Source organism: Actinomadura litoris (assembly GCF_009733595.1).
In the GTDB taxonomy this organism is placed as follows: domain Bacteria; phylum Actinomycetota; class Actinomycetes; order Streptosporangiales; family Streptosporangiaceae; genus Spirillospora; species Spirillospora litoris.
Genome location: NZ_WOFH01000007.1, coordinates 284,493 through 342,163 on the forward strand (window position 1 = coordinate 284,493; position 57,671 = coordinate 342,163).

At 73.0% G+C, this 57,671-nt stretch carries 51 protein-coding genes and 1 pseudogene (2 of these 52 cut by a window edge); 22 read left to right on the forward strand and 30 right to left on the reverse strand.

The genetic code is table 11. The features are described 5' to 3' along the window. A protein-coding gene (locus tag GNZ18_RS21690) for a CASTOR/POLLUX-related putative ion channel (RefSeq protein ID WP_308166056.1) crosses the window boundary here: on the forward strand, window positions 1–55 show its final stretch. 1,823 nt of this gene lie to the left of the window's left edge; 55 of the gene's 1,878 nt are visible here — the last part of the coding sequence; the start codon falls outside the window, past its left edge; its stop codon occupies window positions 53–55. Between the two features lie 109 nt (window positions 56–164). Then, the gene (locus GNZ18_RS21695) at window positions 165–443 is read left to right on the forward strand and encodes a hypothetical protein (RefSeq protein WP_156218350.1); all 279 of its coding nucleotides are present in this window, start codon (window positions 165–167) and stop codon (window positions 441–443) included. 392 nt (window positions 444–835) lie between these two features. Here the strand turns inward: GNZ18_RS21695 and GNZ18_RS21700 are convergent, their stop codons facing one another. Beyond that, the gene (locus GNZ18_RS21700; protein ID WP_156218351.1) at window positions 836–1,888 is read right to left on the reverse strand and encodes a coiled-coil domain-containing protein; all 1,053 of its coding nucleotides are present in this window, start codon (window positions 1,886–1,888) and stop codon (window positions 836–838) included. Window positions 1,889–2,086: 198 nt separating this feature from the next. Between GNZ18_RS21700 and GNZ18_RS21705 the strand changes: the two genes are divergently transcribed. Beyond that, complete coding sequence (locus GNZ18_RS21705) at window positions 2,087–2,929, forward strand: EamA family transporter (protein ID WP_156218352.1); 843 nt, start codon at window positions 2,087–2,089, stop codon at window positions 2,927–2,929. On the opposite strand, the gene GNZ18_RS21710 is transcribed toward GNZ18_RS21705, so the two are convergent. Together GNZ18_RS21710 and GNZ18_RS21715 are read right to left on the reverse strand one after the other, a co-directional pair. Next, complete coding sequence (locus tag GNZ18_RS21710) at window positions 2,926–4,470, reverse strand: FAD-dependent monooxygenase (protein WP_156218353.1); 1,545 nt, start codon at window positions 4,468–4,470, stop codon at window positions 2,926–2,928. The genes GNZ18_RS21705 and GNZ18_RS21710 overlap by 4 nt on opposite strands. Continuing rightward, window positions 4,470–5,429, reverse strand: coding sequence for an MBL fold metallo-hydrolase (locus GNZ18_RS21715; protein WP_156218354.1), 960 nt, complete (start codon window positions 5,427–5,429; stop codon window positions 4,470–4,472). The genes GNZ18_RS21710 and GNZ18_RS21715 overlap by 1 nt, the downstream gene beginning before the upstream one ends. A 224-nt stretch (window positions 5,430–5,653) precedes the next feature. Here GNZ18_RS21715 and GNZ18_RS21720 point away from each other — a divergent pair, with 224 nt between their 5' ends. From GNZ18_RS21720 to GNZ18_RS21740, 5 genes are all read left to right on the forward strand, one after another. Then, window positions 5,654–6,982 (forward strand): hemolysin family protein, encoded by a 1,329-nt coding sequence (locus tag GNZ18_RS21720; RefSeq protein ID WP_312874658.1) that lies wholly within the window; start codon window positions 5,654–5,656, stop codon window positions 6,980–6,982. After that, on the forward strand, window positions 6,979–8,019 hold the full coding sequence (locus tag GNZ18_RS21725; RefSeq protein ID WP_214617909.1) for a CNNM domain-containing protein: 1,041 nt from the start codon (window positions 6,979–6,981) through the stop codon (window positions 8,017–8,019). Before GNZ18_RS21720 ends, GNZ18_RS21725 begins: the two co-directional genes overlap by 4 nt. Before the next feature lie 61 nt (window positions 8,020–8,080). Continuing rightward, entirely contained in the window at window positions 8,081–8,314 is a 234-nt protein-coding gene (locus GNZ18_RS21730; RefSeq protein ID WP_156218355.1) for a helix-turn-helix domain-containing protein, read from the forward strand. A 3-nt stretch (window positions 8,315–8,317) separates the two neighbouring features. Further along, on the forward strand, window positions 8,318–8,872 hold the full coding sequence (locus tag GNZ18_RS21735) for a Clp protease N-terminal domain-containing protein (protein ID WP_156218356.1): 555 nt from the start codon (window positions 8,318–8,320) through the stop codon (window positions 8,870–8,872). Window positions 8,873–8,892: 20 nt separating this feature from the next. Next, on the forward strand, window positions 8,893–10,275 hold the full coding sequence (locus GNZ18_RS21740; protein ID WP_156218357.1) for an FAD-binding oxidoreductase: 1,383 nt from the start codon (window positions 8,893–8,895) through the stop codon (window positions 10,273–10,275). Between the two features lie 5 nt (window positions 10,276–10,280). Here the strand turns inward: GNZ18_RS21740 and GNZ18_RS21745 are convergent, their stop codons facing one another. The 6 genes from GNZ18_RS21745 to gnd all read right to left on the reverse strand — a co-directional run bounded on the left by GNZ18_RS21745 (window position 10,281) and on the right by gnd (window position 21,201). Next, window positions 10,281–10,850, reverse strand: a complete 570-nt coding sequence (locus GNZ18_RS21745) for a hypothetical protein (protein WP_156218358.1) — start codon at window positions 10,848–10,850, stop codon at window positions 10,281–10,283. Between the two features lie 89 nt (window positions 10,851–10,939). After that, window positions 10,940–11,782 carry an LLM class flavin-dependent oxidoreductase gene (locus tag GNZ18_RS21750; protein WP_156218359.1) on the reverse strand — a complete coding sequence of 281 codons (843 nt, stop codon included), beginning with the start codon at window positions 11,780–11,782 and terminating at the stop codon, window positions 10,940–10,942. 69 nt (window positions 11,783–11,851) lie between these two features. Continuing rightward, window positions 11,852–12,649: a carbon-nitrogen hydrolase family protein gene (locus tag GNZ18_RS21755; RefSeq protein ID WP_214617905.1), complete on the reverse strand. Its 798-nt coding sequence runs from the start codon at window positions 12,647–12,649 to the stop codon at window positions 11,852–11,854. Between the two features lie 20 nt (window positions 12,650–12,669). Continuing rightward, window positions 12,670–15,174, reverse strand: a complete 2,505-nt coding sequence (locus tag GNZ18_RS21760) for a DEAD/DEAH box helicase (RefSeq protein ID WP_312874659.1) — start codon at window positions 15,172–15,174, stop codon at window positions 12,670–12,672. 308 nt (window positions 15,175–15,482) lie between these two features. Then, window positions 15,483–19,649, reverse strand: coding sequence for a wHTH domain-containing protein (locus tag GNZ18_RS21765; protein ID WP_156218361.1), 4,167 nt, complete (start codon window positions 19,647–19,649; stop codon window positions 15,483–15,485). 127 nt (window positions 19,650–19,776) lie between these two features. Continuing rightward, complete coding sequence (gene gnd, locus GNZ18_RS21770) at window positions 19,777–21,201, reverse strand: NADP-dependent phosphogluconate dehydrogenase (RefSeq protein WP_156218362.1); 1,425 nt, start codon at window positions 21,199–21,201, stop codon at window positions 19,777–19,779. A gap of 149 nt (window positions 21,202–21,350) precedes the next feature. Here gnd and GNZ18_RS21775 point away from each other — a divergent pair, with 149 nt between their 5' ends. After that, window positions 21,351–22,100, forward strand: coding sequence for an HAD family hydrolase (locus GNZ18_RS21775; RefSeq protein ID WP_156218492.1), 750 nt, complete (start codon window positions 21,351–21,353; stop codon window positions 22,098–22,100). Window positions 22,101–22,224: 124 nt separating this feature from the next. Continuing rightward, complete coding sequence (locus GNZ18_RS21780; protein WP_312874673.1) at window positions 22,225–24,486, forward strand: glycoside hydrolase family 65 protein; 2,262 nt, start codon at window positions 22,225–22,227, stop codon at window positions 24,484–24,486. 192 nt (window positions 24,487–24,678) lie between these two features. Here GNZ18_RS21780 and soxR read toward each other — a convergent pair. The 7 genes and pseudogenes from soxR to GNZ18_RS21815 all read right to left on the reverse strand — a co-directional run. Further along, window positions 24,679–25,128, reverse strand: a pseudogene (gene soxR, locus GNZ18_RS21785) (redox-sensitive transcriptional activator SoxR); the annotation flags it as partial. Between the two features lie 45 nt (window positions 25,129–25,173). Next, window positions 25,174–27,681: an ATP-dependent Clp protease ATP-binding subunit gene (locus GNZ18_RS21790; RefSeq protein WP_312874660.1), complete on the reverse strand. Its 2,508-nt coding sequence runs from the start codon at window positions 27,679–27,681 to the stop codon at window positions 25,174–25,176. 208 nt (window positions 27,682–27,889) lie between these two features. After that, the gene (locus GNZ18_RS21795) at window positions 27,890–29,707 is read right to left on the reverse strand and encodes a phosphoenolpyruvate carboxykinase (GTP) (RefSeq protein WP_312874661.1); all 1,818 of its coding nucleotides are present in this window, start codon (window positions 29,705–29,707) and stop codon (window positions 27,890–27,892) included. Window positions 29,708–29,885: 178 nt separating this feature from the next. Continuing rightward, on the reverse strand, window positions 29,886–30,956 hold the full coding sequence (locus tag GNZ18_RS21800) for an ABC transporter ATP-binding protein (protein WP_156218364.1): 1,071 nt from the start codon (window positions 30,954–30,956) through the stop codon (window positions 29,886–29,888). Continuing rightward, a complete protein-coding gene (modB, locus tag GNZ18_RS21805; protein WP_312874662.1) occupies window positions 30,953–31,771 on the reverse strand; it encodes a molybdate ABC transporter permease subunit in 819 nt (272 codons plus the stop codon). The genes GNZ18_RS21800 and modB overlap by 4 nt, the downstream gene beginning before the upstream one ends. Beyond that, window positions 31,768–32,553, reverse strand: a complete 786-nt coding sequence (gene modA / locus GNZ18_RS21810) for a molybdate ABC transporter substrate-binding protein (RefSeq protein ID WP_156218365.1) — start codon at window positions 32,551–32,553, stop codon at window positions 31,768–31,770. The genes modB and modA overlap by 4 nt, the downstream gene beginning before the upstream one ends. 32 nt (window positions 32,554–32,585) lie before the next feature. After that, entirely contained in the window at window positions 32,586–32,981 is a 396-nt protein-coding gene (locus tag GNZ18_RS21815) for a TOBE domain-containing protein (RefSeq protein WP_242887348.1), read from the reverse strand. Window positions 32,982–33,157: 176 nt separating this feature from the next. On the opposite strand from GNZ18_RS21815, the gene GNZ18_RS21820 reads away from it, so the two are divergent. Then, a complete protein-coding gene (locus GNZ18_RS21820; protein WP_156218366.1) occupies window positions 33,158–33,622 on the forward strand; it encodes a PPOX class F420-dependent oxidoreductase in 465 nt (154 codons plus the stop codon). Between the two features lie 46 nt (window positions 33,623–33,668). Further along, a complete protein-coding gene (locus GNZ18_RS21825) occupies window positions 33,669–34,337 on the forward strand; it encodes a hypothetical protein (protein WP_156218367.1) in 669 nt (222 codons plus the stop codon). Between the two features lie 15 nt (window positions 34,338–34,352). Here the strand turns inward: GNZ18_RS21825 and der are convergent, their stop codons facing one another. From der to GNZ18_RS21890, 13 genes are all read right to left on the reverse strand, one after another. Next, the gene (der, locus tag GNZ18_RS21830; RefSeq protein WP_156218368.1) at window positions 34,353–35,744 is read right to left on the reverse strand and encodes a ribosome biogenesis GTPase Der; all 1,392 of its coding nucleotides are present in this window, start codon (window positions 35,742–35,744) and stop codon (window positions 34,353–34,355) included. A gap of 26 nt (window positions 35,745–35,770) precedes the next feature. Continuing rightward, the gene (gene cmk, locus GNZ18_RS21835; protein ID WP_308166054.1) at window positions 35,771–36,433 is read right to left on the reverse strand and encodes a (d)CMP kinase; all 663 of its coding nucleotides are present in this window, start codon (window positions 36,431–36,433) and stop codon (window positions 35,771–35,773) included. Between the two features lie 109 nt (window positions 36,434–36,542). Further along, complete coding sequence (locus GNZ18_RS21840) at window positions 36,543–37,622, reverse strand: prephenate dehydrogenase (RefSeq protein ID WP_156218498.1); 1,080 nt, start codon at window positions 37,620–37,622, stop codon at window positions 36,543–36,545. 117 nt (window positions 37,623–37,739) lie between these two features. Continuing rightward, on the reverse strand, window positions 37,740–38,102 hold the full coding sequence (gene aroH / locus GNZ18_RS21845; RefSeq protein ID WP_242887333.1) for a chorismate mutase: 363 nt from the start codon (window positions 38,100–38,102) through the stop codon (window positions 37,740–37,742). A 55-nt stretch (window positions 38,103–38,157) separates the two neighbouring features. Beyond that, window positions 38,158–38,889 (reverse strand): pseudouridine synthase, encoded by a 732-nt coding sequence (locus tag GNZ18_RS21850; protein WP_214617893.1) that lies wholly within the window; start codon window positions 38,887–38,889, stop codon window positions 38,158–38,160. Next, the gene (scpB, locus tag GNZ18_RS21855; RefSeq protein WP_156218370.1) at window positions 38,886–39,455 is read right to left on the reverse strand and encodes an SMC-Scp complex subunit ScpB; all 570 of its coding nucleotides are present in this window, start codon (window positions 39,453–39,455) and stop codon (window positions 38,886–38,888) included. The genes GNZ18_RS21850 and scpB overlap by 4 nt, the downstream gene beginning before the upstream one ends. Then, on the reverse strand, window positions 39,448–40,323 hold the full coding sequence (locus GNZ18_RS21860) for a segregation and condensation protein A (protein WP_312874663.1): 876 nt from the start codon (window positions 40,321–40,323) through the stop codon (window positions 39,448–39,450). Before GNZ18_RS21860 ends, scpB begins: the two co-directional genes overlap by 8 nt. 37 nt (window positions 40,324–40,360) lie before the next feature. Next, complete coding sequence (locus tag GNZ18_RS21865; protein ID WP_156218371.1) at window positions 40,361–41,014, reverse strand: SecDF P1 head subdomain-containing protein; 654 nt, start codon at window positions 41,012–41,014, stop codon at window positions 40,361–40,363. A gap of 26 nt (window positions 41,015–41,040) precedes the next feature. Beyond that, complete coding sequence (locus GNZ18_RS21870) at window positions 41,041–41,925, reverse strand: ParA family protein (protein WP_374225459.1); 885 nt, start codon at window positions 41,923–41,925, stop codon at window positions 41,041–41,043. Between the two features lie 126 nt (window positions 41,926–42,051). Further along, window positions 42,052–43,113, reverse strand: coding sequence for a site-specific tyrosine recombinase XerD (locus tag GNZ18_RS21875; RefSeq protein ID WP_374225452.1), 1,062 nt, complete (start codon window positions 43,111–43,113; stop codon window positions 42,052–42,054). Window positions 43,114–43,160: 47 nt separating this feature from the next. After that, a complete protein-coding gene (locus tag GNZ18_RS21880; protein ID WP_214617890.1) occupies window positions 43,161–43,802 on the reverse strand; it encodes an NUDIX domain-containing protein in 642 nt (213 codons plus the stop codon). Further along, window positions 43,799–45,490 carry a CTP synthase gene (pyrG, locus tag GNZ18_RS21885; RefSeq protein ID WP_156218372.1) on the reverse strand — a complete coding sequence of 564 codons (1,692 nt, stop codon included), beginning with the start codon at window positions 45,488–45,490 and terminating at the stop codon, window positions 43,799–43,801. The genes GNZ18_RS21880 and pyrG overlap by 4 nt, the downstream gene beginning before the upstream one ends. A gap of 493 nt (window positions 45,491–45,983) precedes the next feature. Continuing rightward, entirely contained in the window at window positions 45,984–47,654 is a 1,671-nt protein-coding gene (locus tag GNZ18_RS21890; protein ID WP_156218373.1) for a hypothetical protein, read from the reverse strand. A 311-nt stretch (window positions 47,655–47,965) separates the two neighbouring features. Between GNZ18_RS21890 and pip the strand changes: the two genes are divergently transcribed. The 9 genes from pip (at window position 47,966) to ehuA (ending at window position 56,214) form a co-directional block, all read left to right on the forward strand. Continuing rightward, on the forward strand, window positions 47,966–48,934 hold the full coding sequence (gene pip / locus GNZ18_RS21895; RefSeq protein WP_156218374.1) for a prolyl aminopeptidase: 969 nt from the start codon (window positions 47,966–47,968) through the stop codon (window positions 48,932–48,934). A gap of 651 nt (window positions 48,935–49,585) precedes the next feature. Then, the gene (ectA, locus tag GNZ18_RS21900; RefSeq protein ID WP_156218375.1) at window positions 49,586–50,134 is read left to right on the forward strand and encodes a diaminobutyrate acetyltransferase; all 549 of its coding nucleotides are present in this window, start codon (window positions 49,586–49,588) and stop codon (window positions 50,132–50,134) included. A gap of 277 nt (window positions 50,135–50,411) precedes the next feature. Further along, window positions 50,412–51,674, forward strand: coding sequence for a diaminobutyrate--2-oxoglutarate transaminase (gene ectB / locus GNZ18_RS21905; RefSeq protein WP_156218376.1), 1,263 nt, complete (start codon window positions 50,412–50,414; stop codon window positions 51,672–51,674). Between the two features lie 66 nt (window positions 51,675–51,740). Then, window positions 51,741–52,136, forward strand: a complete 396-nt coding sequence (locus GNZ18_RS21910; RefSeq protein WP_156218377.1) for an ectoine synthase — start codon at window positions 51,741–51,743, stop codon at window positions 52,134–52,136. Continuing rightward, complete coding sequence (gene thpD / locus GNZ18_RS21915; protein ID WP_156218378.1) at window positions 52,136–53,041, forward strand: ectoine hydroxylase; 906 nt, start codon at window positions 52,136–52,138, stop codon at window positions 53,039–53,041. Before GNZ18_RS21910 ends, thpD begins: the two co-directional genes overlap by 1 nt. A 94-nt stretch (window positions 53,042–53,135) precedes the next feature. After that, window positions 53,136–54,029: an ectoine/hydroxyectoine ABC transporter substrate-binding protein EhuB gene (gene ehuB, locus GNZ18_RS21920; protein ID WP_156218379.1), complete on the forward strand. Its 894-nt coding sequence runs from the start codon at window positions 53,136–53,138 to the stop codon at window positions 54,027–54,029. A 4-nt stretch (window positions 54,030–54,033) separates the two neighbouring features. Continuing rightward, window positions 54,034–54,753 (forward strand): ectoine/hydroxyectoine ABC transporter permease subunit EhuC, encoded by a 720-nt coding sequence (ehuC, locus tag GNZ18_RS21925; RefSeq protein WP_214617887.1) that lies wholly within the window; start codon window positions 54,034–54,036, stop codon window positions 54,751–54,753. Then, window positions 54,753–55,406 carry an ectoine/hydroxyectoine ABC transporter permease subunit EhuD gene (gene ehuD, locus GNZ18_RS21930; RefSeq protein ID WP_156218380.1) on the forward strand — a complete coding sequence of 218 codons (654 nt, stop codon included), beginning with the start codon at window positions 54,753–54,755 and terminating at the stop codon, window positions 55,404–55,406. The genes ehuC and ehuD overlap by 1 nt, the downstream gene beginning before the upstream one ends. Further along, complete coding sequence (ehuA, locus tag GNZ18_RS21935) at window positions 55,393–56,214, forward strand: ectoine/hydroxyectoine ABC transporter ATP-binding protein EhuA (protein WP_156218381.1); 822 nt, start codon at window positions 55,393–55,395, stop codon at window positions 56,212–56,214. The genes ehuD and ehuA overlap by 14 nt, the downstream gene beginning before the upstream one ends. A 109-nt stretch (window positions 56,215–56,323) precedes the next feature. Here ehuA and GNZ18_RS42370 read toward each other — a convergent pair whose 3' ends face one another. Then, window positions 56,324–56,977: an HD domain-containing protein gene (locus tag GNZ18_RS42370; protein ID WP_156218382.1), complete on the reverse strand. Its 654-nt coding sequence runs from the start codon at window positions 56,975–56,977 to the stop codon at window positions 56,324–56,326. 91 nt (window positions 56,978–57,068) lie between these two features. Between GNZ18_RS42370 and GNZ18_RS21945 the strand changes: the two genes are divergently transcribed. Then, window positions 57,069–57,671 carry the 5' portion of a GlxA family transcriptional regulator gene (locus GNZ18_RS21945; RefSeq protein ID WP_156218383.1) on the forward strand. The gene runs 372 nt beyond the window's last position, so only the first 603 of its 975 coding nucleotides appear in the window; it begins with the start codon at window positions 57,069–57,071; the stop codon falls past the right edge of the window.

A 57,671-nucleotide genomic window follows, 5' to 3' on the forward strand; every position in this document is an offset into this window, starting at 1 on the left:
CGCCCCGCTGACGCTCGCCGCCGAGGACCGCGTGATCGTCGTCGCCGAGAACTGACGGCGCGCTTCCGAAATCCGGTCGCCGATATTCCGGACCGGCCATAAACGGCCGCGCGGATAAACAATGTGCGCCGGCTCACGGTGGGCGCCCACAATGGACACGCGGGGTGATCATTGTGGACGAGCGGATGATGGTGCTGGGAGCACGCGTCGCGGAGATCGAGGCCCTCTACACCTGCGTTCTGGAGACCGGCGATCCGCGCGCGAGGCGGCGGCTGCTGGCCGAGCTGGCGAGGGCGGGCACCCGGCTCTCCGCCGACGCGTCGACGGGCCCCTCCGGGCGGGGCGCGGGCCCGAGCCCGCGGCTGCGCCGCCGCATTGTCCGCGCGCGGCGCACCGCCGACTGGATCATCTCCCGCACCGACGGCCGGAGTCGCCCCAACTAAGGGCCGCCCCGCGCAACCTCCTCCGGAGCGGCACCGCAGGAGCCGCGCACCCTACGAAGCCGCACCCCGGGTGCGCCCCGCCGGCTGCCGCGACCCACGCGGCCACGCCGCCCGGAGCCGTGCCGTCCGGTGCGGCCCCCGTCGGGCGCCGCACCTACCCGGCTGCGCCGCCCGGAGTGGTGCCGTCCGGTGCGGTCTCTTCGCGCGTCGCGGCCCACCCGGCTGCATCGGCCGAGGCCGCGCCGTTCGGTGGTCCCCGTCGAGCGCCGCGCCTACGCGGCTGCGCCGCCCGGGATCGTGCCGTCCGGTGTGGTCCCGACGGGGGCTGCGGCCTACGCGGCAGCGCCGCCCGGGATCGTGCCGTCCGGTGTGGTCCCGACGGGGGCTGCGGCCTACGCGGCAGCGCCGCCCGGGGTCGTGCCGTGGGGTGTCGCGTCGTCCGGGACGGGTGGGAGGACGAGGTCCTGGCCGGCGCGCAGCGCGACGGCGACGCGGTCGCGGAGGGCGGTCTCGGCGCGGTGGGCGTCCTCGGCCATGCCCCGGATCTCGGCGCCCGCCATCGCGTCGCCCGCGGTCCCCGCGAGCAGGTCGCGGTAGCGGGCGTTCTGCTCGGGGAGCGCCTGGATCACCCGCGACTCGTGGTAGGCGTCGTCGGTCTCGCGGGCGCGGCGGGCGTAGCCCTCCAGCGCCTCGATCCGCTGCGTCACCGAGCGGACCGACAGCGCGAGCGCGCGGTCCTGCGGCTCCAGCAGGGCGCGGACGCTCTCCGAGAGCCGCTCGGGACGCATCGCGGCGCGTTCGCGGCGGAGCCGGGTGTGCTCGGCGAGGGCCTCCGCGATCGCCCATTCCTGCCGGGGCAGGACGACCCGGTTGTTGACGGCGTCCAGCAGCCCGGCGCCGTGGGCCTGCGAGCCGAGGACGGCGTCGACGGCGCGCTGGGCGCGCACCAGCAGCCGCGCGGCGGGCCGGTCGAAGTCGGCGGCCAGCAGGTAGCGGCCGTGGTGGTCGCGCGCGGTGCGGGCGGCGGCGGGCTCGCGGACGTGGCGCAGCGCGCCGAGCACCCAGCCGGCGAAGCTCACCCCGGCCAGCGCGGCGGCGACCTCGGGCCATCCGAGGAGGATCAGCGCGATCTGGAGGGCGGGCGTGAGCATCATCGCGAGGACGGGCAGCCGCCCCCATCGCGCCGCGTCGCCGAGCAGTTCGTCGTGGTCGAGGGAGGCGATGAAGAACAGCCGCAGCCAGCCGCCCGGCAGGACGCCGTAGAACAGCGCGAACGCCGGGATCCACACGAGCCGCGCGGCGGCGGTGGCGGGGCTCAGCCGCGGGCGCGGCGGCGCGGGCGCGCTCGCCGGGACGAGCCGCTCGGGCGACCCGGTGAGCAGTGCGCGGTCGGCCTCCGCGATGTCGGGATCGACGACGGGACGGGGACGGCATTCGTCGTTCATCGGCACTCCCCACCGTGTTCCTGGGGCATTCGCCCGCGTGTTCTACCGTGCTACCACGGGTATCCGCGCACCCTCCAGATTGTCACGGGATCCGAACATTCACCGGGGCCCGTCCGGTGATACCCGCATTCCCCCGGTCCATTTAGCCGCCGCCTAAATGACTGCCTGGACGGACCGTTCCGGGGTGGGGTGTACGGCATGACCGTCGCCCTCGCCGTGATCCTCGCCGGAGTCCTGCACGCCATCTGGAACGCCATCGCCAAGGGCGCGGCCGACCGCTGGGCGACCTTCGCCCTGATCGGGCTCGGTCAGGCCATCGCCGTCGCGCCGCTGCTGGCTCTCGGCCTCATCCCCGACCGGGGCGCGTGGCCGTGGCTCGCGACGTCGGTCGCCGTGCACATCGTGTACATGGGACTGCTGCTGAAGTCGTACGAGCTGGGTGATTTCGGGCAGGTGTACCCGCTGGCGCGGGGCAGCGCGCCGCTCGTCGTCGCGCTGGTGGCGGCGTTCGGGCTCGGCGAGCGCCCCTCCCCCGCGCAGGCCGCGGGGATCGCCGCGGTCTGCGGCGGGCTCGCGGTGCTGGCCTTCGCCGGACGCGCCGCCGAGACGCCCCACGACCCGCGCGCGGTGGCGGCGGCGCTGCTCACCGGCGCGGCGATCGCGTCCTACACGCTGGTGGACGGCGTCGGGGTGCGCGCGGCGGGCGGGGTGCTGCCCTACACGGCGTGGCTGTTCGGGCTGCAGGGGCCGGTGACGGTCGCGGCCGTCATCGCGGTCCGGGGCACGAGGACGATCACCCGGCTGGACCGGCGGCAGTGGCTGACCGGCCTGGCCGGGGCGCTGATCGCGGTCACCGCGTACGGGATCGTGCTGTGGGCGCAGACGCGCGGGGCGCTGGCCTCGGTGGCGGCGCTGCGCGAGACCGGGGTGGTGTCGGGGGCGGTCATCGGCGCGGTGTTCTTCTCCGAGCGGCTCGGGCCCCGGCGGATCGCGGCGGCGTGCGTCGTCGCGACGGGCGCCGTCCTGATCACCGTGCACTAGGGGCGGGCGAGGGCCCGGCGGAGGGCGGCGGCGACGGCGTCCGGCGTGGGGGCCCGCAAGGTCGCGGCGAGGTGCGCGTCGGGCCGGACGACCCAGACCTCTCCGGGGCGCAGGCCGAGGGCGGCGGCGAGCCCGCCCGACGGATCGAGGTCGGCGACCCGCAGCGCCCGCAGCGGGACGTCGGTGATGCCGGCGGCGAGGTCGTCCTCGACGCCGGGGGTGAGCAGCAGGGTGAAGCCGTCCCGCAGCAGTTCGCGGAGGCGGCCGCCCGGCAGCGGGGCGTCCGGCACGATCACGCCGGGCGCGGGCGGGTGGACGGCGCCCTTGGGCGGGCGTCCGGTGGGCGGCCGCGCCGGGTCGGGCGTGGTCAGCGGCGACGCGGTGTACCAGAACGGCTCGGCGAACCGTCCGGAGTCGACCGCCCCGACGGCGGCGGGGTCGGCGGCGGCGCGCTCCAGCGCGCCGGCGCGGGCCGCGTGCTCCCGTTCGGTCTGCGGGGCGAGGAAGCGCATGGTCGCCGTCGTCACGTCGAGGTTCTCCAGGGCGGCGGCGCGGCGTTCGGCGTCGTAGCTGTCGAGCAGGGCGGGCGGGGCCCAGCCGCGCAGCACGAACGCGACCTTCCAGGCGGCGTTCTCCGCGTCGGGGACGCCGGAGTTCAGTCCCCGGGCGCCGAACGGCGCGTACTGGTGGGCGCAGTCCCCCGCGAGCAGGACGCGCCCGGCCCGCATCCGGTCGGCGACGCGGGAGTGGAAGGTGTAGACCGACGCCCAGACCACCTCGTACGGGCGGGAGCCGATGATCTGCCGGATGCGGCGGTCGAGCGCGGCGCCGGTCTCGGCGGCCAGTGAGAAGTCGGGCGGCACCTGCCAGTCGATCCGGTAGCAGGAGTCGGGGCACGGGTGGATGAGCACCTGGCGGCCGGGGTTCCAGGGCGGGTCGAAGTAGAAGCGGCGCTCGCGCTCGCGGCCGGGCAGGTCGGCGCGCAGGTCGACGATGAGGAACCGGTCCTCGAAGCTCTCGCCCGGCAGGCCGATGCCGAGGGACTCGCGCAGTTCGGGACGTCCGCCGGAACAGCAGATCACATAGGGGGCGCGGACGGACGAGCCGTCCGCGCACCGCACGGTCACGCCGTCGCCGTCCTCGTCGAGGGCCGTGACCTCGCTGCCCCACCGGACCTCCACGAGCGGCTCGGCGGCGGCGCGCTCGTCCAGCAGCCGCTCCGTGCGGGCCTGGGAGATGTTCACGCAGGGCGGCAGCGTCCCGGGGTCGTCGAACGTCCAGGAGAACAGCTCGCGGTCGCGGTGGTAGGTGCGCGCGGTCGTCCACGCGAGCCCCTCGCGGGCGATGGCGCCCGCCCCGGCCGCCGCCCAGATGTCGAGGACGTCGCCCTGCTGGCAGATCGACCGCGATCCGGCCTCCACGCGGCGCGGGCGGCGTTCGAGGACGACCGAGGGCACGCCCCACCGGGCGAGCAGCAGCGCGGCGGTCAGCCCGACCGGACCCGCGCCGACCACGGCGACGGGCGCGGCGGCGGCGCCCATCAGTCCTGGAGCTCCGCCCAGACCCGCCGGTCGCGTTCGGCCGTCCAGACGCGGGGGCGCTCGACGCCGTCCAGCTCGTCCCAGAGGCGGGAGACGTCGAACGGCAGGCAGTGCTCGAAGATCGGCCAGCCGCCGTAGTCGGGCGCGAGCGCGGCGTGGACGGCGGCGAAGGCGTCCTTCAGCGTGCCGCCCCGCTCGCGGACGCGGCCGGTCTCGCGAAGCATCGTCTCCAGGAACCCGCGCGTCTGGTCGATCGCGGCGCGGGCCTCGGCGCGGCCGTGCGCGACGGCGCCGCGCCCGCCGACGAGGGTCTCGGCGCCGAACGAGGCGACGTGGTCGAGGGTGCCCGTCGCCCACTCGCGGTGGAAGGCGTCGCCGGTGTAGAGCGCGGCCTGCGTCTCGACCAGGTCGCCCGCGAACAGGACCCTGTGCTTGGGAAGCCACGCGACGATGTCGCCCTCGGTGTGGCCGCGTCCGCAGTAGGCGAGGTCGAGGTCGCCCCGGTCGCCGCCGAGGTCGATGGTCAGGGTGCTGGAGAAGGTGAGGGTCGGCCGGGTGAGCCCGGGGATGGTCTCCGGCTCGCGGAACAGCCGGGGCATTCGCCCGAACTCCGACGCCCAGTCCTGCTCGCCGCGCTCGGCGATCAGCGCGCGGGTCCGGTCGTGCGCGATGATCACCGGCGCGTGGAAGGCGCTCGCGCCGAGCGTCCGGACCGCGTGGTAGTGCGACAGCACGAGGTAGCGGATCGGCTTGTCGGTGTGGGTGCGCAGCACGGCCAGCCAGTCGCGGGCCGCGGCCGGGGTGGCGAGGGCCTCGAAGCAGACGAGGAAGTCCTCGCCCTCGACGGCGCCGATGTTCGGATCGCCCTCGGCCGTGAGCGCGTACACCCCGTCGGCCAGGACCTCCAGCGTCTGCGTCTTGTCGTCCAGGTCGGCGGACGACGCGAACGGTCTGGGCATGCTCGGCCCCCTCGCACTCGTGGCCGCCCCGGGTCGGCCCCGGGAGCGGGCCGTTCACGCGCGTGGTCGGCTTCCACGCGATCACATTTCACGCGCAGGTTTACATTCCACACCGGTGCGGTGCATAACCATCCCGATCACGATCAGCCCGGCGGCCGTTCCCGGCGGGGCGGACCGGGTAGAAAGATCGCTAACCGGATGCGGGCGAGCGGGGGGAGGCACGCGTGGGCGCCGTCCTCGGGCTGGTGGCCGTCCTCGTGCTGACGGTGGCGACCGGCTACTTCGTGGCGCAGGAGTTCGCGTTCGTCACCGCCGACCGGCCGCTGCTCGACCAGCGCGCCGCCGAGGGCGACCGCGCGGCGGCGCGGGCGGTGCGGGTGATGGAGCGGTTGTCGTTCATGCTGTCGGGCGCGCAGCTCGGGATCACGGTGACGGCCCTGGTGGTCGGGTTCATCGCCAAGCCTGCGCTCGCCGACCTGATCGGCCCGGCGCTGCGGGCGGCGGGCGTGCCGGCGGGCGCGTCGGGCGGCGTGGCGGTGGCGCTGGGGTTCGCGCTGGCCACGATCGTGCAGATGGTGCTGGGCGAGCTGTTCCCGAAGAACCTGGCGCTCGCGCGGGCGGAGCCGCTGGCGCGGGCGCTCGCCGCGTCCACGCTGGTCTACCTGGCGGTGGCGGCGCCGCTGATCCGGTTCTTCGACGCGTCGGCGAACCGGCTCGTCCGGGCCGCCGGGATCGAGCCGGTGGAGGAGCTGCACCACGGCGCGACGCTGGAGGAGCTCGGGCACATCATCGGCGAGTCGGGCGAGCAGCTCGGCGAGGGGCACGCCGACCTCCTCGAACGCGCGCTGGCCTTCTCCGACCGCGACGCCGAGGAGGTGATGGTGCCGCGCGTCGACGTGGTGACGGTGCCGGCGTCCGCGCGGGCGGCCGAGCTGACCGACGTCATCACGGCGGGCGGGCACTCGCGCTACCCGGTCCTCGGCGAGCGGGTGGACGACGTCGTCGGCGTCGTCGGCCTGGACGAGCTGGTCAGGCTGGACCCGGGCGAGGCGGAGAGCGTCCCGGTCGGCGCGATCGCGCGCCCGCCGCTGCTGGTGCCCTCCTCGCTGCCGCTGCCGGACGTGGTGTCGCGGCTGCGGGACGCGGCGGTGCCGCTGGCCTGCGTGGTCGACGAGTACGGCGGCTTCGCCGGGATCGTCACCTGGGAGGACGTCGCGGAGGAGCTGGTCGGGGAGATCGCCGACGAGCACGACGCCGAGGAGGACCTCGCGGTCCGGCGCGGCGAGTGGTGGACGACCGACGCGGGCCTGCGGGTCGACGAGGTCGCGCACGAGACCGGCGTCGCGCTGCCCGAGGGCGACTACGAGACCGTCGCGGGCCTGCTGCACCAGCGGCTCGGCCGGGTCGCCATGCCCGGCGACGTCGTCACCGTCGAGCTGGAGCCCGCCCGGCTGGACGAGCCGCCGCGCGCCGCCGTCGTGGAGGTGCTGACGATCCGCCGCCACGTCCCGGAACTGATCCGCATCCGCACCGTGGAGGGGGAGCGGGAGTGAACCTCGCGCTGGGCGCACCGGTCACGCTGGCGCTGCTGGCCGGCAACGGGTTCTTCGTCGCCACCGAGTTCGCGCTGGTGGCGGCCAGACGCCCCCGGCTGGAGCGGGCCGCCGCGCGCGGCAGCCGGGCGGCGGGCGCGGCGGTCGCGGGCATCTCCGAGCTGTCGCTGACGCTCGCGGGCGCGCAGCTCGGCATCACGATGTGCTCGCTCGGCCTCGGCCTGGTGTCGGAGCCGGTGTTCGCGGGCACGCTGGCGCCGCTGTTCCACGCGGCCGGGCTGCCGTCCGGCGGCGCGCACGCGGTGGCGTTCGTGCTGGCGCTCGGCCTGGTGACGTTCCTGCACATGGTGGTCGGGGAGATGGCTCCGAAGTCGTGGGCGATCGCCGGCCCGGAGCGCTCGGCGACCATCCTCGGGCTGCCGTTCCGCGCGTTCACGGCGCTCGTGCGGCCGGTGCTGGCGGCGCTGAACGGGGCCACGAACCTGCTGCTGCGCGCGGTCGGCGTCGCCCCGGACGGGTCGCGGGAGGTCTCGCGCACCCCCGAGCAGCTCCGCCGCATCGCCGAGGAGTCGCGGCGGCTCGGGCTGATCGAGGAGGCCGACCTGTCGCTGCTCACCGCCGCGCTGGACGCCCCGCGCGCCCCGCTGGCCGAGCTGGTCATCCCGGTGGCGGAGATCGTGTCGGTGCCCGCCTCGGCGAGCCCGCAGGACGTGCTCGACACCGCCGTCCGCACCGGCTGCACGCGGATCATGGTGCGCGGCGACGCGTTCCCGGGCGAGGCGCCGGCGGGGCGGGGCGAGGCGCGGATGGTGCACGTCCGGGACGCCTACGTGGCGCGGGCCCGGGGCCGGGACACGACCGCCGGCGAGCTGGCGCACCCGGTGCCCGCGCTGCCGGTCGGCACGCCGGTCGGCCGGGCGGTCGCGGTGCTGCGCGACCACCACAGCAGGCTCGGCGTGGCGACGGCGCCCGACGGCCGCGTCGTGGGCCTGATCAACCTGGACGACCTGCTCACCACCCTGCTCACCCCGGCCTGAACCCACGGCAGCCGTCAACATCGGTTGACATGGCCCCTGATGTCAACCTACATTGACAGCCATGAGCGATGGAGTGACGCTCGCCCGGGAGGCGGGCAGCAAGGACCCGGCGGTGGGGCTGCGGGCCGTCCGCGCGCTCCGCGAGCTGGCCGAACGCCTGGAGGCGCTCCAGGTCGCGAGCGCCCGCGAGCGCGGCTGGTCCTGGCAGGAGATCGCGGTGTGCCTCGGTGTCAGCAGGCAGGCCGTCCACAAGAAGCACGGCGGCGGTCGCCGCCTTCTCAAGAAGGAGCGGTAGGGGATGTTCGAGCGTTTCACCGAGGGTGCCCGGCGGGCGGTCGAGGGCGCGCAGGAGCAGGCGCGCGCGCTGGGCCACCACCATGTCGGCACCGAGCACCTGCTGCTGGCCCTGCGCGCCGGCGGCGACGCCACGGTGGCGCCGCTCGGGCGGCACGGCCCGGACGCCGCCGACCTGCGCGCCCGGATCGTCCGGGCGGCCGGGGAGCCGCTCGACCCCGAGGCGCTGCGGGCCATCGGCATCGACCTGGACGCCGTCCGGCAGGCCACCGAGGAGACCTTCGGCGCGGGGGCGCTGGACGTCCCGGCCGGGGCGGGCCGTCCGCGCGGCGTGCTCCGGGGGCACATCCCGTTCACCCCCGACGCGAAGAAGTCCCTCGAACTGAGCCTCCGGCAGGCGATCCGGCTCAAGCAGAAGCGCATCGCCGCCGGGCACCTCCTGCTCGGCCTCCTGCACGACGAGTCGTTCCGCTCGGCGCGGCTGCTGGTCGGCGCCGGGGTCGACCTCGGGGAACTCCGGGCAGACATCACAGGGCTGCTCACGTCCAAAGCCGCCTGATCTGTGGTTGTTTAAGGTCCATGGCCGATCTTGTGGTGTCGTTGAAGGACCGCATTCCCGCCGAACGGGTCGTGACCGACCCCGGCGTCACCGCCGCGTACGCGCGGGACGAGGCGCCCTGGGCGCCCTACGGAACGCCCGCCGCGCTCGTGCGCGCCCAGTCCGTGGAGGACGTGCGGGCCGTGGTCGAGCTCTGCGCCGAGCACGGCGTCCCCGTCGTCCCGCGCGGCGCGGGCACCGGCCTGTCGGGCGGCGCCAACGCCCTGGAGGGCTGCGTCCTGCTCTCGCTGGAGCGGATGAACGAGATCATCGAGATCGACCCGGTCGAGCGGCTGGCGGTCGTCCAGCCGGGCGTGGTGAACGACGACCTGCGCAAGGCGTGCGCGGAGCACGGCCTGTGGTACCCGCCGGACCCCTCCAGCTCGCCCTGGTCGACGATCGGCGGGAACGTCGCGACCAACGCGGGCGGGCTCTGCTGCGTCAAGTACGGCGTGACCCGCGACTACGTGCTGGCCGTACAGGCGGTGGTAGGGCGCGGCGAGGTGGTCCGGCTCGGCCACCGCACCGCCAAGGGCGTCACCGGCTACGACCTGTGCGGCCTCATGGTCGGCTCGGAGGGCACGCTCGGCGTGGTCACCGAGGTGACCGTGCGGCTGCGGAGCGCCCGCGCGGCCGAGCGCACGATCGTCGGCTCGTTCCCCGACCTCCAGACCGCGGGCAAGGCGGTCGGCGCCGTCACCGCCGCCGGGATCGTCCCGAGCGCGCTGGAGCTGGTCGACCGGCACGTCCTGCGCGCGGTGGACGAGTGGCGCAACATGGGCCTGTCCGACGACGCGGAGGTGCTGCTGCTCGGCCGCACCGACCTGCCGGGCGAGGCGGGCGAGGCGGAGGCCGACGCGATGGTGCGGCTGTTCGAGGAGGCCGGGGCGAACTGGGCCGTCCGCTCCACCGACGAGGAGGAGGCCGACGCGCTGTTCGAGGCGCGGCGGCTCGCCTACCCGGCGATGGAGCGGCTCGGCCCCGTGCTGACCGACGACGTGTGCGTGCCCCGCGCGCTCCTCCCGGAGATGCTCACCCGCGTCGAGGCCGCCGCCGTGGAGAACGACGTCCACATCGCCAACGTCGCGCACGCCGGTGACGGCAACCTGCACCCGATGATCATCGTCCCGGCCGACGACGAGGCGGCCCGCGTCCGCGCCGTCCGCGCCTTCGACCAGATCATCGCGGGCGCGCTCGACCTCGGCGGCACCGTGACCGGGGAGCACGGCGTCGGGCTGCTCAAGCGGCGCGGCCTGCACGACGAGCTGGACCCGGCCGTCGTCGCCCTGCACCACGCGGTCAAGGCGGCGCTCGACCCGGCGGGGATCTTCAACCCGGGGAAGGTCTTCGGCGACCCGTCCTGACCGCCTCAGCGCCGCCCGCCGAGCCCGGTGAGCGCGGCGACGCAGGCCGCCCGGCGCGTCGCGTCCCGCGGGTACCGCCGCCGGCACTCCGCCGTGATCCACGCGGGTGTCGGCGGCGGCCCGTCGGGCGGGCGGCGCGTGGAGCGCGGACGCGGCGCCGGGCGCGGCCGCGGCACCCGGGGAGCGGGGCGCGCGGACGCCCCGGCCGGGGCCTTCCGCTCGGCGCGCGACGGGACGCCGGACGTCCGGGGCCGGACCGGTGTGCCGTCCGGTTCCCGGGTCCGCGTCGTGGACGCGGCGGGCGGCGAGGGCGCGCCCTCTGGCGACGGGACCGAGGGCGGCGGCGCCGCCGGGGTCGTCGGGACGGCGCCCGGGGTGAGCCGGTGCGCCGGGGACGGGCGCAGCAGGCCGGAGGCGAGGATCAGCACGATCCCGGCCGCGAGCACGACCCCGACCGCGACCGCCGGCAGGGACGAGCGGGACCGGAGCAGGCGACGGGACGGGGGTGCGGGCGCGGCGCGCGTGTACTCCGAGGGCGGACAGCGCGGCGGCGGGTTGTCGCGGGAATGGCGCACCCTCCGATGGTCACGCTGGGTGCGTGCTCAGGCACACAGAATCGCCATGACCGTTGCCACCTCGATACACACGGGCGCCCTTCACGCGTTCAGCGGCCGGCCAGCAGCTCCACGACGGGCGCGAACGCCTCCGCGAACGGCGCGGGCACCGTCACGTACGAGACGCCCAGCTCGTCCCGGCGGCGGCTGAGCGTGCCGGCCATCTCCCGCGGCGTGCCGGTCAGCATCGCGATGGACCCGGACGAGGCCAGGTCCGCCGCGTCCACGCCCATCCGGCCCCGCAGCCATCCGGGGATCTCGTCGCCGACGACGTGCACGCTCGTGCACAGCTCCAGCTCGTCGAACCGCTCCCCCGCCGCGTCGCGGACGACGCCGACCAGCTCGGCGAGGCCGTCCTCGCCGGTGAGCGGCGGGACGCCGAACGCGACCGTGCCCGCCCGGCGCGCGGCCAGCGCCAGCATCCGGGGCCGGGACGCGGCGACCAGCACGTGCGGGGTGCCGCCGGTCCCGCCGTACAGGCCCTCGGCCGGGTGCTCGACCGCGTCGAGCACCCGCTCGACCTGCGCGAGGCGCTCGGCGCCCGAGCCGTAGGGGACGCCCAGCACGGCCGCGTCGCCCTCGCCGCCGGGCCGCCCGGCGCCGATCCCGAGCTCGAACCGGTCGCCGGTGACGAACGCCAGCGACGCCGCCTCCCACGCCACCGCGTTCGCCGGGCGGGTCGCGGTGTTGACCACGAAGGTGCCGACGCGCAGGGACGTCGTGACGGCCGCCGCCGCGGCCAGGGACGCGGCGGGCGCCGGGGTCGCGACGGTGTCGGCGGTCAGCAGCGTCGCGAAGCCGAGATCCTCGCCCCGCCGCGCCAGCGCCGCCCACTCCCGCCCGTCCCGGGCGCCCGCCCCCACCAATCCGAACCGGAAGAGTCGCTGTGTCATGACCCCATTCTGAGTGAGCGCTCACTCATTCGTCAAGCCGCGCATCACGACCCGCGGCGTCCACCCGGGTCAGAGCGGGTTCACGGTGAAACGGCGCAGCTCCAGCGCCGGGTTCTTCTTCCGGACGGCCGCGACCCGCTCCGAGGAGACCTCCCCGGAGGTCACGCCGGGCCCCTCGCCCAGCGACGCCACGACCACGCCCATCGGGTCGATGATCATGCTGTTGCCCGCGCCGGTCGGCGCGCACTGCCCGGCGGCGGCCACGTAGATCGTGTTCTCGATCGCGCGGGCCCGCGCCAGCGTGCGCCAGTGGTCCTCCTTGAGCGGGCCCGGCACCCACTGCGCGGGCAGCGCGAGGACGTCGGCGCCCGCGTCCACGATCCGGCGCGTCACCTCGGGGAAGCGGACGTCGTAGCAGGTCTGCATGCCGAACGTCACGCCGTCCACCGTGAAGGTCTCCGGGTCGCCGATCCCGCCGGGCCGGACCAGCGTCGACTCCTTGTACCCGAACGCGTCGTACAGGTGGATCTTGCGGTACACCGCCGCGACCTCCCCGTCCGGACCCGCGGCGACGAGCGCGTTGGCGATCCGGTCCGGGTCGTCGAGCCGCTCGTTCAGACCCGCGACGACGTAGGCGCCGTGATGGCGTGCCGCGTCCTTCAGCGCGCCGACGAACGGGCCGTCCAGCGGCTCGGCGGAGTCCAGGAACCGCTGGTCCATCCGCGACGCCGTGAACAGGGCGAACTCCGGCAGCACGACGACCCGCGCGCCGCCGCCGACCGCCTCGTCCACCAGCTTGCGGACGGTGGCCGTGTTCTCGGCCTTGTCCTCGCCGGGCGCGTACTGCCCCACCGCTACCTGCACCACCGCGTTCCCTCCCAACACCGTCACAGCCGGTTCACGGCCGTCACATGGATGACGGCCTCGCCTTCCTGGTCCGATCCCGCGAGGTCGACCTCGGCGGAGATCCCCCAGTCGTGGTCGCCCTCAGGATCGTCGAACACCTGCCGGACGCGCCACAGCGCGTCCTGCGGCACCTCCTCGATCTGGAGCAGCTTCGGCCCGCGCGCGTCGGGCCCGGTCAGCAGCTCCTCGTGCTCGGCGAAGTAGCCGTCCATCGCCTCCCGCCACCCGTCGGCGCCGAAGTCCGGGTCCAGCTCGGCCAGGTCGCCGTACCGCTCGATCGCGGCCAGCTCCACCCGCCGGAACAGCGCGTTGCGCACCAGCACCCGGAACGCCCGCGCGTTCGCGGTCACCTTCGTGACCCGCTCCTCGATCGGCTCGTCCACCTCCTCGGAGGGGTTGGCGAGCTGCTCCCACTCGTCCAGCAGGCTGGAGTCGACCTGCCGGACCAGCTCGCCCAGCCACTCGATCAGGTCGATCAGGTCATCGGTCTTGATCGACTCCGGGACCGTCTGCTGGAGCGCCTTGTAGGCCCCCGACAGGTACCGCAGGACGAGCCCCTCGCCCCGCGCCAGCTCGTAGAACCCGATGTACTCGGTGAACGTCATCGCCCGCTCGTACATGTCGCGGACCACCGACTTCGGACGCAGCGGATGGTCGCCCACCCACGGATGCCCCGCCCGGTAGATCTCGTACGCGGCGTCCAGCTCGTCCTCCAGCGGCTTCGGGTGGTCGACGTCCTGGAGCAGCTCCATCCGCTCCTCGTACTCGACGCCCTCGGCCTTCATCTCCGCGACGGCCTCGCCGCGCGCCTTGTTCACCTGCGCCGCGAGGATCTGGCGCGGGTCGTCCAGCGTCGCCTCGATCACCGACAGCACGTCCAGCGCGTACGAGGGCGACGCCGGGTCCAGGATCTCGAACGTCGCCAGCGCGAACGTCGACAGCGGCTGGTTGAGCGCGAAGTCCTCCTGGAGGTCCACGGTGATCCGCGCGTACCGTCCCGCGTCGTCGGGCTCGGGCAGCACCTCCACGACCCCGCCCGCCAGCAGCGACCGGTAGATCGCGATCGCCCGCGAGATGTGCCGCCGCCGCGCGGCGGGCTCCTCGTGGTTGTCGGTCAGCAGCCGCTTCATCGCCTGGAACGCGTTGCCCGGACGCGCGATCACCGACAGCAGCATCGCGTGGCTGACCTGGAACCGGGACCGGAGCATCTCCGGCTCGGCCTCCTGCAGCTTGCGGAAGGTGTCCTCGTCCCACCCGACGAACCCCTCCGGCGGCTTCTTGCGCTGGACCTTCCGCCGCTTCTTCGGGTCGTCCCCCGCCTTCGCGAGCGCCTTCTCGTTCTCCACCACGTGGTCGGGCGCCTGCGCCACCACGAACCCGACGGTGTCGAACCCGGCGCGCCCGGCCCGCCCCGCGATCTGGTGGAACTCCCGCGCCCGCAGCCGCCGCACCCGGTGCCCGTCGTACTTGCTCAGCGCGGTGAACACCACCGTCCTGATCGGGACGTTGACGCCGACGCCCAGCGTGTCCGTCCCGCAGATGACCTTCAGCAGCCCCGCCTGCGCCAGCCGCTCCACCAGCCGCCGGTACTTCGGCAGCATCCCCGCGTGGTGCACCCCGATCCCGTGCCGGACGAACCGCGACAGGTTCCGCCCGAACTTCGTCGTGAACCGGAAGTTCCCGATCAGCTCGGCGATCCGGGCCTTCTCCGCCTTCGTGCACACGTTGATGCTCATCAGCGCCTGCGCCCGCTCGATCGCCGCCGCCTGCGTGAAGTGCACCAGGTAGATCGGCGCCTTCTGCTCGGCCAGCAGCTCCTCGATCGTCTCGTGCAGCGGCGTCACCCGGTAGTCGTAGATCAGCGGCACCGGCCGCTCCGCCGAGGTCACCAGCGCGGTCGGACGGCCCGTCCGGCGCGTCAGGTCCTTCTGGAAGAAGGCGACGTCCCCGAGCGTCGCCGACATCAGCAGGAACTGGGTCCTGGGCAGCTCCAGCAGGGGGATCTGCCAGGCCCAGCCCCTTTCGGGCTCGGCGTAGAAGTGGAACTCGTCCATCACCACCACGCCGATGTCGGCGTCGGCGCCGTCCCGCAGCGCCATGCTGGCGAGCACCTCCGCCGTGCAGCACACGATCGGCGCGTCCGCGTTCACGCTCGCGTCCCCGGTCATCATGCCGACGTTCTCGCGCCCGAACATCTCGCACAGGTCGAAGAACTTCTCCGACACCAGCGCCTTGATCGGCGCCGTGTAGAACCCCACCTGATCCTTGCCGAGCGCCGCGAACAGCGCCCCCGCCGCCACCAGGCTCTTCCCCGACCCGGTCGGCGTCGACAAGATCACGTTGGCGCCGGAGACCACCTCGATGAGCGCCTCCTCCTGCGCGGGATACAACGTGATCCCGCGCCCCGACACCCATCTCTCGAACGCCTCGAACAGCGAATCGGGATCGGCGTCGTTTCCGGTAGGCAGCTCATCGATAAGACTCACCCCTCCATCCTGCCCCTGTCGGGCTACTCCCCGCGTCACCCCCTCCCCCTCCACGCCAGCATCGCGGCCCAAAGCCCGACCCCGGCCGCCACCACATTGAGCACTCCCCCGGCCACCGGGGCCAGCCCGACGATCGTCCCCACGTCCACCACTCCCGTCGCTCACTCGCAGACAGAAGCAGCCTGCGCCGCCGGGACCATCGCCGTCCGTGCGCCAGCGTGACACGGCGTCGACCATGGGGGATCACGCCCTTGACCTGTGATTTTCTGGAGAAGGATGGCACGCGAGCGCACACCCGCCGCATGCGTTCAGCGCTTTCTGGGGAGCCTCCGCATCGCGTCGGCGATGCTCTCGTCGACGTCCGGGACGTCCATGCCCAACCACCGCAGCCGCTCCGCCGCGTCCCGCACACTCATCCCGGCCTTCCGCGAGACGGTGAGCAAGTGGAACAGGTTCACCGGATCCCTATGGTTGAGCCACGCGATCACCCCGTTGCGAACAGCGCGGAGCAGCACGATGTCGGCCGGATCTGGAAGCTCCGAGCCCGACACGTCCATCCCCAAGCCTGCCAACCGGTCGGCTACGTAGCGAATGGAGGCACCGGACGTACCGAAGACTCGGACGAGGTGCCAACCCGGTACGGGCGCCGCCGCATCAAGCCAGGGAGGCTCGCCATCGGAGTCTTCCGAGAGCATTTGCAAAGCTCTCTCGTCAATCGCATCAGAGATATCGGCCGGTGACACGGCCACATGCATGCCGTACGCCGAGAGCCGTTCCACGACTCGGCCGGGAGCGGTTCCGGTCCTGCCGCTCACCACGGCCACGTGCGGGAGGAGGACAGGTTCCGCAGGGCGCCACCAAGGCGACAGCGTGTGCACCTCACGCCCGAGTATTTGGAGGTCCCCGGGTTCGATGCGGTCCGGCAGGCGGTCCGGAACCTCGATCCCGTAGCCTGCAAGCCGCGAGGCGACGTCACGGACCGGCCGATTCAGTCGGAGGGCGGCCCGAAGGAGATGGATCGCGTGAAGCGGACCGCTCCCGTCGTATTCTCCTTTCTCCCTCCACGTGAGCTTCCAGCCGAAGAGAACTGCGTCTTCAGCATCAGGCCGATCGGGCAGCGAGCGGGGATCAGTGATGAAGCCGAACTCCTCCAGCCTGCGGCATACCTCGGCGATCGGGATGTCAAGTTCCCGAGCGCATCGAACGAGATGCGAAGCCGGCAGCGATCGACCGTTATGCAGAATCCAGTCCATGGCGCCCTCCTGCCAGGAGAGAAGGCGCAGGTCTGCTTCCGACGGTTCAGTGGGAGCCATCTGAGATGCGGCCACCTGGAAGCCGTAGCCTTCCAGCCGTTCCCGCAACTCGGAGAGACCAACGCCGAACCGGACGGCGATTGCCGCGATGTGACCGACGGGCACCACCTCCGAGGTAGCCAGCCATTCGGGCCCGCCGGTCTGGCTCAGGCTCAGCAGGGCGAGATCGAGATGACCGCCGTGCTGCTCCGCCGAGAACCTTTCTGGGTCCAGCTCATGAATGCCCAACTCGACAGCCCGCTGGGCCGCTTCACGTGGAGAGGTGCCGAGCAGCTTGGCTGTCCAGAGGACATGCCCTGGAGAGACACGGAGATCATTTCGCGCCCAGCTCCAGGCCGCCACCGGGAGGTCGTCTTGAGTGCTGCGACCACCGACGTTACTTCCGAGCAGCAACGTGTCGGAAGGCCGTCCCGGAAGGATGTTCTCGATCCGCGGCCGCCTCATCCCTGTAAGGACTCGATCGAAGTCGAATCCGTTGACGATCAGGCGCCATAGCAGCACATGATCCGCGACCTCCCGCCCGAAGTCCCAGCGCCACAGATCCGATGAGTCGCTCGTCTGCCCGTGCGAGATTCGATCATCGGCCCAGACGAGAAAGGAGTCCTGGAGGAAGCAGCCGACGCGGCGGACGTCCAGAGGCCCGATGTCCATCGTGACCTGGCGGCGCAGTTGACCTGCCTTTTCGATGATGAGGTCGGCGAGCCTTGGGCTGGCCGCCGTCACCGCGGCCACCCAGCCGACGTCGAATTCAGGGCGGTCCGCCGACATCAACTCGTCCATGGCGGCGATGAGGAGATGCTCAGCAGTGACCGAAACGTCTGAGAGGACCTGCCGCCGGTCGACGGAGAGCTTCTCGGGCGCGTACTCGCCCGTCAGGTTGACGATGGCGCCGCGCAGCCGTCCGCCCGTGCTGCCCGCGAAGACTCCGCGGCGCACGGCAGGCCGTACGTATAGGCCGTCCACCAGCAAGCCGCCGCCGTTCTCGCACCAGACCACCTGGCCGCCGCGGCCGTCGATCCACGACACGAAATTCCCGTGGACGTCGAGCCCGTCGGGCTCCCACGAGGGGCGGACGCGCTCCTTGAGCACCCCCGGCTCCCACCTCTCGGCCTGGTTTCCGTGTATCGCGCGGGTCTCGAACTCGGCGATGCCGAGCAGCCGCCGCAGTTCCTCAACGCAGGACGGTGACTCCTCCCCCGCACGGAGGAAGAGGCGCACCGAAGTGCCCGCGGGCCGGTCGTCCGGGAGGTGCTCGATGCGGAACAGATGCCCAGGACCGAAGATCGAGACCTTCAGCGTCGGGTGCGGGCGGTGGCCTCGGTCCAGGGGCCGGGTGATGACCTCGATCTCGTCGGCGATCATGAAGTAGCTCAGGACGCCGATGCCGAAGCGGCTGTTGGCGTGGAACGGGATGGGCGGATCGGAGCTCTTCCAGTCGGCGGACTCGACCAGGAACTCGGTGGTGTCGGTGAAGCGGGTTCCCGCCTGGGCGAAGACGTCGGTGAGGACCGCCTCCGTCATGCCGATGCCGTTGTCGAGGCATTCGAGGTAGGCGCGGCCGTTCTCGTCCACGCCCTGGGTGAAGCGGATGCGGCCCTCCCAGTCGTCGGCCCAGTCGCCCTGCCTGCGGTAGGCGAGACGGGCGCGGCGGTAGCGGCAGGCGTCGAGGGCGTTCTGGTACAGCTCGCGGATGGCCAGGCCGCGGTCCTGGTAGAGCTGCTCCCCCATCAGCAGGTCCTGGACGCGGCGCTCGTCGAGCCGGAACCGGCTGACCCGCTGGAAGAGCAGCCGACCGTCGTCGTCGGTGTCGGGACGGACGTCATCCGCCGACGCGCGGGACGGCAGGCGTGTGAGCGCCTGCATGGTGTGGTGGTCCCCGCACCCCTGCCGGATCGCGTAGAGCAAGGCGTCCACCTGGCCCGCGTACTGGCGGAGGCCCTCAAGCTCCGCCGGGTGATGGCAGTCGGCGCGCAGGACGAGGCAGTCCGATTGCAGCACCCATTTCGCGCGGCTCCCCACGGTCTCGCGCAGCTCTGCCAGATCGACCGGGTGCGGGATGCCGAGGTGCCGTGCGACGATCTCAGGGAGCCGGACGAGGTCGATCGTCAGTGCGTAGGCGACCGAGAGCACCTGCCCGATCAGCAGTTCCCGGACGCGCTGCTCGTGCGGCTCGCCAGCGAACAGCACGGTCTCGAACTGCGGCGCGTTCTTGCGGTCGGTGTCGCCCAGTTCGGACAGGTCGAGCCGCAGCGCGGCCAGAAACCGCTGGACGGTCTTCGCGGCCAGCACCTCGTCCCGCATCCGAGGATCGCGGGCGTCCACGGCCGAGAGCAGGTCGCGGACGGTGCTCAGCCGGTAGGACTGCGGAAACCGCACCACCCAGCGGCGGAACAGCCACCAGCCGATCTCGGACGCGGCGGAGTCACGGTCGGGCAGGCGCCGGGCCGTCGCCCGGTCGACCAGTTCACGCCGGCCGCCCAGAAACGTCTCGTACTCGCGGCGCGGCCCGTCACCGCGACCGCTGCCGAGGTCGAGAGGGTCGATCTCGCGAAGTGCGGCGAGCGTGCGGGCCATGTGGGTGTGGTGCAGCAAGGGGACGAGCGTTAACAGCGCCGCCTCGGCCGGGGACAGGTCGCAGGTGGCCTCGGCGAGGGTCGTCCTCAGCAGCCAGTCGGTCCACCTGGTGAAGCGGGCGGCGAGTTCGGTGTCGAGCCAGGGATCGTCGCGCGAACCCGCCTCGGCCTCGGACGAGAGGGCCCCGAGCCGTTCGGCGATCGCGGTCGCCGCCTCCTGGAAGGCCGAGGCGTCGCGCCGCGCGTCGACCAGCGTCCACGCGATGTGCCCCTCCGCCAGGGCGGCCCACGGATGGGAAACGGCGGCGGCCGTGGCCTCCTCGTACAGCCGGACGGCAGCGCGGACATCGGCGTCATCGCCGTCCAGCACCCTGACCAGGGCTTCGACCTGCCGGGCGTCCACCGGGAGCCGCAGCCCGCGCAGCCAGTCGTTGACGTAGGACGCCGATTCGAGGTGCATCTCGGCGGCGATGGCGCGGCGGCTCTTCAGCCCGTTCGCCTGATGGATCCGGTCGAGGAGTTCCAGGAGATGTCGGTGCGGGCCGTCACCGGGCCAGTTCGCCTGGTCGATTCGCTGCCCGCGCCCCATGCCGCCTCCCGTCACCCGCCCCGGGAACCTCTCTACACGTCCCGAAGACGGCGGACCACCCGAATCCGCCAACAGGCCGGAGCAGGCGGGCGGGCGCCCCCGAGACGTGCCAGGGGCGCCCGGGACGTCAGGCGTCCACTTCGGTGCGGTCGCCGCCCCAGAGGGTGTGGAAGGTGCCTTCGCGGTCGGTGCGGCGGTAGGTGTGGGCGCCGAAGTAGTCGCGTTGGCCCTGGGTGAGGGCGGCGGGCAGGCGGTCGGCGCGGAGTGAGTCGTAGTAGGCCAGGGCCGTGGAGAGGCCGGGGGCCGGGACGCCGATGCGGGCGGCGGTGGCGACGACCTCGCGCCAGGCGTCCTGGGCGTCGCCGACGGCCTCGGCGAAGTGGGCGTCGGTGAGCAGGGTCGGGGTGTGCGGGTCGGCCGCGTAGGCGGCGCGGATGCGGTCGAGGAAGCCGGCGCGGATGATGCAGCCGCCGCGCCAGATCGCGGCCATGGACCCGGCGTCGATGTTCCAGCCGTACTCGGCGCTGCCCGCCTGGATCTCGTGGAAGCCCTGCGCGTACGCGACGATCTTGGAGGCGTACAGGGCCTTCTCGACGGCGTCGGCGAAGGAGGAGCCGGCGACCTTCGCGCGGGTCGGGCCGGGCAGGTGGCGGGACGCCTCGCGCAGGACGGCGTGGCCGGAGACCGAGCGGGCGAAGACGGCCTCGGCGATGCCGCCGACGGGGACGCCGAGGTCGAGGGCGGTCTGGACCGTCCAGCGACCGGTGCCCTTCTGCTCGGCCTGGTCGAGGACGACGTCGACGAACGGCTTGCCGGTGGCGGCGTCGGTGTGCGCGAGGACCTCGGCGGTGATCTCGATGAGGTAGGACTCCAGGCGCCCGGTGTTCCAGGTGCGGAAGACCTCGGCGATCTCGGCCGGGGCGAGGCCGGCGGCGTGCCGCAGGAGGTCGTAGGACTCGGCGATCAGCTGCATGTCGGAGTACTCGATGCCGTTGTGCACCATCTTGACGAAGTGCCCGGCGCCGTCCGGGCCGACGTGGGCGCAGCAGGGGTCGCCGTCGACCTTGGCGGAGATGTCCTCCAGGAGCGGGCCGAGCGCCTCGTAGGACTCGGCGGAGCCGCCCGGCATGATGCTGGGGCCGTGCAGGGCGCCCTCCTCGCCGCCGGAGATCCCGGCGCCGACGAAGTGGAGGCCGCGTTCGCGCAGGGCGGCCTCGCGGCGGCGGGTGTCGGCGAAGTGCGCGTTGCCGCCGTCGACGATCATGTCGCCGGGCTCCAGCAGCGGCGCGAACTCCTCGATGACGGCGTCGGTGGGCGCGCCCGCCTTGACCATCACGACGAGGCGGCGGGGCCGCTCCAGGGAGGCCACGAACTCCTCGGGCGTGTCGGCGGGCAGGAACGTTCCCTCGTCGCCGAACTGCTCGACCAGCGCCTTCGTGCGGGCGGAGGTCCGGTTGTGGACGGCGACGGGATGGCCGTGCCGGGCGAGGTTGCGGGCCAGGTTGCGGCCCATCACCGCCAGTCCGGTGACGCCGATGCGGGCCTTCTCCATTGGTTCTCTCCTCCTGGTGTGCGAACCTGGCCGAGGGGTCTTGCGTAGATCATGAACGTCCCGCGAGGTCACAGGCTTCCCATGCGTGAGGGTGTGCCCGCGTGGGAAGGGGCGACCCGTCCGATACATACATTCTCCAGGGGGTGCGGATGCTGGGACTGCCCGACGGGGCTCAGGCGTGTCTGTTCGATCTCGACGGGGTGCTGACCCGGACGGCGGCGGTGCACGCCGCCGCGTGGAAGGAGATGTTCGACGGCTTCCTGCGCGAGCACGCGGAGCGGACGGGCGGGACGTTCGTCCCGTTCGATCCGGTCAAGGACTACGGCGCGTACGTGGACGGCAAGAAGCGCGAGGACGGGACGCGCTCGTTCCTGACCTCGCGCGGCATCACGCTGCCGGAGGGCTCGCCGGACGACCCGCCGGAGCGGGAGAGCGTCCGGGGGCTGGGGAACCGCAAGAACGCCCTCGTCCTTCAGATCATCAAGGAGCGGGGCGTGGAGGTGTTCGACGGGTCGGTCGGCTATGTCCGCGCGGCGCGGGAGGCGGGGCTGCGGACGGCGGTGGTGTCCTCCAGCGCCAACACCGCGCAGGTGCTGGAGACCGTCGGGATCACCGACCTGTTCGACGCGCGGGTCGACGGCGTCACCGCGGCCGAGCGGAACCTGCCCGGCAAGCCCGCGCCCGACATGTTCCTGGAGGGCGCCCGGGAGGTGGGGGTCCCCGCGGAGCGGGCGGTGGTGTTCGAGGACGCGCTGGCCGGTGTCGAGGCGGGCCGCGCGGGCGGGTTCGCCTACGTGGTGGGCGTCAACCGGGTGGACCCGGGCCACGCGGCGGACCTCAGGGAGCACGGCGCGGACGTGGTCGTCGACGACCTGTCCGAACTGCTGGAAGGCGAGTGAACGGGGTGGGCGAGTGAACGAGAGCGAGGCCCAGGGCGCCGCGGATCGTCCGGTGTACCTGGTGGAGCCGTGGTGCGTGCGGGAGCCGGAGCTGCGCCTGGACCGGCTGGCGCAGAGCGAGTCGGTGTTCGCGCTGTCCAACGGGCACCTCGGCATCCGCGGCAACCTGGACGAGGGCGAGCCGCACGGCCTGCCGGGCACGTATCTGAACTCCTTCTACGAGCAGCGGCCGCTGCCGCAGGCCGAGGCCGCCTACGGCTACCCCGAGTCCGGCCAGACGGTGATCAACGTCACCAACGGCAAGGTGATCCGGCTGCTGGTGGACGACGAGCCGTTCGACGTGCGCTACGGCCGCGTCCACCACCACGAGCGGGTGCTGGACCTGCGGGCGGGCACGCTCACCCGGCACGTGGAGTGGACGTCCCCGGCCGACCGGCGCGTCAAGATCACCTCGACCCGGATGGTGTCGCTGACGCAGCGGGCGGTCGCGGCGATCTGCTACGACGTCGAGCCGGTGGACGCGGCGGTCCGCGTCGTCGCGCAGTCGGAGCTGGTCGCCAACGAGGCGCTGCCGGGCGGCGGGCGCGACCCGCGCGCCTCGGCGATCCTGGAGAGCCCGCTGGTCAGCGAGGAGCACGTCGCGAACGGCACGAAGGTGCTGCTGCTGCACCGCACCCGCAAGAGCGGGCTGCGGATGGCGGCGGGGATGTCCCACCACATCGAGGGCCCCGAGTCGATGGCGGTGGACACCGAGAGCTCCCCGGACGTGGGGCGGCTGACGGTCGCGACGCGGCTGGAGCCGGGGCAGCGGCTGCGAATCGTCAAGTACCTGGCCTACGGATGGTCGAGCCAGCGGTCGCGTCCGGCGCTGCACGACCAGGTGGTCGGGGCGCTGGCGGGCGCCCGGCAGACGGGGTGGGACGGGCTGCTGGCCGAGCAGCGCGAGTACCTCGACGAGTTCTGGTGCGGCGCGGACGTCGAGGTGGACGGGGACGCCGAGATCCAGCAGGCGGTCCGGTTCAGCCTGTTCCACGTGTTGCAGGCCGGGGCCCGCGCGGAGCGCCGCATGATCCCGGCCAAGGGGCTGACCGGCCCCGGCTACGACGGCCATACGTTCTGGGACACCGAGACGTTCGTGCTGCCCGTCCTGACCTACACCTCCCCGGGCGCGGCGGCCGACGCGCTGGGCTGGCGGCACATGACGCTGCCGCTGGCGGTCGAGCGCGCGGCCCAGCTCGGCCTGGACGGCGCGGCGTTCCCGTGGCGGACGATCCGCGGCCACGAGTGCTCGGGGTACTGGCCCGCCGGGACGGCCGCGTTCCACATCAACGCCGACATCTCCGACGCCGTGGTCCGGTACGTGGACGCGACGTGCGACGAGCGGTTCGAGCGGGAGGTCGGGGTGGAGGTGGTGGTGGCGACCGCCCGGCTGTGGCGGAGCCTCGGCCACCACGACGTGGGCGGGGTGTTCCGCATCGACGGCGTCACCGGGCCCGACGAGTACAGCGCGGTGGTGGACAACAACGTCTACACCAACCTGATGGCCCGCCGGAACCTGGAGGCGGCGGCCGACATGGCGATGCGCCATCCCGACCTCGCCGACCGGCTGGGCGTGACGAACGAGGAGGCGGCGTCCTGGCGGGACGCGGCGGCGGCGATGCTGATCCCCTACGACGACCGGCTGGGCGTCCACCCGCAGAACGAGAACTTCACCAACCACGCCCGCTGGGACTTCGGGGGGACCAAGCCCGAGCTGTATCCGCTGCTGCTGAACTTCCCCTACTTCGACCTGTACCGCAAGCAGGTCGTCAAGCAGGCCGACCTGGTCCTCGCGCTGCACCTGTGCGGGGAGGCGTTCACCGAGGAGCAGAAGGTCCGCGACTTCGAGTACTACGAGGGGCTGACCGTCCGCGACTCCTCGCTGTCGGCGCAGACCCAGGCGGTGGTCGCGGCCGAGGTCGGGCAGCTCGACCTCGCGCACGACTACCTCGGCGAGACGGCGCTGCTGGACCTGCACGACCTCAACCACAACACCCGCGACGGGCTGCACATCGCGTCGATGGCGGGCGCGTGGAACGGGCTCGTCGCCGGGTTCGGCGGGATGCGGGCGGGCGGCGGGCGGCTGCGGTTCGCGCCGCGGCTGCCCGGCGGCATCAGCCGGCTCGCGTTCCGGATGCGCTACCGCGACAACCGGCTGCGGGTCAACGTGACCGCCGAGGCCGCCACCTACCAGTTGCTGGAGGGGCCCGGCCTGAAGCTGTGGCACCACGGCGAGGAGTTCACGCTGGCCGACGAGCCGATCGAGCTGCCGATCAAGCCGGTCACCGCCCGCCCGACCCCCGGCCAGCCCTCCGGCCGCGAGCCCTCCTCCCGGCGCACGCTGTGACCCCGTCCCCGGCCCGGGGCGGGTGCCCCGGGCCGGGAAGGGGGCTCAGCCGCCCTCGGGGGCGCAGGTGAGGCAGTCCTCCGGCATGCCGTCGGGGGCCTCGGCCACCACCGGGCGGCACGTCCCGTGGCCGGTGTCCTGCGCCGGACGCGGCGACCGGCCGTCGTCGCCGTGGGTGCGGTCGCCGTCCTCGACGAGGAGCCGGCGCGGCCCGGGGCCCTCGTCGCCGAGCCGGTCGTAGGGGTTGGCGAGGGCGCACTTGTTGATCGACAGGCAGCCGCAGCCGATGCACTCGGTGAGGTCGTCGCGGAGGCGTTCGAGCTGGGAGATGCGGGCGTCCAGGTCGCTGCGCCAGGTCTCCGACAGGCGCGCCCAGTCCGCCACGGTGGGGGTGCGCTCCTCGGGGAGGGTCGCGAGGGCCGCCTTGATGTCGCTGAGCGGGATCCCGACCCGCTGCGAGACCTTGATGAACGACACCCGGCGCAGCGTGTCACGGGCGAAGCGGCGCTGGTTGCCGGCCGTGCGGCGGCTGCTGATCAGGCCCTTGGACTCATAGAAGTGCAGCGCCGAGACGGCGACGCCGCTGCGCTCGGCGAGCTGCCCGACGGTCAGCTCGTGCACGCGGAACTCAAGCCGTGTCATGACCGCATCCTATGCGGCCTCAAGTCGACTTGAGGTTCCCCGAGATCACTCCCCCGCCGCGCCGTGCCCGACCTCGATGTCGAGGTCGCCGCCCTCGGGGTGGTGGACGCGGACCGTGTCGCCCTCGCCGATCCGGCCGTCCAGCAGCATCCTGGAGAGCCGGTTGTCCAGTTCGCGCTGGAGGGTGCGGCGCAGCGGCCTGGCGCCGTACTCGGGCTGGTGGCCGCGCTCGGCGAGCCAGTCCTTGGCCGCGTCGTCCACCTCCAGCGCGACGCCCTGGCCGCGGAGGCGGCGGCGGGTGCCCTCCAGGAGCAGGTCGACGATCTGGCGGAGCTGCGCGCGGTCGAGGCGGGTGAACACGATGGTCTCGTCGATCCGGTTGAGCAGTTCGGGCCGGAGCGTCCGCTGGAGCAGGTCGAGGACCTGGTCGCGCACCCCGGTGGCGTCTCCCCCGGCCTCCAGGATCATCTGCGCGCCCACATTGCTGGTCATGATGATGATCGTGTTGGTGAAGTCGACCGTGCGGCCCTGCCCGTCGGTGAGGCGGCCGTCGTCGAGGATCTGGAGCAGGATGTTCATGACGTCGGGGTGCGCCTTCTCGATCTCGTCCAGCAGGACGACCGAGTGCGGGCGGTGCCGGACGGCCTCGGTGAGCCGCCCCGCCTCCTCGTAGCCGACGTATCCGGGGGGCGCCCCGATCAGGCGGCTCACGGTGTGCCGCTCCTGGAACTCGCTCATGTCGACCCGGACCATGTGGCCCGCGAACAGCACGTCGGCGAGCGCCCGCGCCAGCTCGGTCTTGCCGACGCCGGTCGGGCCGAGGAACAGGAAGCCGCCCTGCGGGCGGTCGGGGTCGGACAGGCCCGCGCGGCCCCGCCGGACGGCCTCGGCGACCGCGCCGACCGCCTCGTCCTGCCCGACCACCCGCTCGTGGAGCCGCTCCTCCAGGCGCAGGAGCTGGTCGCGCTCCTCCTCGGTGAGCTGCGAGGCGGGGATGCCGGTGCGGCGGGACACGACGTCGGCGACGTCGGCCACGCTCACCTCCGGGACGTCGTCGCGGCCGTGCCGGGCGGCCTCAAGGCCGGGCCGCAGCCGCTCGATCTCCTCGCGGAGCTGCTTGGCCCGGTCGAAGTCCTCGCCCGCGACCGCCGCGTCCTTGTCGCGGTGCAGCGACTCCAGGCGGCCCTCCAGCTCCCGGGCCTCCTCGTCCGGGGACAGGGCGCGCAGCCGGACGCGGGCGGCGGCGTGGTCCATCAGGTCGATGGCCTTGTCGGGCAGGAACCGGTCGGAGATGTAGCGGTCCGACAGCCGCGCCGCCGCGTCCAGGGCCTCGTCGGTGACGCGGACCTGGTGGTGCGCCTCGTACTTGTCGCGCAGCCCGGCGAGGATCCGCACGGTCTCCTCGACGGTCGGCTCGGCGACCAGCACCGGCTGGAAGCGGCGCTCCAGCGCGCCGTCCTTCTCGATGGTGCGGCGGTACTCCTCGATCGTGGTGGCGGCGACGACGTGCAGCTCGCCGCGCGCGAGGGCGGGCTTCAGCACGTTGGCGGCGTCCATGCCGCCCTCGGCCGAACCGGCCCCGACCAGCATGTGGACCTCGTCGATGAAGATCACCAGCTCGTCGGAGTGGGCGCGGATCTCCTCCAGCACCTTCTTGATCCGCTCCTCGAACTCGCCCCGGTACTTGGACCCGGCGACCATGCCGGTGAGGTCCAGCGCGACGACCCGCCGGTCCTTCAGCGTCTCGGGGACGGCGCCGTTGACGACCCGCTGCGCGATGCCCTCGACGATCGCGGTCTTGCCGACGCCCGGCTCGCCGGTCAGGCACGGGTTGTTCTTGGTCCGCCGCGACAGCACCTCGATGGCCTGCTCGATCACGTCCTCGCGGCCGACGACGGGGTCCAGGCGCCCCTCGCGGGCCTCCTCGGTCAGGTCGCGGCCGTAGTCGTCGAGCGTGGGCGTGGCGCTCTGGCCCCCTCGGACGGCGCGGCCGGTGCGGGCGCCCGATCCGTCGGGGCGCTCCAGCGCCGCGTCCCGCAGCTCGTTCGCCGAGACGCCCTGGGCGGTGAGCAGCCGCGCGGCCGGGGAGTCGGGGTTGGCCGCCAGCGCCATCAGCAGGTGCTGGGGGCCGATGTAGCTGTCCTCCAGCGCCCGCGAGACGCGCTGGGAGTCCAGCAGCGCGCGCTTGGCGGCCGGGGTGAGGGTCTCGGGCGGCTCGCCGGGCGTGCCGTCGCCGGTCATGTCGGCGATGCGGGTGAGCAGCGCGTCGGGATCGGCGCCGGCCGCGGTCAGCAGGCTCCGCGCCGGGATCGTCTCGGCGGCCGCCGCCAGCAGGTCGATCACGTCCAGGTCGGCGGCGCCGCGCCGCCCGGCGCGCTCCAGCGCGTGGGCGACCAGCTCGCGGCCGCTCTCGCTCAGCAGCCGCCCGATGTCGACGCGCTGCGCCCCGCCGCGCGGCGGCCAGGTCTCGGGGGCGCCGAACATCCTCCCGGTCAGGTACTCGAATCCGCGGAACGGATCGTCGAACATCGAGCCGAACGGCGTTCCGGCCACGGCGGGCCCCCTCGGGTGCGCGGTGCGCCCTGCCTTCCCCCCGGCGGGCGCGCTCACCCCACTGCTTGCCGCCCGCCCGCTCCGGGATGCCCAAGCCCACCCCCAGAGTGCGCAAATTCGGGTGGCCGTGAACGCGCCGCGCCCGCCCCCGGGAGTGGAACACCGGGGACGGGCGCGGGCGGAGCCCAGCGGAACCGCCAGGCGGCCGCTAGGACTCCAGGCGCCGGACGAGGTCGTGGTACTCGTCCCACAGCGCCTTGGGCAGGTGGTCGCCGAACGTCTCGAAGTGCTCGGGTACCAGCGCGGCCTCCTGCTTCCAGACCTGGGTGTCGACCGTCAGCAGCGTGTCGAGGTCGGCGTCGGCGAGGTCGAGTCCGCCCGTGTCGAGCGCCTCGCGGGTCGGCAGGTGCCCGATCGGCGACTTGACGGCGTCGGCCTGCCCGTTCAGCCGCTCGACGATCCACTTCAGCACGCGGCTGTTCTCGCCGAAGCCCGGCCAGATGAACTTGCCGTCGGCGTTCTTGCGGAACCAGTTCACGTAGTAGATCCGCGGCAGCTTCTCGGCGTCGGTGGCCTTGCCGATCTCCAGCCAGTGGCCGAAGTAGTCGCCCATGTTGTAGCCGCAGAACGGCAGCATGGCGAACGGGTCGTGGCGCAGCTCGCCGACCGTGCCCTCGGCGGCGGCGGTCTTCTCCGAGGCGACGTTCGCCCCGAGGAACACGCCCTGCTGCCAGTCGAAGGACTCGGTGACCAGCGGGACGGCGGAGGCGCGGCGGCCGCCGAACAGGATCGCCGAGATCGGCACGCCCTTCGGGTCCTCCCACTCGTCGGCGATGATCGGGCACTGCCCGGCCGGGGTGGTGAAGCGGGCGTTGGGGTGCGCGGCGGGCGTGCCGGACTCGGGCGTCCAGTCGTTGCCCTTCCAGTCGGTCAGGTGCGCGGGGGGCTCGTCGGTGAGGCCCTCCCACCACACGTCGCCGTCGTCGGTCAGCGCGACGTTGGTGAACACGCTGTTGCCCCACAGCGTCTTCACGGCGTTGGCGTTGGTGCTCTCGCCGGTTCCGGGCGCGACGCCGAAGAACCCGGCCTCGGGGTTGATCGCGTACAGGCGGCCGTCGTCACCGAACCGCATCCAGGCGATGTCGTCGCCGATGGTCTCGACCTTCCAGCCCGGGATGGTCGGCTCCAGCATGGCGAGGTTGGTCTTGCCGCACGCCGAGGGGAACGCCGCCGCGACGTAGCGGGTCTCCCCCTGCGGCGGGGTGAGCTTGAGGATGAGCATGTGCTCGGCCATCCAGCCCTCGTCCCGGGCCATGGTGGAGGCGATGCGCAGCGCGTAGCACTTCTTGCCCAGCAGCGCGTTGCCGCCGTAGCCGGACCCGTAGGACCAGATCTCGCGGGTCTCGGGGAAGTGCGTGATGTACTTGGTGGAGTTGCACGGCCACTTCACGTCGGCCTGGCCCGGCTCCAGCGGGGCGCCGACCGAGTGGACGCACCTGACGAACGAGCCGCGCTCCTCGATCAGCTTCAGCGCGCCGGCGCCCATCCGCGTCATGACCCGCATCGAGACCGCGACGTAGGCGGAGTCGGTGATCTCGACGCCGAGCTGGGAGATGTTCCCGCCGAGCGGGCCCATGCAGAACGGCACCACGTACATGGTGCGGCCCTTCATACAGCCGTCGAACAGGCCGCCGAGGGTCTCGCGCATCTCGGCGGGCGCGACCCAGTTGTTGGTCGGGCCCGCGTCGGACTCCTCCTCGGAGCAGATGAACGTGCGGTCCTCGACGCGGGCGACGTCGGTCGGGTCGGAGGCGGCGTGGAAGCTGTTCGGCCGTTTGGCCGGGTCGAGCCTGGTGAACGTGCCCTGCTCGACGAGCAGGCCGGTGAGGCGCTCCCACTCCTCGTCGGAGCCGTCGCACCACTCGACGCGGTCGGGCCTGGTCAGCTCGGCGATCCCGCGTACCCACTCAAGCAGTTCGGGGTGACCTGTCGGGGCCTGGTCGAGGCCGGGGATCTCGTGGGACACGGGCAACTCCTTCAAGCTGTTCGCAGGATGTTTGCATGATGAACAAGACTCGCTGTTTTTGCCATTTGGTCTGGACCAATCAGGTCCCCATTTGGGTCTTCCCGTACCTTTTTGTGATTGATATCACCTGGGTACGGGCGTGCGAAGATCGGCGCGTCCGCGCCACGGTACGAGGCGATCAAGCTGGGTAAACGTGGGTCTCGGTGGCCTTCACGGCCGCCCATATCAGGCTGCCCTCCGACAATTGCAGCTCCGCGACGGCGGCCGGTGTGACCTCGGCGACCGCCGGGAAAGGCGGGCCCGAGAGCTGCACCCGGACGCGGTCTCCCTGCCGTTCGACGGCGGTCACGCGGGCGCGCCACAGGTTGCGGGGGCTGCCGTCGGGACGCGTCCGGTACAGCGCCACCGAGGATGGCGCGAAGGCCAGGAAGACCTCACCATCAAGTGAGTCCACAGTGTCCAGCGTTTCGGGACCCTCGCCGACCAGGACCGTTCCCGCCTCCGCGCGGCCCCGGTACAGGTTCAGCCCGACCAGACGGGCGACGTAGTCGGTGCGGGGGCGGCGCGCGACCTCCGCCGGAGTGCCCTGCTGGACGAGCCGGCCGTCCTCCACGACGACGAGCCGGTCGGCGAGCACCATCGCGTCCAGCGGGTCGTGGGTGACCAGGACGGTCGCGCCGGTGAACCCGGCCAGATGGCGGCGCAGCGCGGCGCGGATCTCCAGGCGCGTGTGGGCGTCGAGCGCGGCGAGCGGCTCGTCCAGCAGGAGCAGCCGGGGCTCGACGGCCAGCGCGCGGGCGAGCGCGACCCGCTGCGCCTGCCCGCCCGACAGCGCGCCAGGACGGGACGCGGCGTGCTCGGCGAGCCCGACCCGCTCCAGCCATCCGGCGGCGCGGCGGCGGGCGGCGCGGCGCCCCTCACCCCGGCAGCGCGGCCCGAACGCGACGTTGTCGAGGGCGCTGAGGTGCGGGAACAGCAGGTAGTCCTGGAAGACCATGCCGATCCCGCGGCGCTCGGACGGCAGCGGGCGCAGGTCCGCCCCGTCCACCCGCAGGTGCCCGCCCGATGTCGCGACGAGCCCGGCGAGCGCCCGCAGCGCGGTGCTCTTGCCCGCGCCGTTCGGGCCGAGCAGCGCCACGACCTCGCCGGGCGCGGCGGTGAGCGCGAGGTCGAGGTCGAAGGCGCCGCGCCGCACGACGAGCCGCGCGTCCAGCCCCTCGGCGGCCCCGCCCGCCGCCCCGGCGGTCATGAGGTGCCCACCCACCGGTCCCGCAGCGCGGCGAGCACCAGCACCGAGACCGCGAGCAGCACGAGGCTCAGCACGATCGCGGCCTGCGGGTCGGTCTCCAGCGCCAGGTAGACCGCCAGCGGCATCGTCTGCGTCCGGCCGGGGAAGTTGCCCGCGAACGTGATCGTCGCGCCGAACTCGCCGAGCGCCCGCGCCCAGCACAGGATCGCGCCCGCCGCCACGCCGGGCGCGACGAGCGGCAGCGTGACCCGGCGGAAGATCGTCCAGCGGGTGGCGCCGAGCGTCGCGGCGGCCTCCTCGTAGCGCAGGTCGGCGGCGCGCAGCGCGCCCTCGACGCTGATCACCAGGAACGGCATCGCGACGAACGTCTCGGCGAGCACGACCCCGGCGGTGGTGAACGGGAACGTGAGGCCGAAGGCGTCGTCCAGCCAGCCGCCGACGAGGCCGCGCCGGCCGAGCACCAGCAGCAGCGCGACGCCGCCGACGACCGGGGGCAGCACCAGCGGCACCGTCACCAGCGCGCGGACGAGCCGCGCCCCGGGGAACGGGACGCGCGCCAGCACCCATGCCAGCGGCACCCCGAACAGCACGCACAGCGCGGTGGCGAGGGTGGCGCTGAGCAGGGAGAGCCGCAGCGCCTCCAGGACCTGCCCCTGCACGAGGCGGGTCCCGAGCGTGGACCACGGCGCGCGGACGAGCAGCCCCACCAGCGGCAGCACCAGGAACGCGAGCCCGACGAGCGCGGGCGCCACCAGGACCCACGGCGGACGGCCCGGCGGCCGGTCGCCTTCGCGAGCGCGACCGCGCGGGCTCACGGCGACTCGAACCCCGCGCCGGTCAGCGCGGCCTTCCCCTGCGGCCCGAGCACCAGCGCGACGAACTCCCCGGCCAGCGCGGCCTCGGGAGCCCCGGCGACCTCCGCGATCGGATAGTCGTTGACCGCCCGCGCCGACTCGGGGAACTCGACGCCCTTCACCTGCGGCGCCGCCGCCCTCGCGTCGGTGCGGTAGACGAGCCCGGCGTCGGCCTCGCCCAGCCGCACCTTGGTCAGCACGGCCTTGACGTCCCGCTCCCGCGACACCGGCCTGACCGTGACCTTCGCCGCGTCCAGCGCCTTCGTCGCGGCGGCGCCGCAGGGCACCTGCTCCGCGCACAGCACGACCTTGAGGCCGGGCCGGGCCAGGTCGCGCACCGCGCCCACCCTGCCGGGGTCGTCCTTCGGGACGGCGATGACCAGGCGGTTCCTGGTGAACACGCGCGGCGTCCCGGCGGCGTCGCCCGCGTCGGCGACGGTCTTCATCGTGGCGGGGCTGGCGGCGGCGAACACGTCCGCGGGCGCGCCCTGCGTGATCTGCTGAGCCAGCGTCGAGCTGGCGCCGAAGTTGAACCTGACCTTCACACCGGGGTGGGACGCCTCGAACCGCTTCCCGAGCGCGGTGAACGTCTCGGTGAGCGAGGCGGCGGCGAACACCGTCAGCGTCCCGCCGCCGCCCGAGGCGTCGGAACCGCCGGTGTCACCGCATCCCGCCGCCGCGACCGGTAGCAGGCAGGCCGCGACGGCGGCCGGAACGCGCTTGCGCACGAGTGTCCCTCCCAAGACCTCGGACCTCCCTCAGACCTCGACGACCCTCAGACCTCGACGACGACGTTCGTGGACTTCACGACGGCCTCGACGACGACCCCGGCGCGCAGGCCCAGCTCGTCCGCCGCCTCCCGGCTCATCAGCGACACCACGCGGAACGGCCCCGCCTGGATCTCGACCTGGGCCATCACGCCGTCCCTGACGACCTCGGTGACGATGCCGCGCATCCGGTTGCGCGCCGAGGAGAACCGCTCGCCGGTGCCGGACGCCGCGTCCCGGCGCGCCTGGTCGCGCACGAACGCGGCCAGTTCCTCCCCCGGCACCCGCCGGTGCCCGTGCTCGTCGCGCTCGGCGGGCAGGCGCCCGCCGTCCACCCACCGGCGGACGGTGTCGGCGCTGACCCCGAGCAGCGCGGCCGCCTCGCTGATCCTGAACGTCGTCACGGGGCAAGCCTAGCCCTTCGCATATGCGAGGCATATCCGGCTTCTTCCGTGTGTATGCCCGGTAAGGCGATCGAAACATCCGGCAGATGCGAGGGTGGCGGCGGCGCGATTGACCTGAAGCCCGCTTGAGGTCCTACCGTCGGTGCCGTTGGCGAAGCATCGAGGGAGGCCCACCCATGACGAACCCGTTCACCGAGCCGGAGACCGCCTACCTGGCCGGGCAGGCGCTCGGACGGCTGTCCACGATCGGCCCGGACGGCGAACCCCACGTCCGTCCCGTCGGGTTCCGGCTCAACGACGACGGCACGATCGACATCGGCGGGCCGGACAACGCCGCCAGCCGCAAGTACCGCAACATCCAGGCCGACCCCCGGGTGTCGTTCCTCGTCGACGACCTGACCGCCCCCGACGACCCGGACGCGGTCAAGCCCGGCTGGGGGCGCGGCGTCGAGGTGCGCGGCCGCGCCGAGTTCGTGAAGGGCCGGATGCACATCGGCGAGGGGTACTTCAGCGACGACCTGATCCGGATCCGGCCCGTCCGGGTGATCAGCTGGCATCTCGACCCCGCCGGGCCCGACCAGCACGCGCGGACCGTCGCGCCGCCCGACACCGGCGCGCTTGGGTCGGTCAACGCCGGGTAAAGGGGGATTCAAGCGACATCACCTCGCCCGGTCAGGAGGAACGATCATGGCTGGGACCATGCGGGTCCCGCGCGGACGCGGCGCGCTCGGCGGCGTACTGCTGGTGCTGCTCGGCACGTGGGGCGGCCTGCTGCCCTTCGTCGGGCCCTACCTCGACTTCGGGTTCGCGCCCGACGACGCGTGGGTCTACGACTCCGACCGGCTGCAGCTCAGCGTCGCGCCCGGCGCGGCGACGGCGCTCGGCGGGCTGGTCGTCCTGGTCACGGCGAGCCGGGTGCTCGCGGTGCTCGGCGCGTGGCTGGCGGTGCTGGGCGGCGCGTGGTTCGCCGTCGGCGGCCCGGTCGCGGCGCTGTGGGACGTCCCGGGCGTCGGCGCGCCCCTCGGCACCGAGCAGGGCCGGCGGGTCGCCGAGCAGCTCGCCGGGTTCACCGGGCTCGGCGTCGCCGTCGTGCTCGTCGCGGCGCTGACGCTCGGCCGGTTCACGGTGCGCGGGGCCCCGCCGGCCGGCTCCGAGCGCGACGAGGAGGAACGCCCCTCGTCAGGGACGACGCAGCCGCTGGTGTACGGCCGGTACGCCCGGGAGACCCCGCCGCCCTCGCTCGGCACGCGCCCGGCGCCCCCGCCCGGTCCGCCGGGGTCGCAGGAGCCGCCGGGCCTGACCGGGTTCCCGCCGCGCGACCAGCGGGTCGCGGGCGACCGGCGCGAGGACCGCTAGCCGCGCGCCGGCCCGCTACTTCTTGGGCTTGCCGCGCTTCTCGCGGATCTTCATCGTGATGTCGAGCGGCGTGCCCGCGAAGCCGAACTCCTCGCGCAGCCGCCGCTCGATGAACCGCCGGTAGCCCTCCTCCAGGAACCCGGAGGTGAACAGCACGAACCTCGGCGGCCGCACCCCCGCCTGCGTCGCGAACAGCACGCGCGGCTGCTTGCCGCCGCGCACCGGGTGCGGGTGGGAGTTGACCAGGTCGGCGAAGAACTGGTTGAGCTTGGACGTCGGGACGCGGGTGCCCCAGCCCTCCAGCGCCGTCTCGATGCCGGGCACCAGCTTCTCCATGTGCCGGCCGGTCTTGGCGGAGATGTTGACGCGGGGCGCCCAGCGGGCGTTGTGGAGCTGCCGGTCGATCTCGCGCTCCAGGTAGTGGCGGCGCTCCTCGTCCAGCAGGTCCCACTTGTTGTAGGCGACGACGAGCGCCCGGCCCGACTCGACCACCATCGAGATGATCCGCAGGTCCTGCTCGGCGAGCGGCTCGGCCGCGTCCACCAGCACGACCGCGACCTCGGCGCGCTCCAGCGCCGACTGCGTCCGCAGCGTCGCGTAGAAGTCGGCGCCCTGGTTCTCGCGGTGCCGCCGCCGGATCCCGGCCGTGTCGATGAACCGCCAGGTCTGCCCGCCCAGCTCGATCAGCTCGTCGACCGGGTCGCGGGTCGTGCCCGCGACCGCGTCGACCACCGCGCGCTGCTCCCCCGCCAGCTGGTTCAGCAGGCTGGACTTGCCGACGTTCGGACGGCCGAGCAGCGCGATCCGGCGCGGACCGCCGCTCTCGCCGAACGTCTCGGCCGGGGCCTGCTCGGGCAGCGCCTCCAGCACCGCGTCGAGCAGGTCGCCCGAGCCGCGCCCGTGCAGGGCGCTGACCGGGTGCGGCTCGCCGATGCCGAGCGACCACAGCAGCGCCGCGTCGGCCTCGGCGCCGATGTCGTCGACCTTGTTGGCAACCAGCACCACCGGCTTGCCCGACCGGCGCAGGATCTCGACCACGGCCTCGTCGACGTCGGTCGCGCCGACGGTCGCGTCGACCACGAACATCACCACGTCGGCCAGGTCGACCGCGAGCCGCGCCTGCTCGGCGATCGCGGCGGCGAGGCCGGAGGAGTCCGGCAGCCAGCCGCCCGTGTCGACCACCGTGAACCGGCGCCCCGACCAGGTCGCGTCGTAGGCGACCCGGTCGCGGGTGACGCCCGGCACGTCCTCCACGACCGCCTCGCGGCGGCCGAGGATCCGGTTGACCAGGGTGGACTTGCCGACGTTCGGCCGCCCGACCACCGCCACGACCGGCGCCGGGCCCTCGTCGGGCGCGATGTCCTCGACGACGCCGACGGTCTCGATCTCGTATTCGCTCACTGTCATCGTCCCCGCGGTGGCCTGCGGCCCCGCTACTCCCGCTCCTTCACGAGGCGGACGACCGCCTCGATGACCTCGTCGAGCCCCAGCTCGGTCGAGTCGATCTCCTGGGCGTCGGCCGCCTTGGTCAGCGGCGAGGCCGCGCGGGTGGAGTCGATCCGGTCCCGCCGGGCCTGCTCGGCCCGCGTCACGGTCACCGACGCGCCCGGGTCGGCGGCCAGATCACCGGCCCGGCGCCTGGCCCGCACCTCCTCGCTCGCGGTGAGGTACACCTTGACCTGGGCGTCCGGTGCGACGACCGTGCCGATGTCGCGCCCCTCCACCACGATCCCGCCGATACCGATGATCTCACGTTGCAGTTGCACGAGCCGCGTCCGCACCGCCGGGACGGAGCTGACCGCGCTCACCGCGTTCGTCACCTCGCGGGTGCGGATCGGGCCCGACACGTCCGCGCCGTCCACGGTGATCGTGGGCGCGGCGGGGTCGGTGCCCGAGTCCAGGACGGGGTCCATCGCGCGGGCGGCGACGGCGGCCGGGTCCTCGACCGGCACGCCCTCGCGCAGCATCCACCACGTCATGGCGCGGTACATGGCGCCGGTGTCGAGGTAGCGCAGGCCGAGCGCGCGGGCGACCCCCTTGGACGCGCTGGACTTCCCGGACCCGGACGGGCCGTCCATGGCGATGACGATCGGCACGATCGCTCCCTCTCTTGGCGTCGTTGGTCCCTGCGAGGCCCAGCGCATCAGGCTACCGGCCTGGGACGACCGGTGAGACCGGTTGGCCCCGGCCGGGCGCGCGGACCGGTCAGCCGGGGACGGACCAGCCGCGGGCCCGCAGCTCCGCCGCCAGCCGCTCGGCCTCCTCGGGGACCACCGAGATCTCCAGCAGGCCCAGCGGGCGGCCCGGCGAGTGCTCGATCGTCACGTCCTCGATGTTGACCTGGGCGATCCCCACCGCCTGGAAGATCATCGCCAGCTCGCCGGGGCGGTCGGGGACGACCACCTGCACGGTCGCGTAGGCGGGCGCCTCGCCGCCGTGCTTGCCGGGGATCCGGGACCGGCCGGCGTTGCCGCGCAGCAGCAGGTCGGCGACGTGCCCGGCGGCCTCCTCGCTGCCGTCGCGCAGCAGCGAGGCCGCGACGGCGAGGTCGGTGGCGACGGCCTCCAGCACGTCGGCGACCGGCGCGGAGTTGGCCGACAGGATGCCGATCCACAGCCGGGGGTCGCTCGCGGCGATGCGCGTCACGTCCCGGACGCCCTGCCCGGACAGCCCGAGCGCGACGTCGTCGGCGCCGGTCAGCCGCGCCGCGACGGCGGCCGACACCACGTGCGGGGCGTGCGAGACGAGCGCGACCGCCCGGTCGTGCTCGGCGGCCTCCACCTCCACGGGCGTCGCGCCGCACGCCCGCGCCAGTGCGGCGACGGCCTCGACCGCCTCCGGCGCGGCGGCCGGCGGCGGGCACAGCGCCCACGGGCGGCCGAGGAACAGGTCGGCGCGCGCCGCCGACGGGCCCGACCGCTCGCTGCCCGCGAGCGGGTGGCCGCCGACGAACGAGGCCAGGTCGCAGCCGAGCGCGGCGGCCTGCTCCAGCGGCAGCGCCTTCACGCTGGCCACGTCGGTGTAGACGGCCGCGAGGCCGCGCTTCTGCGCGTCCAGCAGCGTGACGGCCACGGCGGCGGGCGGCACCGCGAGCACCGCGACGTCGGCGCGCCGGTCGGGCGCGCCGGCGGGCAGCGGGTCGCCCGCGCCCAGCTCCACGGCCAGCTCCAGCGCGCCGGGGTCCCGGTCGGCCAGCAGCACCTCCGCGCCGCGTCCGCGCGCCGCCAGCGCGATCGAGGTGCCGATCAGCCCGGTCCCGACCACGATGACCCGGCGGCCCGTCATGTCCTGGTTCACGCCCGCCAGCCTAGTGGCGCCCGGCCCCTGCCGAGCGCCGCCGAGCCCTTCCAACGTGCGCTCCCGCGCACCGGCGGCGTGTGCTACCCGTGTACCACCCGCGCGCTACTGCGCGATGTCCAGGCGGAGCGCCGTCGCGCCGCGCAGGTAGACGTGGTGGACGTCCGAGCGGGGGCGGTCGGTCTCGATGTGCGCCATCAGCCGGATCACCCGGGGCAGCGCGCGCGGCACGCCGATCTCCGTCGCGCACAGCAGCGGCACGTCGTGGAAGCCGAGCTTGCGCGCGGCGAGCGCCGGGAACTCCGCCGTCAGGTCGGGCGTGACCGTGAAGATCACGCTGATCACGTCGTCGGTGGTCAGCCCGTTGCGGGACATGACCTCGCCGACCAGCTCCGCCGTCGCCTCCAGGATCTGGTCCCGGTCGTCGGCCTCGATCTGCGTCGCCCCGCGGACCGCGCGTACCGCCACTGGCTCGTCCCCTCCCTGGTGCCTGCGGGGGCCGGGCGGCCCCGCCGGGCCGTGGCTACAGGTCCACGGCCTTGTACAGCTCGCCGACCTCCCGCACGGTCAGCGCGCGCATCGTGCCCGGCTTCAGCGAGCCGAGCTTGACCGGCCCGAACTCTATGCGGGCGAGCTGCTGCACCGGGAACCCGGCCTCCTTCAGCAGCCGCCGGACGATGTGCTTGCGCCCCTCGTGCAGGGTGATCTCCACCAGCACGCGCCGTCCGACCTGGTCGAACACGCGGAACTTGTCGGCCTTGGCGGGCCCGTCCTCCAGCGTCATCCCGGCCCTGAGCCGCTTGCCTAGGTCGCGCGGGATCGGCCCGTGGATCTCGGCGAGGTAGGTCTTGTACACCCCGTAGGACGGGTGGGTGAGCCGGTGCGACAGCTCCCCGTCGTTGGTGAGCAGGATCAGGCCCTCGGTGTCGGTGTCGAGCCGGCCGACGTGGAACAGCCGCTCGGGCACCTCCACGTAGTCGGCGAGGGACTTGCGGCCCCGCTCGTCGGCCATCGTCGACACCACGCCGCGCGGCTTGTTGATCGCGTAGTAGCGCATCTCGGCGCGGGTCTCGACGCGCTTGCCGTCGACGTGGATGACGGCGCGCTGGGGATCCACGCGCTCACCGAACCGGAACACCTTCTTGCCGTCGACGGTGACCCGGCCCTCGCCGATCAGTTCCTCGCAGTGGCGGCGGCTGCCGATCCCGGCCTCGGCCAGGACCTTCTGCAGCCGTACGCCCTCGTTGTCTGTCACGTGTCCTCAACTATGTCTTCTGGCAGGTCGTCGGGAAGGTAGGGGGCCAGCTCGGGCAGCTCGTCGAGGCCGCGCAGCCCCAGCCGCTCCAGGAAGTACCCGGTGGTGCGGTACAGGTGCGCCTGCGTCTCCGGCTCCTGCCCGGCGTTCTCGATGAGGCCGCGCAGGGTCAGGGTCCGCATGACGCCGTCGCTGTTGACGCCCCGGATCGCCGACACCCGCGCGCGGCTCACCGGCTGCCGGTAGGCGACGACGGCGAGGGTCTCCAGCGCGGCCTGGGTGAGCCGCGCCTGCTGCCCGTCGGTGACGAACCGCTCCACCACCGGGGCGCACACGTCCCGGGTGTAGAACCGCCAGCCGCCGGCGACCTCCCTGAGGTCGAACCCCCGGCCCTGCTCGGTGTATTCCGCGGCCAGCCCGCGCAGCGTCGCGGCGACCTCGCCGCGGGGCCGCTCCAGCAGCTGGGCGAGGGTGATCTCGGCGACCGGCTCGTCCACCACCAGCAGGATCGCCTCGACCGAGGCGCGCAGCCCCGGCAGCTCCGGGCCGTCCGGCGCCTCAGTCATCCGCTCCCCCGTCCTCGCGGGCGCCGCCCGGCTCGGGGGCGCCCTCGTAGTCGTCGCCGACGGCCACCTCGCCGTCGTAGGTGCCGGTCCAGGTGACGCGCAGCTCCCCGAGCGGCTCGGGCTGCTCGAACGTGACCGCCTGCTCCCGGTACAGCTCCAGCAGCGCCAGGAACCGGGCCACGACCTCGTAGGTGCCCTCGGCGTCGGCCGCGAGGACGCGGAACGTCGTCGTGCGGAGCCTGCGCAGCCGCTCCACGACGATCGCGGCCTGCTCCTTCACGCTGGCCCTCGGCTGGTACATGTGCTCGACCGACACCGAAGGCGGCGCCTTCGGGGTGAGCGCCTTGGCGGCGAGCCGCGCGAACTCCTCGGGCCCGAGGCCGAGCAGCACCTCCGGCAGCAGGTTGGCGAACCTCGGCTCCATCGGCACCAGCCGGGGGAACCGGCGGTTCTGGTCGGCGATCCGCCCGGAGATCACCTGGGCGACCTCCTTGTAGGCACGGTACTGCAGGAGCCGCGCGAACAGCAGGTCGCGGGCCTCCAGCAGCGCGAGGTCCTCCTCGTCGTCGACCTCGCCGGAGGGCAGCAGCCGCGCCGCCTTGAGGTCGAGCAGCGTCGCCGCGACCAGCAGGAAGTGGCTGGCCTGGTCGAGGTCCCACTCGCTGCCGTGGGAGCGGATGTGCGCGATGAAGTCGTCGGTGACCTTGTGCAGCGACACCTCGGTGATGTCGAGCTTGTGCTTGGAGATCAGGCCGAGCAGCAGGTCGAAGGGGCCGTCGAAGTTGTCGAGGTGGACGCGGAACCCGTGCTCGCCCCCGTCGGGGCTCTCACTCGGGCCTCCCCCCGGATCCGGCGGCGTCTCGTCCACGTCGCTCACCGTAGCGGAGGACGGGCCCGCCGCGGCGTCAGGAGGCCCCACGCCCGGTCATCAGGCGGAGGAGGTCGCGCGCCTCGGTCTGGGTGAAGGTGCCGCTGATCGACACCTCGCCGCCGGTGATCGGGCCGCCCTGCACCGCCGGAGCGGACACGACCCGCCCGTCGACGATCATGGCGATCCGCTGGCCCGGGGACCCGGCGGCGCTCTGGGCGGCCTGCCCGCTCAGCCGGGCGAACCCGGCCGCGTCGGCGGAGGCCAGCGTCAGCTGGACGCTCCAGCTCGTCTGACCCGACGCGGCGTCCGGCGGGGCGGCCTTGATCGCCTCGACGTGCCGGACGGTCAGGCCGCCCGGCGCCGTCCGGAAGCACTCGGGCGCCTTCTTCGGGGTCGGCTCGGCGTCCGGTAGCGTCCCGGCGGCGCAGGGGGGCGCGGTGACCGCGGCGACCTGCTGGAACGTCAGCGGCCTGCGCAGGTCGGTGGGGCCGAGGTCGTCGTCGCCGTCCGCGTCGCCGCCGCTCAGCACGAGGTAGCCGACGGCGCCCGCGACCACCAGGGCGAACACCGCGGCCACCACGACCAGCACGATGACGAGGCGCGCCGACCCGCGCGGAGGCGGTGCCGGCTGGAACGGCGGGAAGCCCGGGGGCGGCGGACCGTACGGGGTCCCGGGGGGCTGGGCCATCGGGGTTCCTTACCGGCCGGTCGCCCTCAGCCGACCTGCGCCCACCGTTCGAGCACCTCCCGGGCCAGGCCGCGGTAGGCGTTCGCGCCCATCGAGTTGGGGTCGAAGTAGGTGATCGGCTCGCCCGCGACGGTCGCGTCGGGGAAGCGCACCGTGCGGTTGATGACGGTGTGGAAGACCTTGTCGCCGAACGCCTCGACGATGCGGCCGAGGACCTCGCGGGTGTGCAGGGTCCGCGAGTCGTACATGGTGCCGAGGACGCCGTCGATGACCAGGTCGGGGTTGATCCGGCCCTGCACCTTGTCGATCGTCTCCATCAGCAGCGCGACGCCGCGCATCGCGAAGTACTCGCACTCCAGCGGGATCAGCACGCCCTCGCTGGCGGCCAGCGCGTTGACGGTCAGCAGGCCGAGCGAGGGCTGGCAGTCGATGAGGATGTAGTCGTAGTGCGGGACGGCCGACTTCAGCGTCTGCTGCAGGATGTACTCGCGCCCGACCTCGTGGACGAGCTGCACCTCGGCGCCCGACAGGTCGATGTTGCTGGGGAGCAGGTCCATGCCGTCGACACCGGTCTCGATGACGACGTCCTCCCACTCGGTGTCCTTCTCCAGCAGCAGGTTGTGGATCGTGATGTCGAGCTGGCGGGGGTCGCCCTTGCCCAGGCCCACCGACAGCGCGCCCTGCGGATCGAAGTCGACGAGCAGCACCCGGCGCCCGTACTCGGCGAGCGCGGCGCCCAGGTTGATGGTCGTGGTCGTCTTCCCGACCCCGCCCTTCTGGTTGCACACGGCCACGATGCGGGCGGGACCGTGCTCCTCCAGCGGCTCCGGCTCGGGGAACACCGGGACGGGGCGCTGCGTCGGACCGAGGGCCCGACTCGGGTCGGTCTCTATGGTGGCGGACGAGAGCACTCCCTCCGCACGGTTCCTGCTGGTCACCAGATCCCTCCCCGGGTGGCCGGAAACGCCATCCAGAACGGGGACTCTAGGCCCCCGCCTCTCCAGGCTCAAGCCGACGCGCGCGGGCAGCGGCTTTTGTCAGCTCCGCGCGCGGGGGTGCGAGGTGGCGTACACCTCGCGCAGCAACTGCACCGTGACGAGAGTGTAGACCTGTGTGGTGGTCACCGAGGCGTGTCCGAGCAACTCCTGCACGACGCGCACGTCGGCGCCGCCGTCCAGCAGGTGCGTCGCGAACGAGTGCCGCAGCGTGTGCGGGGACACCTCCGACAGCCCGGCCCGGTCGGCGGCGGCGCGCAGCACCATCCACGCGCCCTGCCGCGACAGCCGCCCGCCCCGCGCGTTGAGGAACAGGGCGGGGACGCCGCGTCCGGCGGCGGCCAGCCCGGGGCGCGCGCGCACCAGGTAGCCCTCGACGGCCTGCCGGGCGTAGTCGCCGATCGGGACGATCCGGGCCTTGCCGCCCTTGCCGGCGACGCGCGCGAACCCCTCCGCCAGGTCGAGGTCGTCGACGTCCAGGCCGACGGCCTCGGAGATCCGCGCCCCCGACCCGTACAGCAGCTCCAGCAGCGCCCGGTCGCGCAGCCCCCGCGCGGCGCCCGCGTCGCCCTCCGCCGGCCCCGCCGCCACCGCGAGGAGCCGCTCGACCTCGTCCAGCGAGATCGCCTTGGGCAGCCGCCGGGGCGGCGTGGGCGGCTTGACGTCGCCCGCGGGGTCGCCGGGCGCGAGGCCCTCCCGCACCGCGAACCGGTGCAGCCCGCGGACCGCGACGAGCGCGCGCGCCGCCGACCCCGCCGACAGCGGCGGATGGCCGGGGTCGCCCTCCCGCAGCCCCACCAGGAACGCGCGGACGTCGTCCTCGGTGATCTGGTCGATGGACGTGCGGCCCCGCTCCCCCTGCACGAGCGCGTAGCGCCGCAGGTCGCGCCGGTAGGAGCTGAGGGTGTTGGCGGCCAGCCCGCGCTCGACGGCCAGGTGCCCGAGATAGGTGCGCACGGCCGAGTCCAGCGGGGAACCCGCGCCGGCGTCCCGCGCGGGGGGCCGGCCGGTCGTGCTCGGGGACAGTGCGGCACCTCTTCTGGCGATCGGGGCGGAGCCGTGCGGCCGCGGGCGGGTCGCGCCCGGGTGGGTCGTGCCCATCATGCCCCCTCCCGCGCCGCCGCGAGACCTCATCGCGGCGGCGCGCGCCCTCAGCCCTCGGGGGCGTCCACCGGCCGCAGCCCGCCGAACCCGTCCGCCCGCGCGGCGTGCGCGGCGAGGATGCCCACCGTGGCGATCATGTTGTGCACCTCGCCCGCGAGGACCTTCCGGACGGCCTCCCCAAGCGGCACCCACACGACCGGCATGTCGGCCTCCTCGTGCACCCGCTCGAAGTCGATCTCGGCGGCGGGCACCTCGGTGAGGCCCCGGGCCAGGAAGATCCGGACCCGCTCGTCCGACATCCCGGACGAGGGGAACACGTCGACCAGCGTGTCCCACCGGTCGGCGCGGTAGCCCGCCTCCTCCAGCAGCTCCCGCTCGGCGAGCTTGTGCAGCGGCTCCCCCGCCACGTCCCGCAGCCCGGCGGGCGCCTCCCACAGCAGGTAGGCGACGGGATGCCGGTACTGCCGCAGCAGCAGCACGCGGTCGTGCTCGTCGAGCGCGAGGATGCCCACGGACCCGGGATGGACGATGACGTCCCGCCCGACGCCCTCGGTCCCCTCGCCGCGCGGCATCACCACCGTGTCGCGGCGCACCCCGAACACGTGCCCGGTGAAGACGGCCTCCTCCCCGGTGACCTCCCACCGCTCCGGACGGTCGCGGACGTCGTCGGGCCCGAGCCCGCCGCTCACGACGCCGCCACCCGGCCCGCGTCGCCCTGGCCCCGCGCCGCCGAATAGTCCAGCGCCGCCGACACCAGCCCGGTGAACAGCGGGTGCGGGCGCGTCGGCCGCGACCGGAACTCCGGATGCGCCTGCGTGCCGACGAAGAACGGGTGCTGCCCGCCCGGCAGCTCGGCGTACTCCACGAGCCGCCCGTCCGGCGACAGGCCGCTGAACCGCAGCCCCGCCTCCTCCAGCCGGTCGCGGTAGGCGTTGTTGACCTCGTACCGGTGCCGGTGCCGCTCGGACACCTTCGCCTCCCCGTACAGCTCGCGCACCAGCGAATCGTCGGCGAGGTCGGCGGGGTACAGCCCGAGCCGCATCGTCCCGCCCATGTCGCGCTCGCCCGCGACCACGTCGACCTGGTCGGCCATCGTCGCCACGACCGGATGCTCGGCGGACGCCTCGAACTCGGTGCTGCCCGCCCCGTCCAGCCCGGCGAGGGTCCGCGCCGCCTCGATCACCATGCACTGGAGGCCCAGGCAGATGCCGAGCAGCGGCACCCGGTTCTCCCGCGCGTGCCGGACCGCGCCGACCTTCCCCTCGATCCCGCGCACGCCGAACCCGCCGGGGATGAGCACGCCGTCGACGCCGTCCAGCTCCCGCTTGGCGCCCTCAGGCGTCTCGCAGTCGTCGCTCTTCACCCACCGGATCCGCACCCTGGCGTCGTTGCCGAACCCGCCGTGCCGCAGCGCCTCGGTCACCGACAGGTACGCGTCGGGCAGGTCGATGTACTTGCCGACCAGCGCGATCGTGACCTCCCGCGCGGGCTTGTGGACGCGGCGCAGCAGCTCGTCCCACGCGCCCCAGTCCACGTCGCGGAACGGCAGCCCGAGCCGCCGCACCACGTACGCGTCCAGCCCCTCCGAGTGCAGCACCTTCGGGATGTCGTAGATGGAGGCGGCGTCCACCGCCGACACCACGGCCTCCCGGTCCACGTCGCACATCAGGCTGATCTTGTGCTTGAGCCCGTCGGTGATCGGCCGGTCCGACCGGCACACGATCGCGTCCGGCTGGATGCCGATCGAGCGCAGCGCCGCCACCGAGTGCTGCGTCGGCTTGGTCTTCAGCTCCCCCGACGGCCCGATGTAGGGCAGCAGCGACACGTGCAGGAAGAAGCAGTTGTCCCGCCCGATCTCGTGCCGGATCTGCCGCACCGACTCAAGGAAGGGCAGCGACTCGATGTCCCCGACCGTCCCCCCGACCTCGGTGATCACCACGTCGACCTCGGAGTCGGCGGCCATCCCCCGGATCCGGTCCTTGATCTCGTTGGTGATGTGCGGGATCACCTGCACCGTGTCCCCGAGGTACTCGCCGCGCCGCTCCTTGGCGATCACGTTCGAGTAGACCTGCCCCGTGGTCACGTTCGCGGACCCGTGCAGCTCGGTGTCCAGGAACCGCTCGTAGTGGCCGATGTCCAGATCGGTCTCCGCCCCGTCGTCGGTGACGAAGACCTCCCCGTGCTGGAACGGGTTCATCGTCCCGGGGTCGACGTTGAGATAGGGGTCGAGCTTCTGCATCGTGACCCGCAGGCCCCGAAGCGTGAGAAGCCGCCCCAGACTGGACGCCGTCAGTCCCTTGCCGAGGCTTGAGGCGACACCGCCGGTGACGAAGAGATGCTTGGTAGGGCGGGGCCTACCAGGGGCTGCCGAAGGCAAGAAGACGCTCCCGTGGTCGTTGCGAGGCGGAACAGTCTCACTGTCCACGGAGTACCAGCTTACTGGCAGTCCCCTTGGCGTCGGTCGCTGGCGCTCCCTCCTTCGGCGGGAACTGCGGGCGATCGCTGGCATCGCTCCGAACTCGCCTGGCGGCTCGCTTCGCGATCAGATGCTTGCTTCGCTCGCATCTGCCTTCGGACGCGATCGCAACCTTCCCGCACGCTGACGGCCGAGGTTCAGACCGACACCCACCCGCCGGCGCGGGCTGGGGTGGCCGGTGCAGGTACGCCTACCGCAACCCTCGGGACGCGGCGACCTCGGCCGGCGGCTCAGCCGTCAACGAGCCCGGCCGGCGATCGCGTGCGAAGCCAGGTTCGAGCCTGCGAGAACCTGATCGCGCAGCGAGCCGCCAGGCGAGTTCGGAGCGATGCTAGCGATCGCGCAGTTCCCGTTGAAGGAAGGCGCTCTGCGCCTGACGCCGAGGGCACTTCAATCAGAACGGAGTAGGGGAACCGTTGGGCATGATGGTGCGGAGTTGGCGGGTCAGCTCGTCTATCAGGGATCGGGCCTGGTCGGCGGCGTTGCGGGCGGCGTCGCGCTCCTGGGACAGCTCGGCTATCGAGGCGCGCTGCTCGGTGACGGCCTGGGCCAGTTGGTCGACCCACTGGTCGCGTTCGGCGAGCTTCTCGGCGATGGCGTCGCGTTCGGCGGCCATCTGGCGCATGCCGGCCACGGCCTTGTCGCGTTCGCGGCCGGCCTGGTCGGCGCGGCCGCGGGCGAGGGTCAGCTCGGACTCGGCGCGGGCCTGGGCCTGGACGGCGGCCTCGCGGGTGCGTTCGGCGGCCTCGCGGGCCTTGGCGCCGTTGTCGCGCTCGCGTTCGGCCTTCTTGGCGGCCTCCAGCGACTGCGCGGCGGTGTCGAGGGCCTGCTGGCGCTCGGCCTCGGCGGTCTCGGCGCGGACGGTGGCGTCCTGGGCGCGGCGCTCGGCGTCGGCGGCGCGGCGCTCGGCGTCCTGGGCGCGGCGCTCGTTCTCCTGGGCGCGGCGCTCGGAGGACTCGGCGCGGCGGCGGGTCTCGTCGGCCTCCTTGCCGGCGGCGACGACGGCGTGCTGGAGGTTCTGCGCGGTCATCTCGGCGTCGGTGACCTTGGCGCGCAGCGCGGCGAGTTCGGCGTGCGCGTTCTCCAGGGCGCGGGACAGCTCGGACGCCTGGTCGGCGACGCGGTCGCGCTCGGCCTCGGCGGAGCGGCGGCCGCCGACGGCGTCCTCGACGGCGCGCAGGGCGTCGTCGCGGGCCTCGCTCATCGCGTCGCGCTGCTGGATCGCCTGCCGGACGGTCGCCTCGGCCTCGGCGACGCGGCGCTCGGCCTGCTCGACCTGCGCCTGGAGCTGCTCCATCTGGGCGCGGGCCTGCTCGGCCTGGCCGCGGGCCTGGTCGGCCTGCATGCGGGCCTGCTCGGCCTGGCCGCGGAGCTGGTCGGCCTGGGTGCGGCCCTGCTGGGCCTGGTTCCAGGCGGCGGCCGCGTCGCGTTGCGCGGCCTCCTTCTCGGTCTGCAGCGCGGCGATCTGGGTGACGGCCTCGTTCTGGACCTCGGCGGTGCGGCGCTCGGCGTCGGCGGCCTTGCGGTCGGCCTCGACGGCGCGGCGGTCGGCCTGCTCGGCCTGACCGCGCGCACGCTGCACCTCACCCCACGCGGCCGCGGCGTCCCGCTGCGCCGACTCCTTCTCCGCCTGCACGGCGGCGAGCTGCGCGGCGGACTCGGTCTGCGTCTCGGCGACGCGGCGCTCGGCCTCCACGGCGCGGCGGTCGGCCTGCTCGGCCTGACCGCGCGCACGCTGCACCTCACCCCACGCGGCCGCGGCGTCCCGCTGCGCCGACTCCTTCTCCGCCTGCACGGCGGCGACCTGGGCGGCGGTCTCGGTCTGCGTCTCGCTGACCTTGCGCTCGCCCGCGGCGAGGGCGTCGCCGATGAGGTCGGCCATCTGGCGGAGCCGCTCGACGATGTCCCAGGGCTGGGCCTCGGGCTGCTCCACCTCCGGACGGGTGGCCTCGCCGGGCTTGGACATCTGTATCGGCTGCTGGGCGGGGTCGCGGCCCATCGCGGGCCAGGGGGAGCCCGCGTCCGGGATCCCGCGCGAACCACCCGATCCGTTCAGCTCACTCACTTTGTTCCTCGCCTGGCGGCTCGGAGCCGCGTTCGCGGGGCTGCCATGGACATGGTGCTCGCTTCACTCCTCGCCCTACGGCTCGTCGCTTCGCTCACGAAAGGCACTCTAGTGCGCTCCCGCAGAGCGTTTGCCCAGTTTGGGGGTTTGGATTCTTGATGCTCGCGGGACGTTCGCGCACGCAGGACGCCTGATCACGGTTTTCGCGGTGCGCGTTCGGCCCGGTCCCACGGTGCCACGTGTCACACCCCCGCGACACGGGAACGCGACGAAGACGCGGTGAGGAAGCGCTGGTGGGACAATCGCGCACCATGGAACTTCGCACCTTGTATCCGCCGATCGAGCCGTATGACTCCGGGCTGCTCGACGTCGGCGACGGCGACAGCGTCTACTGGGAGGTCTGCGGGAACCCCGAGGGGAAGCCGGCGGTGATGGTGCACGGCGGCCCGGGGGGCGGGTGCAGCGCGGCGCACCGCCGCCAGTTCGACCCGGACTCGTACCGGATCGTGCTGTTCGACCAGCGCAACTGCGGGCGGAGCCTGCCGCACGCCAAGGACCCGGGCGTGTCGCTGGAGGCGAACACCACCTGGAACCTCGTCGCCGACATGGAGCGGCTGCGCGAGCACCTGGGCATCGAGCGGTGGCTGGTGTTCGGCGGGAGCTGGGGCAGCGCGCTGTCGCTGGCGTATGCGCAGACGCATCCGGAGCGGGTGAGCGAGCTGGTGCTGCGCGGCATCTTCACGCTGCGGCCGTTCGAGCTGTACTGGTTCTACCAGGAGGGCGCGTCGCTGCTGTTCCCCGACCTGTGGGAGAGCTACGTCGAGCCGATCCCCGAGGACGAGCGGGAGGACCTCATCGCGGCCTTCCACGAGCGGCTGAACTCCCCGGACCGCGACGTCCGGGTGGCGGCGGCGAAGGCGTGGTCGACGTGGGAGGGGTCGACGGTGACGCTGCGGCCCGACCCCGAGCTGGCGGCGGGCTTCGCCGAGCCCGACTACGCGGTCGCGTTCGCGCGGATCGAGAACCACTACTTCGTCAACGAGGGGTTCTTCGAGCCGGAGCAGCTCATCCGGGACGTGGACAGGATCCGCCACATCCCGGCCGTGATCGTGCAGGGCCGCTACGACGTGTGCACGCCCGCGGCGACGGCGTGGGACCTGCACCGGGCGTGGCCGGAGGCGGAGTTCCACCTCGTGGACGACGCGGGCCACGCCTATAGCGAGCCGGGCATCCTGCACCGGCTCATCGAGGCGACCGACCGTTTCGCGGACGCCCGCTGAATGCTCGCCCGCAGGCGGCTGGAAGCAATCTGAAAATCTCCGGGAAGCCACCTGACCGGTTCCGGCAAGCCTCGATTACGGGGCCGCCGCAACGCGCCGGGCGGTGGATCCGGAATGGAACGGGGCCGCGCGTTCCCGCGCGGCCCCGATGGCGCCGGGGGACGTCCGAAAAACCGGCCGAAGCCTTACCCTCCGGCCACCAAACCCTTGCCTGGACAGATGGCACGTCTCGTCGCAAGGTGAGTGTGAGACATGCCGGGATGCCCGGGTTCATACCTTGATCCCCACCCGCCCCAGCGTGGCGGGGACCGGTCCGACCTCCGCAGACGCGTGACGACGCCCCCACACAGCGGCGCGTTGTCAGCGAATCTCAGTGATTCACCTCACACAACCGATACAGAATTCAGCTCCCCCCAACCCGAGTACTTACTAGAGTGACGGGCAGATGGGCCGCACGAGGGGTCGTCCGCCCATTCGGCAGTCCCGCCTGGATAACAGGGGGAAATGCGCGCCGCGGCACGGCGTTAACATCGTCGAAATATGTCCGAAATTGGCAAGCGTACTGCCATACCCATTGCGCGAGCGTCCTAAACATCTCGCAGATAACATTCCGGAGCGATCACGCGGGGCGATTCGCTAAGTTGCCTGGACATGGCAGCGCAACCCCTGGAATCACCGACCCGACGCCCCGAACGGACCGAGACGAACGCGGACGTGCAACTCCAGGAGCCGAGCCTCACCGACGGCCCCGGGCTGTGGCGGATCGCGAACGAGTCCCACGTCCTGGACGTCAACTCGCCCTACAGCTACACGCTGTGGTGCCGCGACTTCGCCGACACCTCCGTGGTGGCCCGTGACGGATCCGCGCTCTGCGGGTTCATCACCGGCTACGTGCGGCCGGCCCGTCCCGACACGTTCTTCGTCTGGCAGGTGGCCGTCGACGAGTCCTACCGCGGCCGGGGCCTCGCCCGCCGCATGCTGGACCAGCTCGCGGGCCGCCAGGTGGCCCGCGGCCAGCGGTACCTGGAGGCGACCGTGACGCCGGACAACGCCGCCTCCACCGCGATGTTCTCCTCGTTCGCCCGCGATCACGGCTGCGACCTGGACCGCAGCCCCCTGTTCGGGACCGAGCACTTTCCCGGCAGGGGGCACGAGCCCGAGGTCCTCTTCCGGATCGGCCCGCTCCCCGGCGTGAACTAGGCGGATGTCCCGGCACCGGCCCATCGCCCGCGCGGCCACCGCCGCGGCGATCGCCGACGGCCCATCACCCGGACGGATCGCCCGCACCGATCGGCCCGCCCGATCAGCCCGCATCCCCGACCCGACCGCCCCCGACTCCGCGCCCCCGACCGACGGCTTGCACCAGAACGACGGCTTGAACCGCCCGCGACACGATCGCCCACACGAGATGTCCGTCCACCCGCCCCGTTCGTCCGCACGCAACCCCGCTCCCATCCACACCTGCCGGAGGCAGACCATGGACGTTTTCGCCCGCATGGAATCTGAGGTCCGCGGCTATTGCCGAGGATGGCCCACGGTGTTCACGACCGCCAAGGGCAGCCACATGACCGACGAGAACGGACGCACCTACCTCGACTTCTTCGCCGGCGCCGGCACGCTGAACTACGGGCACAACAACCCGCAACTGAAACGCCGGCTCATCGACTACCTCGCCGGCGACGCGGTGGTGCACGGGCTCGACATGTACACCACGGCAAAGCGAGACTTCCTGGAACGGTTCAACGAGTACGTGCTCGCGCCGCGCGGCCTGGACTACAAGGTCCAGTTCCCCGGCCCGGCGGGCAACCACTCGGTGGAGGCCGCGCTGAAGCTGGCGCGCAAGTACACCGGCCGCGAGACCATCGTGAGCTTCACCAACGCCTTCCACGGGATGACGCTCGGCGCGCTGGCCGTCACGGGCAACTCGATGAAGCGCACCGGCGCCGGGGTCCCGCTCGGCCACGGCGTGGCGATGCCCTACGACAACTACCTCGACGGCCGCACGCCCGACTTCCTGCTGTTCGAGACGATGCTGGACGACAGCGGCAGCGGCCTGGACAAGCCCGCCGCCGTGATCGTCGAGACGATCCAGGGCGAGGGCGGCATCAACGTCGCGACCGCCGAGTGGCTGCGCGGCCTCCAGGACCTGTGCCGCCGCCACGACATCCTGCTGATCGTGGACGACGTGCAGATGGGCTGCGGGCGCACCGGGCCGTTCTTCAGCTTCGAGGAGGCCGGGATCACGCCCGACATCGTCTGCCTGTCCAAGTCGCTCAGCGGCTACGGGCTCCCGTTCGCGGTCACGCTGATGCGCCGCGACCTGGACGTGTGGGAGCCGGGCGAGCACAACGGCACCTTCCGCGGCTTCAACCCGGCGTTCGTGACCGCCGTCGCCGCGCTGGAGGAGTACTGGCTGGGCGCCGGGATGGAGAAGCAGACGCTCGCCAAGGGCCAGCAGGTCGAGACGGCGCTGAACGCGATCGCGCTCCAGCACGCCGGGGCGATCGACTCCGTCCGCGGCCGGGGCCTCGCCTGGGGCCTGGTCATGTCGGACGCCGACCTCGCGCCCAAGGTGTGCGAGGAGGCGTTCAGCCGCGGGCTGCTGATGGAGACCTCCGGGCCGGAGAGCGAGGTGGTGAAGCTGCTGCCGCCGCTCACCACCAGCGAGGCCGACCTCGGCCGCGGCCTGGAGATCGTCGCCGAGTCCGTCGAGGCCGTCCGCTCGGCCGTGGCGGTCTGAGCCGCGCCCGCACGGGCCCCGGCCCCATCGACACACCGTCACGGCTTCAGCGGAAAGAGGAGATTCATGATCGTACGTTCCCTTGAGGAGATCATCGACACCGAGCGCGACGTGCGGGCCGAGACCTGGTGCAGCCGCCGCTTCGTCCTGGCCAAGGAGGGCGTGGGCTTCTCGCTGCACGAGACCATCCTGTACGCCGGCACCGAGACGCGGATGTGGTACGCGAACCACATCGAGGCCGTCTACTGCATCGGGGGTCAGGGGGAACTGGTCAACGAGGAGACCGGCGAGAAGCACCGCATCGAGCCCGGCGTGATGTACCTGCTGGACGGGCACGAGCACCACACCCTGCGTGCCCACACCGACGTGCGGACCGTCTGCGTCTTCAACCCGCCCTGCACGGGCCGGGAGGTCCACGACGAGAACGGCATCTACCCGCTGCTCAAGGAGGAGGACGCCTGATGAGCATCATCGAGTCCCATCCCACGCTCGACGACTCCTACCCCACCCGCAAGGCCGCCGAGGCCGCCCTGCTGTACCGCCAGGATCCCGTCGTGTACGGGAAGCCGCAGGACGGTCCCATCGACTCCGCCACGCTCGACTCCTTCGACGCCAACGGCTACCTCAGCGTCGAGGAGCTGCTGACGCCCGCCGAGGTCGAGGACTACCGCGCCGAGCTGCGCCGGATGGCCGCCGACCCCGCGATCCTCGCCGACGAGCGCACCGTCACCGAGCGCGGCTCGGACGAGGTCCGCTCCATCTTCGAGGTCCACCGGATCAGCGAGGTGTTCGCGGCGCTCGTCCGCGACCCGCGCGTGGTCGGGCGGGCCCGGCAGATCCTCGGCTCCGACGTCTACGTGCACCAGAGCCGGGTCAATTACAAGCCAGGGTTCACTGGCAAGGACTTCTACTGGCACTCGGACTTCGAGACCTGGCACGCCGAGGACGGGATGCCGCGCATGCGCGCGGTGAGCATTTCCATCGCGCTCACCGAGAATTTCGTGCACAATGGCGGGCTAATGATCATGCCTGGTTCGCACAAGACCTTCGTGGCCTGCGTCGGGGAGACCCCGTCCGACCACTACAAGGAATCCCTGCGCGGCCAGGAGATCGGCACGCCCGACCCGGGCAGCCTGTCCATCCTCGCCGACAAGCACGGGATCGAGCTGTTCACGGGCCCGGCGGGCTCGGCGACCATGTTCGACTGCAACTGCATGCACGGCTCGAACGGGAACATCACCCCGTTCCCGCGCTCCAACGTGTTCGTGGTGTTCAACAGCGTCGAGAACACGTGCGTCGAGCCGTTCGCCGCACCCGCGCCGCGTCCCTCGTTCATCGGGGCCCGCGACTTCACGCCGGTCGTCTGACAACAATTCGATAACCCCGACCGATCATCCCCGCGCCCGCGGGGGGCATCCGGCCCCCCGCGGGCGCGGCGGCACACCATCCAGGAGTTCAACGATGACTTCTTCGAGACGCGACTTCCTGCGTTCCGCCGTCCTGCTGTCCGCGGCGGTGCCGCTGGCCGCCGCGGGCTGCTCGACGACGGACCCCAAGGAGGAGAAGTCGGGCGGCGGTTCGCTGCAGAAGGCCAAGGACGCCGGCAAGATCACGGTCGGTTTCGCCAACGAGGCGCCCTACGGCTACACCGACAAGTCCGGGAAGCTGACCGGGGAGGCGCCCGAACTCGCGCGGGTGGTCTTCAAGGAACTCGGGATCGACAAGGTGGCCGGCGTCCAGGTCGACTTCTCCGGCCTCATCGCCGGGCTCAACGCCAAACGGTTCGACCTCGTCGCGGCGGGAATGTTCATCACACCCGAGCGGTGCAATTCGGTGGCCTTCTCCGACCCGGAGTACGTCGCCAAGAGCGCGTTCATGGTCCGCAAGGGCAACCCCAAGGGCCTGCTCAAGCAGGACGACCCGGGGAAGAAGGGCGTGAAGGTGGGGGTGCTGGAAGGCGCCGTCGAACAGGGCTATGCCGAGAAGAGCGGCGTGAAGAAGGGGAACATCCAGGTGTTCGCCGACCAGGCCAGCGGTTTCGAGGGCCTGAAGGCCGGCCGCATCGACTGCATCTGGCTCACCCGCATCTCGCTCGCCGACCTGCTGACCAAGCACGAGGGCGAGCCGTATGAGGTGACCGCGCCCTTCACGCCGGTCATCGACGGCAAGGAGCAGTTCGGCGCGGGCGCGTTCGCGTTCCGCAAGGCCGACAGCGACCTCGTGACCGCCTTCAACGGCAAGCTCGCCGAACTGAAGCAGGGCAACCGGCTGCTGCCGATCATCCAGCCGTTCGGGTTCACCCAGGCGGAGATCCCGACGGCCGCCGACACCGCCGCCAAGTTCTGCAAGGGATGATCAGGTGTCCGAAGTCCTCGACGGCTACGAGCAGTGGCTGAAGGGCGCGTGGCTCACCCTCCAGCTCACGGTCTACGGCAGCGGCGTGGCACTCGTGCTCGCCCTGGTGTTCGGGCTGGCCGGCACCTCGCGGCACGCCTGGATCCGCGTGCTGAACCGCGTGTACGTGGAGTTCTTCCGCGGCACCGCGACGCTGGTGCTGCTGTTCTGGTTCTTCTACGCGCTGCCGCTGGTCGGCATCAGGCTGAACTCCACGATGTTCGCGGCGGTGCTCGCGCTCGGGCTGAACATCGGCGCCTACGGCGCCGAGGTCGTGCGCGGCTCGATCAAGGCGGTGCCGCGGGCGCAGTACGAGGCGACGATCGCGCTGAACTTCACGCCGCTCCAGCGGATGCGGCGCGTCCTGCTCCCCCAGGGGTTCGCGCTGATGCTGCCGCCCTTCGGCAACCTGCTCATCGAGCTGATGAAGGGCACGGCGATCGTGTCGCTGGTCGGGCTGACCGACCTGACGACGGTCTCCAAGAACCTGCAGAGCAGCACCGGCGAGACGGTCGCGTCGTTCTCGCTGGTCCTCGTCATCTACTTCGTCATCGCGCAGATCCTGCAGCTCTTCGTCCGCTTCGCCGAGGCCCGCGTCGACCGCATGCTCGGCCGGCGCCCCTCGCGTGAGCCCGAGCTCGGCACGCTCGCGGCGGGCGCGCCCGGAGCGGGGGTGGCGAGCTGATGGAGTGGGACTGGAGCTACACCGGCGACATCATCCCCGACCTGCTGCGGGGACTGCGCTACACCGTCATCGCGACGCTGCTCGGCTACCTGATCGCGGTCGTCCTCGGCCTGGTGTGGGCGCTGCTGCGCCGCACGCCGAACGTGGTCGTGCGCCAGGTGGTGCGGTGGGTCACCGAGTTCATCCGGTGCACCCCGCTGATCCCCCAGCTGTTCTTCGCCTTCTACGTCCTGCCCACCTGGGGCCTGACGTTCGGGAAGCTGACCGTCGGCGTGCTCATGCTCGGGATCCACTACTCGACCTACATGGCCGAGGTGTACCGGGCCGGGATCGCCGACGTCCCGCGCGGGCAGTGGGAGGCGGCCAAGGCGCTGAACCTGCCGCGGACGCGGGTGTGGCTGGACGTCGTCCTGCCGCAGGCGGTCCGCAAGGTGATCCCGACGCTCGGCAACTACCTGATCGCGATGTTCAAGGACTCGCCGCTGCTGCTGGCGATCGGCGTCCCCGAGCTGCTCACCTCCGCGCGGTCGGTGGGCGCCAGGACGTTCGAGTACCTGGAGCCGATGACCATGGTGGGCGTGCTGTTCATCGTGGTCAGCGTCATCTCGTCGATTCTCCTCCGCCGCCTGGAGAGGCACTATGCCACCAACTGACACCACACCAGAGAAGGACGCGGCGCCCCTGCGGGGCAGCGCCCCCGGCATCCGCTTCGAGAAGGTGATCAAGCGGTTCGGGAGCAACACCGTGCTCCGCGAGCTCGACTTCACGGTCGCGCCGGGCGAGCGGGTGACGCTCATCGGGCCGAGCGGGTCGGGCAAGACCACGATCCTGCGGCTGCTGATGACGCTGGAGAAGCCCGACGGGGGCCTGATCTTCGTCGGCGACGACCCGCTGTGGCACATGGACCGGGGCGGCAAGCGCGTCCCGGCGAACCAGAAGCACCTGCACGAGATGCGCAAGCGGATCGGGATGGTGTTCCAGCAGTTCAACCTGTTCCCGAACATGAACGTGCTGCGCAACCTCACCGAGGGGCCGATGCGCGTGCTCGGGGTGCCGAGGGACGAGGCCGTCGAGCGCGCCAAGGGCCTGCTCGACCTGGTCGGGCTCGCCGACAAGATCGACGCGCACCCGTCGCAGCTGTCGGGCGGGCAGCAGCAGCGGGTCGCGATCGCGCGGGCGCTGGCGATGGAGCCGCAGGTGCTGCTGCTGGACGAGGTGACCTCCGCGCTCGACCCCGAGCTGGTCGTCGGCGTCCAGGACCTGCTGCGCGACATCGCCCGGCAGAGCGACCTCACGCTGCTGTGCGTCACCCACGAGATGACCTTCGCCAAGGACATCTCCGACCGGGTCCTGATGTTCGACCAGGGGCAGATCGTCGAGGAGGGCCCGCCGGAGCGGATGTTCGGCGAGCCGTCCGAGCAGCGCACCCGGGACTTCCTCCAGGCGGTCCTGGCCACCTGAGCGGCCGCGCCCGGCGGGACCGTTCCGGCCGGGCCATCGGAAGCATCGCCCGCGTCCCCGTCGCCCCGGGGGCGCGGGCGATCCCGTCCCCGGGGGCGGGAGACGCGGCTCAGGCGACGCCGCTCCACGCCCGCTCAAGCTGCTCGGCCCACGACGGGACCTTGAGGTCCACCCCGCTCTGCCGCGCGATCTCGTAGGGCAGCGACCCGAAGGGCGCCTTGGCCGGCTTCCGGACGATCTGGTCGACGACCAGGTGGGTGAGCCCGCTGCCCTTCTTCAGCCGCGGGTACGCCGCGTGCACGCGGTCGGCGTAGCCGTCCGGGAGCCTGTCCGCGTGCAGCCCGGCGACGTCGAGGCCGGCCCCGGCGCTGGTCAGCGCGATCTCGGGGCGCATCCGCTGCGGGATGCCGACGCTGGTGTGCAGGGCGATCGCCTCCCACACCACCCGTACCCGGTCCGGCGCGACGCCCTGGCCGTCGAGGAACCCGGCGGCGACGTCGGCGCCGTCCACCTCGAACCGCTGGTCGCCGTCGCCCTCGTCGGTCAGCCCCATGTCGTGCAGGAGGCACGCCACGAACAGCAGCTCGTCGTCGTAGGCGTCGCCGGGACGCAGCCCCCGCGCCTCGCCCAGCGCCCGCCCGAACAGGTAGACCCGCACGCTGTGGTGGGCGAGGGCGCGCTGCTCGGCGGTGAAGGCCAGGTCGTAGGCCGCGCGGGTGAGGTCGGTGTCGGGCATCGCGAACTCGGCGAAGGTATCGCCCATCGAGGTCTCCTCTGATCGGTTGCCACGATCCTCCCGGCGCTTCCGGCACCCGGCCAGTGTCCCGAGTGCCCCTGTGCGCTACGTTCTGGCCATGCATGTGGTCGCGGTGCTCGCGCTCGACGGGGTGGTGGCGTTCGACCTGGCGGTCCCCGGGCAGGTGTTCGGCTCGTCCACCACCGGCGAGAACGTCCCCCTGTACGAGGTGCGGGTGTGCGGGATGCCCGGCGGCACGGAGACCTCGGCGACGGTCGGGCGGATGCGGGTGGAGCCCCCGTTCGGGCTGGACGCGCTCGCCGCGGCCGACACGATCGTCGTCCCCGGCCACGACCGGCTCCACGACCGCGGGAACGCGGCCGACCATCCGGCGGAGGTGCTGGACGCGCTGCGCGACGCGGCCTCGCGCGGCACCCGGATCGCCTCCATCTGCGTGGGCGCGTTCGTGCTGGCCGCCGCCGGCCTGCTGGACGGGCGGCGCGCCACCACCCACTGGATGTACGCGTGCCGCCTCGCCCGCCTGCACCCGCGCGTCGAGGTGGACGCCTCGGTGCTGTTCGTGGACGACGGCCAGGTGCTCACCTCGGCGGGCGTCGCCGCCGGGATCGACCTGTGCCTGCACCTCGTCCGCCGCGACCACGGCGCCGCGACCGCCGCCCGCACCGCCCGCCGGATCATCATGCCGCCGCAGCGCGACGGC

Coding starts and splice junctions, on each gene's coding strand:
- GNZ18_RS21700 (WP_156218351.1), bottom strand. CDS start 1,888: ATGAACGACGAATGCCGTCCCCGTCCCGTCGTCGATCCCGACATCGCG.
- GNZ18_RS21705 (WP_156218352.1), top strand. CDS start 2,087: ATGACCGTCGCCCTCGCCGTGATCCTCGCCGGAGTCCTGCACGCCATC.
- GNZ18_RS21710 (WP_156218353.1), bottom strand. CDS start 4,470: ATGGGCGCCGCCGCCGCGCCCGTCGCCGTGGTCGGCGCGGGTCCGGTC.
- GNZ18_RS21715 (WP_156218354.1), bottom strand. CDS start 5,429: ATGCCCAGACCGTTCGCGTCGTCCGCCGACCTGGACGACAAGACGCAG.
- GNZ18_RS21730 (WP_156218355.1), top strand. CDS start 8,081: ATGAGCGATGGAGTGACGCTCGCCCGGGAGGCGGGCAGCAAGGACCCG.
- GNZ18_RS21735 (WP_156218356.1), top strand. CDS start 8,318: ATGTTCGAGCGTTTCACCGAGGGTGCCCGGCGGGCGGTCGAGGGCGCG.
- GNZ18_RS21740 (WP_156218357.1), top strand. CDS start 8,893: ATGGCCGATCTTGTGGTGTCGTTGAAGGACCGCATTCCCGCCGAACGG.
- GNZ18_RS21750 (WP_156218359.1), bottom strand. CDS start 11,782: ATGACACAGCGACTCTTCCGGTTCGGATTGGTGGGGGCGGGCGCCCGG.
- GNZ18_RS21765 (WP_156218361.1), bottom strand. CDS start 19,649: ATGGGGCGCGGGCAGCGAATCGACCAGGCGAACTGGCCCGGTGACGGC.
- gnd (WP_156218362.1), bottom strand. CDS start 21,201: ATGGAGAAGGCCCGCATCGGCGTCACCGGACTGGCGGTGATGGGCCGC.
- GNZ18_RS21775 (WP_156218492.1), top strand. CDS start 21,351: ATGCTGGGACTGCCCGACGGGGCTCAGGCGTGTCTGTTCGATCTCGAC.
- GNZ18_RS21800 (WP_156218364.1), bottom strand. CDS start 30,956: ATGACCGCCGGGGCGGCGGGCGGGGCCGCCGAGGGGCTGGACGCGCGG.
- GNZ18_RS21820 (WP_156218366.1), top strand. CDS start 33,158: ATGACGAACCCGTTCACCGAGCCGGAGACCGCCTACCTGGCCGGGCAG.
- GNZ18_RS21825 (WP_156218367.1), top strand. CDS start 33,669: ATGGCTGGGACCATGCGGGTCCCGCGCGGACGCGGCGCGCTCGGCGGC.
- der (WP_156218368.1), bottom strand. CDS start 35,744: ATGACAGTGAGCGAATACGAGATCGAGACCGTCGGCGTCGTCGAGGAC.
- GNZ18_RS21840 (WP_156218498.1), bottom strand. CDS start 37,622: ATGACGGGCCGCCGGGTCATCGTGGTCGGGACCGGGCTGATCGGCACC.
- scpB (WP_156218370.1), bottom strand. CDS start 39,455: ATGACTGAGGCGCCGGACGGCCCGGAGCTGCCGGGGCTGCGCGCCTCG.
- GNZ18_RS21865 (WP_156218371.1), bottom strand. CDS start 41,014: ATGGCCCAGCCCCCCGGGACCCCGTACGGTCCGCCGCCCCCGGGCTTC.
- GNZ18_RS21875 (WP_374225452.1), bottom strand. CDS start 43,113: ATGATGGGCACGACCCACCCGGGCGCGACCCGCCCGCGGCCGCACGGC.
- pip (WP_156218374.1), top strand. CDS start 47,966: ATGGAACTTCGCACCTTGTATCCGCCGATCGAGCCGTATGACTCCGGG.
- ectA (WP_156218375.1), top strand. CDS start 49,586: ATGGCAGCGCAACCCCTGGAATCACCGACCCGACGCCCCGAACGGACC.
- ectB (WP_156218376.1), top strand. CDS start 50,412: ATGGACGTTTTCGCCCGCATGGAATCTGAGGTCCGCGGCTATTGCCGA.
- GNZ18_RS21910 (WP_156218377.1), top strand. CDS start 51,741: ATGATCGTACGTTCCCTTGAGGAGATCATCGACACCGAGCGCGACGTG.
- thpD (WP_156218378.1), top strand. CDS start 52,136: ATGAGCATCATCGAGTCCCATCCCACGCTCGACGACTCCTACCCCACC.
- ehuB (WP_156218379.1), top strand. CDS start 53,136: ATGACTTCTTCGAGACGCGACTTCCTGCGTTCCGCCGTCCTGCTGTCC.
- ehuD (WP_156218380.1), top strand. CDS start 54,753: ATGGAGTGGGACTGGAGCTACACCGGCGACATCATCCCCGACCTGCTG.
- ehuA (WP_156218381.1), top strand. CDS start 55,393: ATGCCACCAACTGACACCACACCAGAGAAGGACGCGGCGCCCCTGCGG.
- GNZ18_RS42370 (WP_156218382.1), bottom strand. CDS start 56,977: ATGGGCGATACCTTCGCCGAGTTCGCGATGCCCGACACCGACCTCACC.